This window comes from Xanthomonas fragariae (genome assembly GCF_017603965.1).
Lineage (GTDB): Bacteria > Pseudomonadota > Gammaproteobacteria > Xanthomonadales > Xanthomonadaceae > Xanthomonas > Xanthomonas fragariae_A.
On sequence record NZ_CP071955.1, the window covers coordinates 3,567,501 to 3,623,239 of the forward strand.

Below are 55,739 nucleotides of genomic sequence, written 5' to 3' on the forward strand. Positions count from 1 at the left end.
GGCGACGTATTAACACCTTGGCAGTCCATGTGTGCATGACAAGTCGCCAGAGGTCGGCGACAGAAAGCAGTATCGGCTGGTCAAACCGGGACCATAGCGAGGAAAGTTTGCTGGCCTCTGCAGGTTGCAGGCGTTGACGCCGACTGCCCGACATGGAATTGCAGGGTTGCATGCTGTCCCGTGCCCAGTAATCGTTACGGCGAGGGCGGCCAAACGCCGTTGGGCGTAGCATCAATAAACTGATCGTCTACGTTCGGGGCGCCTTCAAATATCGGTGGCACTCGTGGATTGCGCCGCATTCATAAGCCGCAGTCATAAAATGCACAGATTCATAGTTCAACTTAAACGCTCATTTAAAACAGCTGCAACTTCTGCTATCTGGACAGCATCGGCTGCATCGCGCAGACTTCCGGCCTTTCCGCATCTCTCGAATGTTCATGGCTCACCTGCTGCTGTTGCATGGCCCAAACCTCAACCTGCTCGGTACACGCGAGCCGGAGGTCTATGGGCGCACCACGCTGGCGCAGATCGATGCGGCCCTGGTCGACCGTGCGCAAGCGGCCGGGCATACGCTCAGCAGCCTGCAATCCAACGCCGAGCACGTGCTGGTGGAGCGCATCCATGCCGCGCGCGAGGACGGCACGGTCTACATCCTGATCAACCCGGCCGCCTTCACCCACACCTCTGTGGCGCTGCGCGATGCGCTGCTGGGCGTGGGCCTGCCATTCGTGGAAATCCACCTGTCCAATCCGCATGCACGCGAGCCGTTCCGCCACCACAGCTATTTCAGCGACAAGGCAGACGGGGTGATCAGCGGCTTCGGCGCAGATAGCTACCGGCTGGCGCTGGAAGCGGTGATCGCGCGACTCGAGCGCGAAGCATGACATCTGCAACACCGAAGCCCAAGCCCACGCCGAGGGTCCGACCCCATTCCGCCGACACCCGCCGGCCCCACCACCGATTCACTTCATGAGGCCCGTATGGATCTCCGCAAAATCAAGAAACTGATCGACCTGCTCGAAGAATCCAATCTCGCCGAAATCGAGATCAAGGAAGGCGAAGAAAGCGTGCGTCTGGCGCGCGTGCCCAAGGGCACGACCATGATGAGCGCGCCTGTGCAGCAGTACGCACCCGCACCCGCCGCGCAGGCACCGATCGCGACCAGCATGCCGATGCAGTCGCCCACCGAGGCCTCCACCGGCGGTGCCAAGCAGGTCCCCGCGCTGCCCGAAGGCCATGTGCTGCGCGCGCCGATGGTCGGCACGTTCTACACCTCGCCTTCGCCGGACAAGCCGTCATTCGTCACCGTCGGTCAGCAGGTCAAGGCCGGCGACACCATGGCGATCATCGAGGCGATGAAGATGTTCAACCCGATCGAAGCCGACGTCTCCGGCACCATCGTGGCCATCCTCGGCGAAACCGGCCAGCCGGTGGAATTCGATCAGCCGCTGTTTGTGATTGGCTGAGTTGCGAAGATTGGAGAGTCGTGATTTGGGATTGGCAAGAGCGACCGCACGAGCGCCTGACGCTCTGGCGCGATGCGATGTCGCTGGTCGAAGCGATTTATCGATCCACTCACGACTTTCCCGATTCGGAACGCTGCGGCCTGACGGCTCAGATGCGGCGATCAGCGTTTCTTCCAGCATCGCCGAAGACGCCGCCCAGCGCTCCACTGCCCGATACCTGCGTTATCTCTGGATAGTGCGGGGCGCGCCGGCGGAACTGGATACGCAACTGCAGATTGCAACGCGGTCGCAGTTCGCCTGGCCCCGATGCGGCAACTCTCGAACTCTTGAATCGCACGTTCGCCAAGCTCAATGCAGTGATCCGCACGCTGGACCAATCGCGACATCTGCGCGAGCCCAGCGCCCTCTACGAATCCCCACTTTCGAATCCCGAAGCCCATGCTAGATAAAATCGTCATTGCCAACCGAGGTGAAATCGCGCTGCGCATCCTGCGCGCGTGCCACACGCTCGGCATCCGCACGGTCGCGGTGCATTCCACGGTCGACCGCAACCTCAAGCACGTGGCTATGGCCGACGAGTCGGTGTGTATCGGCCCGGCCGCGTCCAGCGACAGTTACCTCAATATCCCAGCGTTGATCGCCGCGGCCGAGGTGACCGATGCGCAGGCCATCCATCCCGGCTACGGCTTTCTCTCGGAAAACGCCGACTTTGCCGAGCGGGTGGAAGAATCCGGTTTCATCTTCATCGGCCCCAAGGCCGACACCATTCGCCTGATGGGCGACAAGGTCGAGGCGATCCGCGCGATGAAGGCCGCCGGCGTGCCGTGCGTGCCCGGCTCGGGCGGCCCGTTGGGCGATGACATCGTCGCCAACACCAAGGTAGCGCGCGAAATCGGCTACCCAGTGATCATCAAGGCCGCCGGCGGCGGCGGCGGACGCGGTATGCGCGTGGTGCATTCGGAAGCCGCGCTCAAGGCGGCCATCGAGACCACCAAGTCCGAAGCCAAGGCCGCTTTCAGCAATGATCAGGTCTACATGGAGAAGTTCCTGGAAAATCCGCGTCACGTGGAAATCCAGGTGCTCGCCGACGGCCAGGGCAATGCAATCCATCTGGGCGAACGCGATTGCTCGATGCAGCGTCGTCACCAAAAAGTAGTGGAAGAAGCGCCCGCACCGGGCATCACCCAGGAACTACGCAACGAGATCGGCAAGGTGTGCGTGGATGCCTGCATCCGCATCGGCTATCGCGGCGCGGGTACCTTCGAATTCCTGTTCGAAGAGGGGCGTTTCTACTTCATCGAAATGAACACCCGTATCCAGGTGGAGCATCCGGTGACCGAACGCATCACCGGTATCGACTTGGTGTGCGAGCAGCTGCGCATCGCCGCCGGGCAGAAGCTGGCCATCAAGCAGAGCGACATCGTGCTGCGCGGACATGCGATCGAGTGCCGCATCAACGCCGAGGACCCGGAAACCTTCATGCCCAATCCGGGCCTGATCACCGGATTCCATCCGCCCGGTGGTCCAGGTGTGCGTGTGGATACGCATATCTACGCTGGCTACAAGGTGCCGCCGAATTACGACTCTATGATCGGTAAACTGATCGTGCATGGCCCGGATCGCGAAACCGCGATCGCGCGCATGCGCGTGGCACTGAGCGAGATGGTGGTGGAAGGCATCAAGACCAACATTCCGCTACAGCAGCGCATCATGCGCGACAAGGGCTTCCAGGCCGGTAGGCAGAACATCCACTATCTGGAAAAGCGCCTGGCCGAGCGCAAGAACAAGTCGATCGCGTTGGTCTGATCGCCGCAGGCAGAGAACCAAAAAGCCCGGGAAACCGGGCTTTTTTCGCAAAGTCAGGCGTGAGCGCGTAGTGCTTTATGCGATCGAGGGACGTATGGATAAAACCAATGCGCATTATCCACTTTCGGAAAAGCGCACAGCGAGCTCCGACCCAACAGCCTACTAGCACGAATGGTCTACGATGCACGCTTTAAAATTCACCGACCGCCACGATGCCGTTTCTTGAACTGACCCTGCGCTGCTCCGACACCTCCCAGCTCCGTTTCCAGACTGCGTTGGAAGACGTCGGCGCGCTGGCGGTGACCTTGCTCGACGCCGACGCCGATACCAGCAACGAGCGCGCCATCCTCGAGCCCGGCGTGGGCCAAACGCCGCTGTGGAACACAGTGGTGCTGACTGCGCTGTTCGATGGCGACAGCGATGCACTGGTGTTGCTGGCCGCGCTGGAAGCGTTCGACCCGGGGCTGGACTGGAGCCAGGTGGCCTTCCGTATGGTCGAAGACACCGACTGGGAACGCGCCTGGATGGATCAGTTCAAGCCAATGCAGTTCGGCGCCCGCACCTTCATCGTGCCGTGGAATCACGACCTGCCCGAGGCCGCCGACACGCCCGACGCGGCGGTGGTGCGGCTGGATCCGGGCCTGGCGTTCGGCTCGGGCACGCATCCGACCACCGCGCTGTGCCTGCGCTGGCTGGACAGCCTGGCCGGCAGCGGCGAGCTTCAGGGCCGCAGCGTGCTCGATTTCGGCTGCGGCTCCGGCATTCTCGCTCTCGCCGCGCTGAAGTTGGGCGCCGTCAGTTCGGTGGGCGTGGACAACGACCCGCAGGCACTGTTGGCCACCGCCGACAATGCCGCGCGCAATGAAGTCGACGCGCAGCTGGCGGTGTTCCTGCCGCAGGACGAGCCGGTGCAGACCTACCCGGTTGTGGTCGCCAACATCCTGGCCTCGGCGCTGGACGCGTTGGCCAACACCCTGGCCGCACGCGTGGCGCCGGGCGGCCGGATTGCGCTGTCGGGCATCCTGCATGGGCAGGAGGACGAACTGCTGGAACGCTACGCGCCGTGGTTCGAGCACCTGCACTGCGAACGCGACGACGACTGGATGCGCATCGACGGCATACGCCGCGCCTGACCAAGCGCAGGCTACCGCTGCAGCCGACCGGCGCGGATCTGCGCGGTGGTCACGGCATCGGCCACGCTGATCGCATGCAGGCGGCTCACCGCCTGCCAACCGTCGCGCAGTAGCCCCGCATTGCGCCAACGTCCGGCCTGGCGGGCCGCACGCACTCGCAATATCCCCTCGGCCAATAGCAACACCTGCCAGGCGGTGGACGACCACGCCTGCACGCCGGCGAGCGCCACGCCACCGGCCAGGACCGCCACCAACACGCCCAATGCCAGCAGCGGCCATTGCCGGTAGCTCAGCGCCCACCCGCGTGGCGCCAACGCCGCTGACCAATGCACACCGTCGGCGACAGCCGTCCATTGCGCACCCCGCTGCCAGACCTGATAGCACGCCGCGCCGCGGAAGCGGTTCACTGCAGGATCCAACGGGGAATGGGCAGGCCACGGCGCGGCCGGGGGCGCTGCTGGCAGCGGCGTTTCGCGACGTGGGGCGTCGGATTTGGGGGCGGCAGGCTCGACCATGAACGTCCTCCTTGAGTTCGGTGTGATCTTGTCGTCATTGATTGGACGACAGTATCGCAAACATAAGTCCATATGAAAGGCATACGAACTATCTTCGGACGCTTCTAGGGCTATATCTCCCGGCCCTGTCCGCCTTCCAACGGTGCCGTGTGAGCAAGCTGTACCAGCGAGTACGCGAAGCCCGCAGTCTTACCAAGCTGACCCAGGAGGCTCTGGCGGGCGAGTTGGGGGTTACGCGCAGCGCGGTGGCGCAATGGGAGATGGCCGAAGGCACCGCACCGTCGGTGGAAAACCTGAGCGGCTTGGCCAAGCGCAGCGGCATGGCGTTCGAATACCTGGCCACCGGCCGCGGCGACCGGGTGTTTGGCCCACCGGTCTCGGCCATTGCCGAAGAACCCGCCCAGTACCACCGCCTGGACGACCAGCAACGCGTGCTGCTGGCCCGCTTCGATACCTTGGCACCACGGCAACGTAGCGGCTTGCTGGATTTGTTGTTGGCCGAGGGGAAGACGCGGCGAAGGCGTTGAGGCTGGGATTGGAGCGTTGCGATTGGGGATTGGTAGTGCGGCTTTCACGATGTGTCGCTTGCCCAGCAACCACTTCGTCAGAAGCGACTGAACGTTTTACGCAGGGGCTCTAAATGCGGATTGGCTAGTTGTGAATCACGTGCTAGGTGTTCGATCTGTTCTTTCCGACGGCAAACAGAGCCTTGTGGCGGCTTACCGTGAGGCATTGGAGCGGGACGCGCGATGCTTGGGCTTTGGCGACATGCGCGATCTGTTATCGGCTGGAGACCCTTCAATGCGATGTTTCGTCGACTGACATGTGTCGCGATCAATGCGCCGCCGCACCAATGCGCGCTTCACGCTAAGAGCGGCTAACAAAACGTAGCGAGCAGTCGTCAGGTGGGTGCGGACGGCGCGTAGGAACCGCAGTTTACGCTTGGTATATGCCGATTCCGAGCACCGGCCGCGCCCGCCTGGCGGTGAGCGCAGTCGTTTTGTTAGCCTCTCTAAGCGCAGCCGCTGACGCCGACGGGTTCGCCCATCGGCATGCGCGTGCTTGAATAGCGGTCTTGCCGCTGCACGCCTGTCGATGTCTCAGACTCCGCCACCGCACCGCCCCCTGGCCACGTTCCTGCGTGCGACGCCGGCTGCCCCGCCACCGATTCCGACGCCGGTGCTACCGCCCGCCGAACCGCCGAAGCGGGCGCTGCCGGTACCGTCGCCCGAGTTGCCGCCAGCGTCATTGCCGGAGCTGGTCGCCGCGCCGATGGTTCCGCCGCCAGCGACGTCTGTCGATAGGCCGCTGCGTGTTGATGCGCCCACGACACATCACGACGGTCGCCACGCGGCAGCATCGATGGTCCCGACCCAAGCCCCAGCGTTGCCAACGCCACCGCATCCCGATGCACGGGCAACTGTGATAACGCGGCATGGCGATCACGGCTCGGCCGCGGCGGATGCAGCCGCAGTGGATCTAATGCACCCAAACGCGCCGGGCATGTCAGACGTGTGGACAGAGACAACCACCCGCCCCGAAACCGAACTCAATCTCGGCGCAGATCCCACACCAGGACGCACGAATGCAGCAGTGTCCCAGACTCCCTCGCCACGCGGTTTAGCAAGCGACGACGCTGACGCCACCCCCGCAATCAACGCGCCCACCGCTGCGCACTCCCAGCAACTGCCCGCACCCGCTCTCGCCGTACCTACCTTCGCGGGCAGTGGGTTGACCCGGTCGCGATTGCGCGCCAGCGGGCGGCATTGGGCGCTGTTGTTCGGGCTGGTGGGTGTGCTCGGGCTACAGATCGTCATCGCCGACCGCGCGCATCTGGCCGGCAACGCGCACTGGCGGCCGTTGGTCGGTGCAGCCTGCGCGGTGGCGCGCTGCACGCTACCGGCGTGGCGCGAGCCGGCGGCGCTGACCCTGCTCAACCGCGATGTGCGCCCGCTGCCGGGCATGCCCGGCGTGCTGCAGATTCAGGCCAGCTTCCGCAACGACGCGCGTTGGGCGCAGGCCTGGCCGTGGCTTGAGCTGTCGTTGTCCGACGCCGACGGGCGGGTGATCGGCACGCGGATGCTGGCGCCGCAGGAGTATTTGGGCCAGCTGCCAGCCGGGCAGGACACGCTCGGATCAGGCCAAGCAGTGCAGGTGGCGTTTCGTGTGCGCGAACCGGCCGCGAGCACGGTTGCCTTTAGTTTCGACTTCCGGTGAGCGGATGCGACCGATATGCGATGGCCACATGGGCGTGGCGAGCGATGAGGTCACGCGCTAGACTCACTCCCCCTCGCCGGCCACGCCGCCCGGCTTCGTGACACTGGGAATCTCCTTTTGAACGCAGCCCCCTCTCGTCCTGACACCAGTCGCGGCGCACCGAAGTCGCCCCTGCGCGAACACGTGGCCCAGTCCGTCCGCCGTTATCTGCGCGACCTGGACGGCAGCGACGCTGACGACGTCTACGAAATCGTGCTGCGCGAGATGGAGATCCCGTTGTTCGTCGAAGTGCTCAACCACTGCGAAGGCAACCAGAGCCGCGCGGCGGCGATGCTGGGGCTTCACCGGGCGACGTTGCGCAAGAAGCTCAAAGAATACGGGTTGATGTGAATTCTCGGGAATGGGAATCGTAAAAGCGTTGCTGGGGTGTTGAGGGATTGCGTGCTGATGTTGCACGTTTGGTGAGCGGTAAGCCGCTGGTCATCGCTGCTCTGGCGGTTTTTACGTGCCGATCAAGCGTAGGTACGGGCCGTCATGGAAGAACAGTGGCGTGCTGTCACTTGCAATGAATGGCTCCATGCCGTTTTGGGTGGATGACGACCCGGGTGCAGTGACGACACATAGCTGGTGAATTGACTGCGCTGATCGCACCTGGTCATCGTCGCGCCGATGCCCTGCAATGCTGTCGCTTTTCTTCAAGCTCCATGGCATCGCCAGGGCCAACATCGGCGCCGCTGACGCGCGCCTCGGTTCGATGGCTACTGCAGGCCAACTGCCAAACTCTGACAGTTGGCCTGACCATGAAACGCAGCGCAAATGCCGCTGCCGTTCTTGCTCAGTTGGGCGCTTGCTCGACTGGCAAATAATCGGCGGCCAAAGGATGTCCGCCGTCATGCGGCAGAACGATCGTGTCGAAGGGATCGTCGAATTTTTCGACCACGTTTTTGTCGTCGTCCACCTGGTAGGCCGTGTCGGCTTCCACGCCTTCCTCGCCGGTCTTGGCGATGATGTTGGTGTAGCGCTTGCCGTCCCAGCACCTGAAGATCAACACCGAGTCTTCGCCACCGGTCAAGGTAGAACCCAGGCTGCCGATCAGCCGGCTATTGGCTCCTGCCGTCAGGATGCTGTTCTTTCCTGCCGTCAGCTTGCTGCGGTCGCCGGCCATCAGGGTGCAGTCATCGCCGGCAGTGAGTTTGCTGCGGTCACCGGCAGTGAGGAAACTGTTGCTGCCGGCCAGCAACTTGCTGCGATCGCCAGCGGTCTGGGTACTGTCGGCACCGGCGATCAGCTTGCTGCGGTCGCCCGCGGTCTGCACGCTGCCCATGCCCGCGATCAAGGTGCTGCGCTAGCCGGCGGTTTGCGAACTCAGCTTGCCCGCAATCAGCATGCTGCGATGGCCGGCAATCTGCGTGCTTTCATGCCCGGCGATCAACGAACTGCCATAGCTTGCGATCTGATTGCTGCCATAACCTGCGGTCAAATAGCTGCGCACGCCGCTGGTCAAGGTGCTGCCGTAGCCGGCGATCAGCGAACTATCGGTGCCCGCAGTTCCGGTGCTGCCGTAGCCGGCGGTGAGATCGCTGCCGTTCTGCGCGGTCTGCGTGCTGCCGTAACCGGCGGTCAACGAGCTATCGCCGCCGGAGGTCTGCGTGCTGCCGTAGCCGGCCGTCAGTTCGCTGCCGTTGCGGGCCGTCTGTGTGCTGCCATAACCGGCAGTCAGCGTGCTTCCACCTCCTGCTGTTTGAGAGCTGCCATAGCCGGCCACAATGGTGCTGTCTGATCCGGCCACACCGGTGCTGCCGTAACCGGCGATCAACTCACTGCGGTTGCCTGCCGTCTCGGTGCTTCCATAGCCTGCGATCAGCTGACTCTGATCGGCGCCGGTCAGCGTGCTGCCATAGGTCGCGATCTCGCGTGTGCGCACGATCTCGTTTGCATGCTGCGCGGCTTGCGGTCCAACACCGTTGAGCGGCGATGGACTTGGCGCAGCAGAATGAGCACCGCTTTCAACGGCCGGCGCGGTGAACTGCGCGTGCGGCGCCTTGGGCGTGAATTCCGCGGCCATGACGGTGGCGACGGGCAACTCGGGCTTGGGTGGCGCGTGTTGCTCGATGCCGGCGGCGATGCAGCTCATGGCGCCCGCACGGTTGCCGGCGTAGACCACTTCGGCCCTGGGGAACTTGATCATTCCCTCTTCGCCCAACCAGATGATGTCGGCGGTATCGACCATGCAGACGACCCAATGCGCATCGGCAGGCATGTTCAAATGTGCGTTGGTTCCCTGCCCCCACAACAGGCCGGTCAGGCCGTTTTCCTGTTTGACGGTGGGCTGCCAGTGCCTGCATTCGACAGTGCCGGTCTGCGGCCAAATCAATCCGCAGTGGTCGGACATATTGTTGGTGCACGTGCGCAATGCCAAAACTTTTTCACGATTCATAAGATGACCTCATCTGGATTTTCTAAGACAGCCGTGCAAGCCAACGTCCGTGCCATCGCCGACGGAAATGGGGCGTCGTCGCCCATGTGGCGAGACGAATCCTCCCGTTGGCAAGGACTGCGCCGAAACTACAGTGGTGGTGATTCGCAAACGCGCTGAGGCGCACGTTGCGCTGGGGTGTCTTGCTTGAATCGCAGGGTCAGGGACAGCCGTGACTGCAAGACGCAGCGAGGGGTGGGAGCAAGGCTGGCTCCTGCGCGGCAGCCCTTGCAGCAAACATCGGTAGACGCCTCGCCGGAGCGTCGTTTCCTTTGAACGTGAACGTGAGCGGGCGCAACAGATCGGCGAGTCCGGATCGTGGGTCAGCTGTGCCGGGCAGATGTCGCCACAGCATAAATTGCGTTCGCGATACCGAAGCACAAAGCAGGCAATGCGACGGGATTTCGAAATTTTTTGTAAATATGCGGACAGGTCTTGATTATTTTCTTCGGTGAATCGCTCGTCTTTCTAAACGCTCGGCGACTTAGAGCGGCTAACAAAACGTAGCGAGCAGTCGTCAGGTGGGTGCAGACGGCGCGCAGGAACCGGAGTGTACGCGTGGTACCGAGCACCGGCCGCGCCCGCCTGGCGGTGAGCGCAGTCGTTTTGTTAGCCGCTCTTAACCGATAATTTGCAACGCGTGATTTTCCCGATGAACGCCGAATCAGCTGGAGACGTGGAACATCCGAATGCATTTCACTCAGTGGGTGAGGTTCGCTTTTTTAGCGCGCCATGTCCTTCGACGTGTGTGACGCTGACTTTACTTCAATGCAGCAGCGGCTCGCACTTTCTAGTGAATCGATAATGCTCGACGGCTATAAATTCCGGCAATGTCTGAGCGAACTGCGACCAATCACTTCGGCTGCACATCGGCAAGCGACGACACAGCAGGCTGATCGTTCGATTGCCGGCACATGGGCAGCTGGTCTAAAGGCGGCTTCCCGGGAATCGATCGCCCCGACGGCGTGCGCGTGATCGTGATCGTGATCGTGCCAGCTGCCAGACACGCACGCCTGACGCCACATGGTCGCCACCTGCTGTCGCAAATGCCGATGCTCTGCCGCCAGGCAGCCACGGCAGCGCCTGAAAGCGCGCTTTCGACACACAGATCCAGGTCGTGGCGAGGGCATTAAGAGCGGCTAACAAAACGTAGCGAGCAGTCGTCAAGTGGGTGCGGACGGCGCGCAGGAACCGGAGTGTACGCGTGGTACATGCCAATTCCGAGCACCGGCCGCGCCCGCCTGGCGGTGAGCGCAGCCGTTTTGTTAGCCGCTCTAAGCCCATCGAGCGCTGGCACGGCCTACAATATCGGCTGCTCCGCTTCGACATCCTTCACCGATGGCCTCTGATTTCTTGCCCGTGCGCCGGGCCCTGCTCTCCGTTTCCGACAAGACCGGCCTGATCGATCTGGCCCGCGCACTGGTGACGCGCAACGTCGAGCTACTGTCCACCGGCGGCACTGCCAAGGCGATCCGCGAAGCCGGTTTATCGGTCAAAGACGTCTCCGAGCTGACCAGTTTCCCGGAAATGATGGACGGCCGCGTCAAGACCCTTCACCCGCTGGTGCACGGCGGCCTGCTCGGCCGCGCCGACCAGGACGAAGCGGTGATGGCCGAACACGGCATCGTGCCGATCGACCTGTTGGTGCTGAATCTGTATCCATTCGAGTCGGTCACTGCCAAGGCCGATTGCACGCTGGCCGATGCGGTAGAAAACATCGATATCGGCGGCCCGGCGATGCTGCGTTCGGCGGCAAAAAATTTCGCGCGCGTGGCAGTGGCCACCGACCCGTCGCAGTACGCCGAGCTGCTGGCCGAGCTGGAGGCCAACGACGGCCAGCTGTCGGCGGCCAAGCGCTTTGCGTTGTCGGTGGCCGCGTTCAACCGCGTGGCACAGTACGACGCGGCGATCAGCAACTATTTGTCTGCGGTGGCCGACAGTGCGGAGAGAGTGCCCACGCGCAGCCCGTTTCCGGCGCAGATCAATTCCAATTTCATCAAGGTCATGGACCTGCGCTATGGCGAGAACCCGCATCAGTCCGGCGCGTTCTACCGCGACCTGTCTCCGGTGCCGGGCACGCTGGCCACCTTCCAGCAGTTGCAGGGCAAGGAACTGAGCTACAACAACCTTGCCGATGCCGATGCGGCATGGGAGTGCGTGCGCCAGTTCGATGCGCCGGCCTGCGTGATCGTCAAGCATGCCAACCCCTGCGGGGTGGCGGTAGGCGCAGCCTGCGGCGATGCCTATGAGCTGGCCTATGCGACCGACCCGACCAGCGCCTTCGGCGGCATCCTGGCCTTCAACAAGACCCTCGATGCAGCGACTGCAAAAGCCATTCTGGACCGCCAGTTCGTCGAAGTGCTGATCGCCCCGGACTACGAGCCCGGCGCGCTCGAGTACGCCACCAAGAAATCCAACGTGCGCGTGCTCAAGATTCCGCACGGCAACGGCCTCAACAACTACGACACCAAGCGGATCGGTTCGGGCCTGTTGATGCAGTCGGCCGATAACCGGGGCATGTCGCTGGGCGAATTGAGCGTGGTCACCCAGCGTGCACCCAACGAGGCCGAACTGGGCGATCTGCTGTTCGCCTGGCGCGTGGCCAAGTACGTCAAATCCAACGCCATTGTCTATGCCAAGGACAGCCGCACGATCGGTGTCGGCGCCGGGCAGATGAGCCGCGTGGTCAGCGCCAAGATCGCCGCGCTCAAGGCCGAAGAAGCCAAGCTGGAAGTGGCCGGCTCGGTGATGGCATCGGATGCGTTCTTCCCGTTCCGCGACGGCATCGATGCCGCCGCCGCTGCCGGCATCAAGGCGGTGATCCAGCCCGGCGGCTCGATGCGCGATGGCGAAGTGATCGCCGCCGCCGACGAACACGGCATCGCGATGGTGTTCACCGGCGTGCGGCATTTTCGGCACTGAAGTACCGGGAATGGGGAGTGGGGAATCGCAAGAGCGGCATCCCTAGATCCCATTCCACATCGTACGGCCTGCAGAAGCAAAGACTTTTCTATTTCCCATTCCCTATTCCCGGCACTCAAATGAAAATCCTCGTCATCGGCTCCGGCGGCCGTGAACATGCCCTGGCCTGGAAGGTCGCGCAGTCCGAGCGCGTGATCGAGGTGCTGGTCGCACCCGGCAATGCCGGCACCGCCGCCGAAGCCAAGTGCCGCAATATCGCGATCAAGGTCGACGATCTGGATGGTCTGCTCGCATTGGCCCAGCACGAAGATGTCGCGCTCACCGTGGTCGGCCCGGAAGTGCCGCTGGTGCTGGGCGTGGTCGATCGTTTCCATGCCGCCGGCCTGCGTATCTTCGGGCCCACCGCCAAGGCTGCTCAGTTGGAAGGCAGCAAGGCCTTCGCGAAAGATTTTTTGGCCCGTCACGGCATCCCAACTGCGTATTACGCGGTGCATACCGACGTGGACGCGGCACTTGCCTACGTACGCGAGAAAGGCGCGCCGATCGTGGTCAAGGCCGATGGCCTGGCCGCCGGCAAGGGCGTGATCGTGGCGATGACGCTGGCCGAGGCCGAAGACGCAGTGCGCGACATGCTGTCTGGCAATGCCTTCGGCGATGCCGGCGCGCGCGTGGTCATCGAAGAATTTCTCGACGGCGAAGAAGCCAGCTTCATTTCGATGGTCGATGGCAAGCACGCCTTGCCGATGGCCACCAGCCAGGACCACAAGCGCATCGGCGATGGCGACACCGGCCCGAATACCGGCGGCATGGGCGCGTATTCGCCAGCGCCGGTGGTGACGCCCGAGGTGCATGCGCGGGTGATGCGCGAGGTGGTCGAGCCGACCGTGCAAGGCATGATCGCCGACGGCGTGCCGTTCACCGGCTTCTTGTACGCCGGGCTGATGATCGACGCACAAGGTGCACCCAAGGTGATCGAATTCAACGTGCGCTTCGGCGACCCGGAAACACAACCGGTAATGCTGCGCCTGCAGTCGAATCTGGTGGATTTGCTCGAAGCGGCCATCGACGGCAAGCTCGACAGCGCGCAAGCGCAGTGGGACCCACGCCCGTCACTGGGCGTGGTCATCGCGGCCAAGCCATACCCGGAAGCACCGATCACCGGCGAGGTCATCAGCGGCCTGGACGCGGTGCCGGCCAATGCCAAGGTCTTCCACGCCGGCACCGCATTGAATGCCGAAGGTGAAGTGATCAGCGCCGGTGGCCGCGTGCTGTGCGTTGCCGCACTGGGCGACAGCGTGCTGGATGCGCAGCGCAACGCGTACGCAGGCCTGCAGCCGATCCATTGGGCCAGCGCCTTCCAGCGCAGCGACATTGGCTGGCGTGCGATCGCCCGCGAGCGCGAGCGCGACAAAACGACTGAGAGCGGCTGAGAGCGGCTGAGAGCGGCTGACAAAAAACGCACTCAACCCACCCTGATCTTTCCTCACCCGGCACTAGCTGCCAAGAGACTTTAATCGGGTCTTGCTGTGGCGAATACCGCTCAACGCATTTTCTGTTTGAATTTACATTACGCGCGGAGACCGCAGCATGAAAATTGAGTCCATCCGGCTAAGGAACTTCAAAGCGTTTCGTGATGTGCACCTAAGTAAGCTCTGAACAACGCCCCCAGATGCGCGACACTACACACCTACGTTGAGGAGTGATCCATGCAACTGACGTTTGGTGACGCCGAGGGCCTGGGTAAGCGCAAGCAGACCCGCCGGGAAATCTTCCTGGCCGAGATGGAGCAGGTCGTTCCGTGGCAGCGGTTGCTTGCGCTGATCGCACCGCACTATCCGGCGTCGGGACGGCCAGGTCGGCAGCCGTACGCACTGGCCACGATGTTGCGGATTCATCTACTGCAACAGTGGTACGCGCTGAGCGATCCGGCGATGGAAGAAGCGTTGCATGAGATCCCGAGCTTGCGGCGTTTTGCCCAGCTCGGTGGGTTGGACAACGTTCCTGACGAGACCACGATTCTCAATTTTCGTCGTTTGCTGGAGACCCATGGCCTGGCCGCGCGGATGCTGGAAGCGGTCAACGCGCATCTGGCGCGCAAGGGTCAAAGTCTGCGCTCGGGCACGATCGTCGATGCAACCCTGATCGCTGCGCCCAGTTCGACCAAGAACGCTGACCACGCGCGCGATCCTGAGATGCACCAGACCAAGAAAGGCAAGCAATATTACTTCGGGATGAAAGCGCACATTGGAGTAGACGATGTGTCCGGGTTGGTGCACCACGTGGAATGCACGGCGGCCAACGTTGCCGATATCACGCAGGCGCACAAGCTGCTGCATGGCAAGGAAGACACGCTCAGCGGGGATAGCGGTTACACGGGGCTGGACAAGCGCGCGGAGATGGCGCGCAAGCGCAAGTTGCGCTACCTGATTGCAGAGAAGCCGTCCAAGCTCAAGCAGATCAAGAACGCGCGCGAGTTGCAGTGGGCCCAGCGCTGGGAGCACACCAAGGCCAGCCTGCGGGCGAAGGTGGAACATCCATTTCGGGTGATCAAACGCCAGTTTGGTTACGTCAAGGTCCGCTATCGCGGCCTAGCGAAGAATACCGCGCAGGTGCTGACGCTGTTTGCGCTATCCAATCTATGGATGGTGCGCCGGCAGTTATTGCCGGCCAAGGCATAATGCTGTCCGGCGGCAGCTGAAGCCGCCAGATAAGCGCAAAATCTCGTCTTACATACCCAATTTACGCGTTACTGGCGCTCTCTATGCTGATATTTTTAGGTGTTGAGAGTTGTTCAGACCTTCCCTAAAGAACATGCCTTCGTTTCTTGTAGTGGTGGGGGCCAATGGATCAGGCAAGAGCACCTTGTTCGATGTATTCTGCTTTCTCCATGATTGCCTGAAAGGGAATGTTCGACAGGCGCTGGACAAGCGAGGGCGTTTCCGCGAGGTGCTCAGCCGCGGATGTGATCCGGCAACCGATGCGATTTTAATCGAGCTGCAATATAAAATGGAAATTACCGGTATTGAGCGACTGGTAACTTAGAGCGGCTAACAAAACGTAGCGAGCAGTCGTCAGGTGGGTGCGGACGGCGCGCAGGAACCGGAGTGTAAGCGTGGTACATGCCAATTCCCAGCACCGGCCGCGCCCGCCTGGCGGCGCAGTCGTTTTGTTAGCCGCTCTTACTCTATCGAGATCGGCGAAGAAAATGGCGCTCCTATAGTGCAGAGAGAGTTGCTGCGTTACAAACGTGGCCGCTATGGCAGCCCCTATCATTTCCTGGATTTCTCCAAAGGTGAGGGTTATGCGATAACCAATGAGGAGGACTTCAAAAAAGCCGACTCAGAACTGGATAGAGAAAGTCAGAAAGTGTCCCCTGATACACTGGCGATCAAAGGATTAGGGCAATTCGAGCGGTTCAAGGCAGCCAATGCATTTCGGCAATTGATCGAAAACTGGCACGTTTCTGATTTTCATATCAGCGCAGCCAGAGGACGCAAAGAAGCCACTGGCGACTCCGAGCATCTTTCGGAAAGCGGCGACAACTTGCCGCTGGTCGCTCAATACATGAACGAACGTCATTCGGTGGTATTCCGCAGTATCCTTGACATTATGGCAAGACGCGTTCCCGGCGTAACCTCAGTCGAGCCCAAGCTGATGGACGATGGCTATCTCACGCTACGCTTTCAAGATGGTTCGTTTAAGACGCCTTTCCTGGACCGCTATGTGTCTGACGGAACGATCAAGATGTTTGCCTACCTGGTACTCCTCCATGACCCCGATCCTCATCCGTTGCTGTGTGTCGAGGAACCTGAGAACCAATTATATCCGCAGCTCATGAGCGAACTGGCGGAAGAGTTTCGCATGTATGCTGATCGCGGCGGGCAAGTATTGGTTTCCACTCATTCCCCTGACTTTTTGAACGCTACCGAGCTTGAAGAGGCATTCTGGCTGGTGAAGCGAAACGGTTGCACGGAGGTTCACCGCGCACGTGATGACAAGCAAATTGCCAATTATGTAAAAGAAGGCGATCAACTTGGCTATCTGTGGAAACAGGGATTCTTCGATGGGGTAGACCCGAAATGAGAGAGCTGGTATTTCTTCTGGAAGAGCGTTCAGCTAAAGCCATGCTGGAAAATTTACTGCCTCGCCTCTTGTCGAAAGATATTCGGTATCGCCTTGTCGCTTTTGAAGGAAAGCAGGATCTGGAAAAACAACTGGAACGCCGCATCCGTGGCTACCAAAACCCGCGCGCCCGTTTTATTGTACTCAGAGATCTCGACAGCCACCCTGACTGCATAGTTATGAAAAGTAAATTGCTAGAAATCTGCAAACGCTCTGGACGCAGTCAGTATTGCCTGGTGAGAATTGCCTGCACGGAACTGGAAACTTTTTACCTTGCCGACCTCGCAGCAGTCGGTATAGCACTCCAAATGACCACGCTCGCCTCTCAACAGAACCATCGCAAGTTCAGATCGCCAGACGAGCTCGGCAACCCAAGCAAAGAACTCAGAACCATTACAAAGAACAAGTATCAGAAGGTGGATGGTTCGCGCGCCATCGGGAAATATCTCCAATTGGACAATGTTCGCTCCGCCAGTTTTCGCAATCTGATTTCTGGCGTCAGACGCATGGAGGCGGAACTCCTCTCCGCTTCGACTTGAAAAATAGGCGTGTGGATTGGTTCGGCAAAGACCGGCGCCACTTCCCGAAGCAAGCGTTCCCACCGTGAAACATTGGCTGTCGCGTTCTGACAAGGGACTCAGGGCCTGAGCACCCTGCGCGTTTCGTAGTTGCTACTGACAAAGAGCTAGCCGCTCTCTACACCCATGACGCGTGCCTGCGGCGATAATGCCCTGACACGCTTGCCTTGCAGAGACTGTGGCCACTTCTTCCTTCGAAACCCGCCTTAGCCGCTTGTGGGCCCATGAAAAGGCCAGCTATGGCCTGCGTGTGTTCACCGCGCTGGCGGTGGCGATGGGCGTGTGCTGGCACTGGCAGCAACTCACCGCGGTACCGGCGCTGTTCCTTGGCGCGATCGCCAGTGCCATTGCTGAAACCGACGACAACTGGCTGGGCCGCATCAAATCGGTGCTGCTGTCCTTGCTGTGTTTTGCCGCCGCTGCGGCTGCGGTGGTGCTGCTGTTTCCGTATCCGCTGCCGTTCGTGATCGGGATGGCGTTGGCGACCTTCTCACTGACCCTGCTCGGTGCATTGGGCGAGCGCTATGCCTCAATCGCACAGGCCACGGTGGCCTTATCGATCTACGCCATGATCGGCATTGACCAGCATGGCAGCCACGACCCGCACATCGCCTGGCACGGCGCGACGCTGCTGCTGATCGGCGCCAGCTGGTACGGCGTGCTGTCGATCCTGTGGACCATCCTGTTCGCCAATCGCCCGGTGCGCGAGCGGCTGTCGCGGCTGTTCTTCGAGCTGGGCCACTATCTCAAGCTCAAGGCCGATCTGTTTGAACCGGTGCGGCAGAGCGACCTGCATGCGCGCCGGCTGGCGCTGGCCGAGCAAAACGCCAAAGTCGTCGGCGCGCTCAATGCCGCCAAGACCGCGATCATGAGCCGCTTCGGCCGCTCCGGTCGACCGGGCGTGCAATCGGGGCTGTATTTCCGGCTGTATTACATGGCCCAGGAATTTCACGAGCGCGCCAGCTCCTCCCACTATCCCTATGAAGCGCTGACCGAGGCGTTCTTCCACAGCGATGTGCTGTATCGCTGCCAGCGTCTGCTCGCGCTGCAAGGCAAAGCATGCGCCGCATTGGGCGAGGCGATCCGCCTGCGTCATCCGTTCGACTATGGCGAACACAGCCGCCTGGCGACCGAAGATCTGCGCCAATCGCTGGATTATCTACACGCACGTGCCGATCCAGCATTCGCGCGCCTGCTCGGTGCGCTGGAATTGTTGGTGACCAACCTGCAGAGCATCGAACGCAAGCTGTCGGAAGCGGCGCAATCCGATTCCACCAGCGACCAGATCGACACGCGCTTGCGTGACTCTTCGCCGCACACCTTGCGCGAGATGACGGCACGTCTGGTGCAACAACTCACACCTGGCTCGGTGCTGTTCCGGCACGGCCTGCGCATGGCCGTCGCGCTGCTGGTCGGCTACGCCATCATGCACTTCATCCACGCCGATAACGGCTACTGGATCCTGCTCACTACCGCCTTCGTGTGCCGGCCCAATTACGGCGCCACCCGCTTGCGACTGGTCCAGCGCATCGCCGGCACCCTGATCGGCCTGATCGTCACCTGGGCGCTGATGCAGCTGTTCCCCGGCACGGAAGTGCAGCTGCTGCTGGCGCTGGCCGCCGCGCTGGTATTCTTCATCACCCGCACCGATCGCTACATGCTGGCCACCGCCGGCATCACCGTAATGGCGCTGCTCTGCTTCAACCTGCTCGGCGACGGCTTCGTGCTTATCTGGCCGCGCCTGATCGACACGTTGATCGGCTGCGCGATTGCTGCAGCCGCATCGTTCCTGATACTGCCCGATTGGCAAGGCCGCCGCCTCAATCAGGTGATGGCAACGGTGCTGGCCAGCTGCGCGCAGTATCTCACCCAGGTGCTGGAGCAATACGCCAGCGGCATGCGCGACGATCTGCCCTACCGCATCGCACGTCGCGACATGCACAACGCCGATGCCGCATTGTCGGTGGCGTTGTCCAACATGTTGCGGGAACCGGGCCGCTATCGGCGTAATCTGGATGCGGGTTTCCGCTTCCTGGCGCTGTCCAACACCTTGCTCGGGTATCTGTCCGCACTGGGGGCGCATCGCGCCGCGCTCGAGGGCGAACACGACCCCACCATCGCGCAGGCCGGCGAGTATCTGCAGCGCGCACTGAGCGAAGTCGCCACCGCATTGCGCGAACGCCAACCATTGCCGATGCACGACGAAACCGAAGAAGTGGCCATCGCCGAAGCGCTGGAACAACACGCCGTTCAATTGCAGCCCAAGCAGCGCTTGGTGCGCGACCAGTTGGCGTTGACGCTGCGTCTATTGCCCAAGCTGCGTGCCGCTGCGTTGGCAGTCACCACTGCACCGGCGGCAGATAGCGCGGCGCGTTTAGCGATAACCAACGCCTAGCGAATCATGATCGGTAGGCGCGCACGCCGCGCAGCAGCTGAGGCATCCATGTGGCCATGCGACGCTGGGTATCAACTGCGTCTGCCCGGTGGCCCGTATTCGTTGCGCCAGCCGCGCCTATTTCCAGTGGTTCCACGCAGCACTCAGCCCAACCCACCCCAACGCCGCCACAGCCAGCACCGCGCCACCGATCACCACACCGTTCCAGCCGGCCTGCGCATACGCCGCAGTGCTCAAGGTCGAGCCCAACGCACCACCGATGAAGTAGCAGGTGATGTAAGCCGAGGTGATGCGATTGCGTGCGTGCGGATTGCGCTGATAGATCACGCTTTGATTGGCGACATGCACGCCTTGCACCGCGATATCCAGCAGCAGCAGGCCGATGATCAGCAATACGATCGAGTGCGGCGCAAACGCCAGCAATCCCCACGACAGCAGCAACATCAGCAGCCCACCCCAACTGACGCGATCGCCATGGCCGTGGTCGGACCAATGGCCGGAGCGATTGGCCGCCAACGCGCCAGCTGCACCGATCAAGCCGAACAGCCCGATCACCGCCGTACCATAGCCATAACTCGGCCCCGATAACAGAAATGCCAGCGTGGTCCAGAACATGCTGAAACCGGCAAAAATCAGCCCACCCAGCACCGAACGCGAACGCAGCACCGCATCGTCGCGCAGCAGTGTCAACACCGATCCCACCAACTGCGGGTACGCCAGCTGCGCATTGCCCGGATGCCGTGGCAGCCCGCGCCACAACAGCACGGCAGTCACCAACGACAACCCCGCTGCGATCCAGTACACGGTATGCCAACCGCCCACGCCTGCCAGCAGCCCGGCGGCGGTACGCGCCAGCAAAATGCCCAGCAGCAACCCGCTCATCACCGTGCCGATCACCCTTCCACGTTCGTTGGGCGCGGCCAAGGTCGCCGCGAACGGCACCAGAATCTGCGCTCCCACCGAACTGGCCCCGGTCACAATCGTGCCGACCAGCAACATGCCGAAGCTGTGCGAACTGGCGCTCACCAGCAGGCCCAGCGCACCGAGCACAAACAGGCCGACGAGCAGGCCGCGACGCTCCAGTCGGTCGCCCAGCGGCACCAGCAACAGCAGTCCGACCGCATAGGCCAGCCGTGCAGCCGTCACCACCGCCCCGGCACTGCGCACCTGGATCCCGAACGCCTGCGCCAGCGTTTCCAGCAAGGGCTGCGCGTAATAGTTGCTCGCCACCGCCAACCCGGTGGCTGCGGCCATCAGCAGCACCAGGCCGCGCGGCAGGGGTGGGTGGGAAGTCGACTCGATAGTCATGGCATGTGCTTGGTGAAGGGATGGGCGCAATGTGGGCGGCCCAGAAACATCTTTCCAATCTAGCGTTTTCACTGCCTCCATCGCGTTTTGGGATCGCATGTTTGGGCCAATTGGAATCTGCCGTCACCGTGGTCGAAGAAGGCGACTTTACCGCCGCCGCAGGCCGCTGCAACGTTGACTAAGAGCGGCTAACGAAACGTAGCGAGCAGTCGTCAGATGGGTGCGGACGGCGCGGAGCAACCGGAGTGTACGTGTGGTACATGCCGATTCCGAGCACCGGCCGCGCCCGCCTGGCGGTGAGCGTAGTCGTTTTGTTAGCCGCTCTTATATTTACGCGGTGTGGCGGCCCGACCCCATTCCGGGTCGCGCGCGCCTTCGTGGCGCTGCTGCGGATCCAGGCCGCGCAACGTGCGCCGTCGGCACGCGTTGCGCGCTGAGCGAATCGGCCATCCACGAGTGCGCCGTGGAAGCCTGCTAGGCTGCGCGCGTTCGCAAAGGAAACTGCATGTCCGATCACAGTCAGTTCGCCCTGCTCAGGCAGCGCCGCTTCTTGCCGTTCTTCGCTGTACAGGCGTTGGGCGCGTTCAACGACAACGTCTATCGGCAGGCCATCATCGGCTTGTTGTTCTACTTAGGCATCGATGCGGGGCAGCGCATGCTATACACCAACCTGGCGCCGGCACTGTTCATCCTGCCGTACTTCCTGTTTTCCGCACTGGCCGGACAGATCGCCGAAAAACTGGAAAAGCAGAAACTCATCGTGATCACCACCACTATGGAGATCGCCATCATGGCGCTGGCCGCGGTGGGCTTTCTCACCGAGAGCATGGTGGTTCTGCTGATCGCGCTGTTCTGCACCGGCCTTCAGTCCACGCTGTTCGGGCCGGTGAAGTATTCGATCCTGCCTTCGGTGCTCAAACCGGAAGAGCTCACCGGCGGCAATGGCCTGGTCGAGATGGGCACCTCGATCTCGATCCTGTGCGGCATGATTTTCGGCGGGCTGATCTTCCAGATCGCCGGCAACCATGGCCCGGTCGCCGCGGCCACTGCGGTGATCGCTATCGCCGTCACCGGCAACCTGGTGGCGCGGCTGGTGCCCAGGGTCGATGCCGGCGCGCCGGACCTGAAGATCAACTGGAACCCCCTCCCCGAATCGCGCGCGATCATGCGCCTGACCCGGCGCACGCCAGCGGTGCGCAACGCAGTGCTCGGGGTGTCGTGGTTCTGGTTCGTCGGCACCGTACTGACCGCGCAGTTGCCCACCTATGCGCAGCTCAACCTGGGCGGCCGGCAGGATCTGTACGTGTTCGCGCTGGCGCTGTTCTCCATCGGCACCGGCGTCGGCTCGCTGCTGTGCGAACGGCTGTCTGGTCGCACCGTGGAAATCGGTCTGGTGCCGCTGGGCGCGTTCGGCATCAGTGCGTTCCTGCTGGATCTGTATTTCGCAAGGTCTGGTGCCGCGCCCGTTGGCAATCTGTCGATCAGCCAGTTCGTGCATCAGCCAGGCAGCGTGCGCTTGATCGTGGATCTGATCGGCATCGGCCTGTTCACCGGCTTGTTTGTGGTGCCGCTGTTTGCGCTGATCCAAAGCCGCACGCCCAAGGCAGAACTCTCGCGGGTGATCGCCGGGCTCAACATCCAGAACGCGTTGTTCATCGTGTCCGCAGCAATCATCGGCATCGCGTTGCAATTGCCGCAGGCGGTGCTGTTCGGTGTGCGCATTCCGTTGCCGGACCTGAGCATTCCGCAGGTGTTTCTGGCCTTGGCGCTGGCCAATACATTGGTGGCGCTGTGGATCTTCACCCTGGTGCCCGAGTTCCTGATGCGCTTTCTCAGCTGGGTGCTGGTGAGCGCCTTGTATCGGCTGAGCGCGCGCGACATTGATCGCCATGTGCCGGACGAAGGCGCCGCACTCCTGGTCTGCAACCACGTCAGCTATATGGACGCGCTGATTCTGTCGGCGGTGATTCCGCGCCCGGTGCGCTTTGTCATGTACTACAAGATCTTCCGCATCCCGGCAATGCGCTGGATCTTCCGCACCGCTAAAGCCATTCCGATCGCGGGCGCGCGCGAAGACCCGGCGCTGATGCAACAGGCCTTCGATCGTATCGATGCCGCACTGGCCAACGGTGAGCTGGTGTGCATTTTCCCCGAAGGCGCGCTGACCAAGGATGGCGAGATCGCGCCGTTCAAATCGGGCGTGGAAAAGATCCTAGAACGCCGCCAGGTATCGGTGATCCCGATGGCACTGCGCGGCATGTGGTCGAGCATGTGGAGCCACCGCGATACGCGTCTGGGCCGCATGCGCGTGCCGCGTCGGATGCGCGCGCAGATCGAAATCGTTGCAGGTGCAGCGGTTCCCGGCAATCAGGCCACTGCCGCGCTGCTCGAACAGCAGGTGCGTGCACTGCGTCGTTATCAATCATGAGCCGAACGGGCGCAGGCTTTGCCTCCATCGCGCGCTGCGCGTAGCCTGTGTGCCATTGCACGGTTTGCCGCCGCGCTCGCCAAGCGGACGCAGCCGGTCGTAACGGGGAGAAAGTCGTGTGCTCAACATCATCGCGCCTGAGGCGTCACCCAGGATCGGCGACCGTCGCTCATTTGCTGCGCCACACCATCGGTACTCCTCTCACTCACGCATCAGTTCGCTGTCGTACACCACCCAAGGAACTCCACCATGAGTGACATCCCACCGCCGATCCATCCTTCGTCCAGCGCCGCGCCAGGCCCGGTGCCGAACCACCTGATCTGGGCGATCGTCTCCACCGTGCTCGGCTTCTGCCTGTGCTGCCCGACCCTGATCACCGGCATCGTGGCGATCGTGTTCTCCAGCAAGGTCAACGGCCTGCTCAACCAGGGCGACATCGACGGCGCGCGTCGCGCCTCCAACACCGCCAAGACCTGGTGCATCGTGACCAGCGTGCTGGCCGTGATCGGCCTGCTGATCAATATCGGTATCGTCGCCACCGGCGGCATGCACGGCTACATGGATTACATGCAGCAGCTGCAGCACATGCAGTAATGCACCTGCGTCCCCACCATTGGCTTGGACTGGGGGCGGCCACCAGCATGGCCGCCTTTGGCGTGACATTGCTGTATCGCTTCGATCCGAATGCGAGCAACAGCCCGTTCCCGCCGTGCGTATTCCGCGCCGTCACCGGCTGCTACTGCCCCGGTTGCGGCATGACCCGCGCGCTGTATGCGCTGGTGCATTTCGATCTGCCCGGCGCCTTCGCGATGAACCCCGCCGCCGTGCTCGGCCTGTTCACTCTGCCCGGCCTGATCGCCTGGAAAGCCGGATGGCGCGCGTGCTGGTTCGCTCCGGTGGTCGCGGTGATGTCCGAGCCGAAGTTCTGGTCGTGGGCGTTGCCAATGTATTGGGTTGCCAGAAATTTACCGTGGTTTCCGTTCACTCTGCTGGCGCCGGGTTAGCGCGCGAACAGCCGCTTGATGGGTGAGTTCCCAGGCGCAGCGGCACCCAGCGCTACCGCACCCACCCGGCAATCACCAACAGCGCCAGCACCACCATCCACAGCAGCAGCACGCGCCAGACCAGGCTCATCGCATCGCGCACTTCCGGTAGACGGCGCCAGACCGGTACCAGACCCGAATCGGTGTAGTCATGCGCTTGCTCGCGCAGCTCGGCACTGACGCTGGCACGCGCCACCGCACCAAGAAAATGCGGCTCCAACGACCAGCGGTTGCCGTGCGCCTCGCGCCAGGCGCGGAACACCGTATCGAAATTGCCCGCCAGTGCCATCGACACCGTCATCAACTGCGCCACCGGCCATTCCAGCACGGCCAGCAGCCAGCGCGCACCGGCCAGATTGCGCGGCGGCAGCAAGACCGACAGCGGACTCTCCACCGCCAACGCCGTGAGTCTGTACAGCACAGCACCGAACGGCCCCAGCAGCACAAACCACCACAGCACCGCGAACCAGCGCCGAAGGCCGTTGACTACCACCGCTTCCACCAGCGAGGGTGCATCTTCGTGCACGCTGCCGCCGGCCGCCTGCAAGTGCGCAATCGCATCGCGACGCGCGCCCGGCTCGTCGGCATCGATCGCCGCTTCCACATCGCGATCCAGATCGCGCGGGCCCCAGGTCCAGGCCAGCACCGCCACGCCGAACAGCAAGGCTACAAAGCCATGCAAAAGATCGTCCAGCAGCCACTGCAGCGGGGCAACCAACAAGGCCGGCAACAACGCCAGCAACACGCCATAACGGCCCTGCCACGCCCCACGCCCGGCCGCATGACTGTCCAGCCAACGCAGCCATTGGCCGAACCATGCGAAATTCCGCAGTCTGGCCACCTGAGCCGGCGCCAGATGGCCTAGCGAAAGTGCGACGACGACAGCGACCAGGGTCGTGAACATGGTTAGGCCTCCTCAGCCAAGTCTAGCCGAGCGAACGCAAGCACACCCGCCGCGCCGCGCCGGCCTGCCAAGCTCAGCCATGTGAACGATGCCAGTGCTCGATCAACGCGCACGCAATGGAAATGCGCGGCGGCAACCCGATGTCGCCTTCGCCAGCCAATGCGGCGGTCACCTCGGCATGGCTGACCCAGCGCGCGTCTTCCAACTCACCGGTGACCTGTGGCACCTCGGCAGCTGCGGCGCGCGCGCTGAAGCCGAGCATCAGCGCGCCTGGGAACGGCCACGGCTGCGCGCCCTGATAGCGACAGTCCTGCACATGCACGCGGGTTTCTTCGAAGACCTCGCGTGCCACGGCCTGCTCCAGCGACTCACCGGGTTCGACAAAGCCGGCAATCACCGAATAGCGGCCCGGCGACCACCTTGCCTGACGGCCAAGCAGCAGGCGCTCGCCATCGCTGACCGCCACGATGATTGCCGGATCCACGCGCGGGTAATGCTCGGTCTGGCACTGCGTGCACTGTGCGATAAAGCCGGCCCGCCGGAACGCGATCGCCCCGCCGCAGACACCACAAAAGCGCGTGCGCGACTGCCAGTGCAACATCGCACGTGCGTAGGCAAACGCTGTGGCGATGTCGGCCGGGCAATCGGCCGCGACCTGACGCAGATCGATGCGCTGCGGTGCCTGCACACCGACAATATCGGCCGGCAGACAGAACCAACCGACGTCGTTGCGCAGACCGAGAAAGATCGCCGCGTCCGACCCGGCGCCGAGCACGGCGCTGTCCATCAACAAGGGTTGGCCATCGGCATCGGCTAGCGCCGCGCCCTTGGCGTCGAGCAACAGCACCCGGCCCTGCTGCCACAGACGCGCCAATGCATCGGGATCGTCACGCAGCAAATCGCCACGGTCGAGCGGCGCGTGAGTGAAGGCAAAATCGGAGGAAGAAAAAAGAGACTCTGACATCGGCGCAAGCCTGCCGATAATCGGCATCGCCTGCAACCGTCGCCTCCAGTCTGACGGCCTCGCTACCGGCGCATGTTCAGACGTGGGGGCTACCAGCGCAGGCCGGTCGATCACCGCGTGGTCACATTAAGCCGCGGGCTGCCCGGATTGCGAGGCAGCGCGCAGTTGTTGCAGCATTCGAGCAACGACGTCGCCCCGCCGTCATCTTCAGCTCGGACACGGATGCTGTGGCGCCAGCATCGCGTGATCAGACGCTGAAGCTGCTGCCGCACCCGCACGTGGTCTTTGCATTGGGATTGCGGATAACGAACTGCGCACCGGTCAGGCTTTCGGTGTAATCCACCTCGGCGCCCATCAGGTATTGCAGGCTCAGCGGATCGACGAGCAGCGTCACGCCATCGGTGGCCACGGCCAGGTCATCCTCGGCGCGGTTCTCGTCGAACTCGAAGCCGTACTGGAAGCCGGAACAGCCGCCCCCCTGGATATACACACGCAACGCCAGATCGGCATTTCCCTCTTCCTTGATCAGCTCGCGCACCTTGGCTGCGGCGGCCACGGAAAAGTTCAGCGGCCGGTCGATGGACTGGTAGTCCGGTGCCGGAGCGGCGGTTGGAAGCGAAACGAGCGTACTCATGACGTCAGCATGGGGGCCGGGGGGCCACACTTCAAGCCGATTCGAGCAATGCCGGAGCCAGGCTTCAGCCGCACCCGCACGCTCAGGCGTCGGCAATTTTGGCCTGCAAGGCCTTGAACGGCTCTGCGCCACTGGCGTCCGGCGCCGGCAACGCAGCGGTCGCGCCTGCGGTGGCGGCGTGGATCAGGTGTCCGGTGAGCTGCGCACCGGCGCTCATCTCCACCACTTGGTAATGCACATTGCCCTGCACACGCGCGTTGGCGGCCAGTTCGACCCGCTCGGCAGCGTGTACGTCGCCAGTCAGCTGGCCATTGATGATCACCACCGGCGCACGCACCTCACCCTCGATGCTGCCCTGCTCGGCCACCGTCAAGGTGGCGCTGGCGCCGTCTTCGGCAATGACCTTGCCCAGGATGCGGCCTTCCACATACAGACCGCCACTGAACATCAGGTCGCCGCAAATGACCACCTGCGGCCCGATCAAGGTATCGACCATGGTCTGCGCACCACGGTTGGACTTATTTCCGAACATGAGCTACTCCCCCGCGCCATTGCCGGCGATGTTCCAATCGAATGTCTGATTGACCGGCGCCCCATCGCCGCTGAGGGAAATTTTGACACGTTGCGGGGTGAAATCTTTCGGCAGGATCACGCTGCCTTCCAATTGCTGGAAATAGCGAAACGAATACGGCTGCCCAGCGGCGTCCGGTTTCTGATGCAGCTCGTTCCAGCTCACCGTGACCAGCTTGCCGGCGCGTACGCCTTCCACCGCAAAGCGCAGCTGGCCCTGGCTGATCGCGCCACGATTGAGGTTCTGGGTCAGCACCACGCTGTAATTCCAGGTGCCGCCAGCTTCGGCGGTGAACTGGACCGAGTGCGCGTTGAGCCCTTTGCGCTGCGCAGTGGAGCCCACCAGCCGCTCGTAAAAGGCCACATCGGCGCGCAGCGCGGCGATCTGTTCGTCGCGCTCGGCCAGCGAGGCCTGCACCTCGGTATTGGCGGCGCGGCTGATCTTGTCGGACATCGCCAGATTGACCTGCCGCTGCTGCAACTGCTCGATCTGCCGCCGCTGCCGGGCCTGGCGACGCTGCGCCTGCTGCAGCACCGACTCGGCCTCGACCAAACGCGGCGCGGCGGTACGCGTAGCCAGCCACCACGCCCCACCCAGCGATGCCAGCCACACGATGACGATCACCACCACCCACACCCAGCGGCGGCTGGAGCGGCCACCGCCCGAATCACGGTGAACGATCTGAATGCGTGCGGCTGGTCGCATGGGCATCGGGTCCGGACGGGCCGGCGCAGTCATGGGCGGCGTAGTGTGCCAGAGCCTCGACGGCGGCCGCGCTGGCGCTGGACCGGCGGTTATCCGATAGTTCCACAATTGTTTGCAGAGAACGATGCTATGAGCGAAGCCCATCTGTTCGTGATCGGCATCCTGCTGGCCTGGCTGGCCGGCATCCGTGTCTACCTCACCGTGTTCGGCGTCGGCCTGGCCGGCCTGCTCGGCTGGATCGAGCTGCCGCCCGCCCTGCATCCGGCGCAATCGTGGTGGGTACTTGGCGCCTCGGGCGCGCTGGCGGTGGCCGAATTCTTCGCCGACAAGATCCCCGGTGTGGATTCGGGCTGGGACTTGGTGCAGACGCTGGCCCGCGTGCCGGCAGGCGCATTCCTGGCCGCAGCCACGCTGTCGCCCGATGGCAATCTGGGCACCGGCGCGCTGGCCGCAGGCGCAGGCGTGGCACTGACCAGCCACACGCTCAAAGCTAGCACCCGCGCGCTGCTCAATACCTCGCCGGAACCGGCCAGCAACTGGATCGCCTCGCTGGCCGAGGACACCATCGCAACCACCGCATTGGCAATGGCACTGGCGCACCCGTGGCTGGCGCTAAGCTTGGCGGTGGGATCCAGTGTGCTCGCCACGCTGGTGGTGTGGTGGGTCTGGCGGTTGCTGTGGCGGGGCATGCATCGGCTGGTCGCGCCAATGCGTGTTGCCACCACAACTGCTACACGCCGCTCCCCGCTATCGTGATGGTTCATCGCATAATCACCGCGACTTTAGGGAGTATCGATGGCCGCCCGAGATCCGGTTCCTTTCACCACCCGTGACGATACCGCCACGCGTAATCGCCCACTGCGCGCCGAGACCCCGCCGGCCGACCACTGGCGCCGCTGGGCCGACGAGGCTGCAGCGGCCGACAGCGTCGCGCCGGTGAGCGCAGCAATCATTCCTGCGGTTGCGGCTGTGTCCGGACCGGCAGCACAAACCGCGCCGGCGTCAGTGGCGCTAGCAGTCACACGCGACGGCAACGTACCGGCCGATGCGCCGTATCGCGTATTGATCGTCGAGGACGACCGCTCGCAGGCGTTGTTCGCACAGAGCGTGCTGCATGGCGCCGGCATGCATGCGCAGGTCGAAATGACCGCTGCCAGCGTGCCGCAGGCGATTCAGGACTATCGTCCGGATCTGATCCTGATGGACCTGCATATGCCCGAGCTGGATGGCATCCGCCTGACCACCTTGATCCGTCAGCAACCAAGCCAGCAGTTGCTGCCGATCGTGTTCCTGACCGGCGACCCGGACCCGGAGCGCCAGTTCGAAGTGCTCGACAGCGGCGCCGACGATTTCCTGACCAAACCGATCCGCCCACGCCACTTAATCGCCGCGGTGTCCAACCGCATCCGTCGCGCGCGCCGGCAGGCACTGCAGCAGGCCGGCCAACAGATCAGCGTGCGCAGCAATCCGGAAACCGGGCTGCCCACGCGAGGCCACGTGATGGAGTTGCTCGCCGATGCGCTGGAGCGCAAGCAGTCCGGCGGCCTATTTTTTATCGAGATCGCCAGCGCGCTCGGCCTGCGTGAGCGCTACGGCTACGCCGCCTACGAGCGCCTGATGACCCAGGCCGGCCATCGCTTGGCCAGTGCCGCGCATCCGTATCCGTTGGCGCGTTTAAACGACAACAGCTTCCTGTTGCTGGCGGTGGGCATGCCCGAAGCCAGCCTGGAAAAGCACGCGCTGGAGATCAGGCAGCGGCTCTCGGCCAACGCCTTCCCGGTACGCGAAGATGAATCTGTGCACGTGCGCTGCGCGATCGGTGTGGCGCCTTTAGGTTTTGGCTTCGACGACACCGGCAGCGCGCTGGAAGCAGTCGAACGCACCGCCTTGCAGGCACGCTTACGCAGCGATGGCGTACAGGCCTATCTGGCACCCAGCCAGGCCGAACAACAGGAGCAACTGCGCCTGGTCGAAGGCCAGCTCGAATTGGCCTACCAACCGATCGTGGCCGTGACCGGCAGCGACACCGCGCAGTACCAAGTGCTACTGCGGCTGCGCCAGGCCGACGGCACGCTACTGTCGGCCGGCCAAGTCATTCCCGCTGCCGAAGCGGCCGGGCGCATCGCCGATCTGGACCAACAGGTCATGGACCACGCAGTCGGCTTGCTGCATCTGTACCAGCACGCCAGCCCGCCGCTGCGCCTGTTCGTCTCGCAATCGCCGCGCACGCTGGCACGCGAGGCTTTCGCTGATTGGCTGCTCAAGGAACTGGTCGAACGCGGCGTGGCCGGGCAATCGCTGATCGTCGACCTGCGCTTGGACGATGCACTGATCCACACCGTCACCGTGCAGCAGTTCTGCGCCAAGTTGATGCCGGCCGGCGTGCAATTCTGCCTCAGCCAGTTCGAACCCGGCGACGAAGCCAACGCGCTGCTGAGCCAATTGCCGCTCAGCTTCGTACGCATGGCCAACCGCTTCGCCGATTCCCACGGCAATACCGCGGTGCGCGATCAATTGCGCAGCGTGATCGACATCGCCCACCAGCGCGGTCTGCTGATCATCGGCCAACGCATCGAAGATCCGCAGGCAGCTGCCGCGATGTGGATCAGCGGTGTGGATTTCATCCAGGGCAACCTTGTGCAGACGGTCGGCAAGGAACTGGACTTCGACTTCACGAATGCGGTGCTCTGAGTGACAGCGCGTGCAGGAGGCCTTCGCGCCTGGAGCATTTTAGCTACCCTGGCCGCCCTGGTGGCAGCGCTGGGCGCAGGCTTGCAATGGTCCGCACTGCAGGGCCCATGGCTGGCGGTGACCGCAGTTTCGGCGACGCTCGCAGTAGTGTTCGGCCTGTGCGCCGCCATCGCCGCCAATCGTGCCCTGCGCGCACAGCAGGCGCTCTCGCAGCGCCTGGAAGAAGTCGACCTCGCCCGCGAGCGACTGCAGCAGGAATTGCAACGCCACAGTGAACTCGAGCAAGAATTACTGCGCGCCAAGCAGGCCGCCGAAGCCGCCACGCTGGCCAAAGGCGAGTTCCTGGCCACCATGAGTCATGAGATCCGCACACCGCTCAACGGCATCGTTCCGATGCTGGAGCTGATCTCCAGTGGCCAGCTCAGTGTGGACCAGCGCGACATGCTACAGACCGCCACTGGCAGCTCGCTGCAGTTGCTGCGCATCGTCGACGACATCCTCGACTACTCCAAGCTCGAAGCCAACAAGCTGGAACTGGAGATCACCACCTTCAACCTGCGCGAACTGCTCGACGGCGTCGTGCAGCTGCTGCAACGCACCGCCGAAGGTCGCCAGCTGCGCCTGAGCCTGGACATCGAGCAGTCGGTGCGTCTGCTGGTGCGCGGCGATCCGATCCGCCTGCGCCAGGTACTGGGCAACCTGATCGGCAACGCGATCAAGTTCACCGAGCGTGGCAGCGTGGATATCCTACTGCGCCGCCTGGGCGAAACACGCGCCCAGCATCTGCTGCGCTTCCAGGTGCGCGACACCGGCATCGGCATCGCCCCGGATCAGCAGGCCCGCCTGTTCCGCTCCTTTGCGCAAGCCGACGCATCGACCACGCGCCTGTACGGCGGCACCGGGCTGGGGCTGGCGATCTGCAAGCGCATCATCGACCTGATGGGCGGCCGCATCGGCGTGGAATCCGAACCTGGGCGCGGCGCCACCTTCTGGTTCGAAATCCCGCTGCTCAAAGTCATCGGCGACCTGAAGCAGAACACCGGCACCGACGCGGGACGGGTCATGGTGATCAGTTCGGATGCTCGCCTGTCGCAACGCCTCAAGCGCTTACTCGATAGCTGGGGCGTGTCGCATGTGCTGATGGAAACCACCCAGGAAGCGCTCGAACGCGTACGTCGCCACAGCGACACCGAAGGCTTCCGCTGCGTCATCGCCGACCACGACACGCTGCGCTACAGCGCGCGCGCCGTGCATCGCGCGTTAGCCCGCCCGGAAGACCTCAGCGGCTCGCGGCTGATCTGGCTGTACGGCGAAGAGCCGGTCCCTGCCGAACTGCAGGACAACGCCACCTTGGTGCCGCGCCAGAGCCCGGACGAGACGCTGCGCGCGTTGGTGCTGCCGCCCGATCCCAAGCCGGCCCATGCAGCCGCGCTGGATTCGGAAGCGATCCCAGACCCGTTGCCGCCACCGATGGCCAACCCACGCGACGTGCGCATCCTGCTGGCGGAAGACAACCCGGTAAACCTGTTGGTCGCGCAAAAGTTGCTGGCCTTCCTCGGCTTCGAAGCCGACACCGCCACCGACGGCGAAGCCGCGCTGAGCGGCATGGCATCCACCCGCTACGACATGGTGTTCATGGATTGCCAGATGCCGGTGCTGGATGGCTATGCCGCCACCCGATGCTGGCGCGCCATGGAAACCGAAAGCGGCCGCCGCCCGGTACCGATCGTGGCGATGACCGCCAACGCCATGGCTGGCGACCGCGAACGCTGTCTGGCCGCCGGCATGGACGACTATTTGTCCAAGCCGGTGGCACGCGAACAACTCAATGCCTGCCTGCAGCGCTGGCTGCCGCGTCAGCAAGCGCTGCCCGGACTGGCCAGCCGCGGCCCAGTCGCGATGAATCCAGAGAGCGCAAGCGCTGCGGCGCAGGCACGCGCACTGCCGATCCTGGACAACAGCGTCATCGATGAGCTGTACGAAGTAGCGGGCGCAGACACCTTCACCATCCTCCAGCTGTTCCTCGAAGACGCGCCGCTCATCATCGAACGGCTGGAAGCGGCCGCAGCCAATCGCGACAGCATGCAGCTACGCGATCTGGCCCACACCCTCACCTCGTCCAGCGCCAACGTCGGCGCCCAGGCGGTGTCCAACGCGGCACGACGCATTGAACTAGCCGCCCGCACCGGTACCATCGAACGCCCCTCGGTCATGGTCGCACTGGTCGTCTCCGAATACGCCCGCGCTCGCTTGGCACTGCTAGACCAGATTGCCCGCCTGCAGTCCGCAACCCGCGCTGCTAGCTAAGAGCGGCTAACAAAACGTAGCGAGCAGTCGTCAGGCGGGCGCAGCCGCCGCGGAGGAACCGGAGTGTAGCGTGGTACATGCCGATTCCGAGCATCGGCCGCGCCCGCCTGGCGGTGAGCGCAGTCGTTATCTGTGCTGGGCAGCGATACCAGCAAGGACCACACCTGACGCAGCAAAGCAACGCAACAGTGCGTCAGCCGCACTCAATCATCCAACTTCGTCAGCAAATAATTCGGCTCGCCAATCCGCGCCACCAGATCCAGCTGGGTTTCCAGCCAGTCGATGTGCTCTTCTTCCGATTCCAGAATGTCCACCAGCAACTGCCGGCTCACGTAGTCCTTGACCGACTCCGCATACACCACCGCCTCGCGCAGCACCCCCACCGCCTCGCGCTCCAGGGTCAGATCGCAGCGGAACATTTCGGTCGGGTTCTCGCCGATGCGCAGCTTGCCCAGCACCTGAAAATTGGGAAGTCCCTCGAGGAACAGGATGCGGTCGGACAACTTGTCCGCATGCTTCATCTCGTCGATGGATTCCTTGTACTCATGCTCGGCCAATTCCTTCAGGCCCCAGTTCTTGAGCATTTTGGCGTGCAGGAAGTACTGGTTAATCGCGGTAAGTTCGTTGTAGAGCACCTTGTTGAGGTGCTCGATGACTTTGGTATCGCCCTTCATGCGATGTCTCCTAGACAGTGAGCCGAGCGCACTCTAACGCGATGACGCGGCACATGAAGGAACGCGAATCGTGATCAGTTGCGGGACGCATGGCCGACCACAAGACAAGCCGCCATACGGTCGGCAGCAAGGACAAAACGCTTGTAGGTCAGATGAAGCTACAGCTGCAATCCGTTCCTCCACAAACAGCGCCACAGCCAGCCGCAGTAGCTACCCGGCCGGCAGCCAGGCGCAAGCAAGACCAAGAGAGCGATCATCGATCTAGTGGAGCCAACGCTACAATCCGTTGCCGACCAGCAGCGCGACAGGCTGCAACCAAAAGGTTTCAGAACCTCGTGCGTCGCAACGCGTGCTTCATCGACGCGACGAAGTCGGCATCTGCGCACCGACCAACAAATCTGCGCACCGACCAACAAAACGAATCAGCAAAATGCACAAAGCAACCTTCACGCAGCGCTGGCCAAACCCAACAGGGGCAGCGGTAGCGCACGCGTTGCATGTACCTGGCTCAACAAGTCGCCAGCCATTTCAAGGCACGAGCCACAATTGGATCCGCACCCGGTGCGCATGGTCAGCTCGGCCAAACTGGCGCAACCGTTCTCAGCCGCTTCGCGGATCTGGTGGTCGGTGACCCCATTACAGATGCAGACGTACACGGTATCGGTGTGGTGTTGGCGATCCGGAGAGGACCGGGACTAATTGCACCGCAAACGAGAATAGGTGTCAATTCCAAAGGTTAATCATTATTAATCCGGACCGGCCGCACCCCGCTGCGCTTGAATGGGCGCTTGCGCGGGCTGTCGTGTCCCGCAGCGCTGCTGCCCGGCAACCATGCTTCCAGCGCACGCTCAGGCATCGCACCGACCGCCCCAGGTGGTCCGGCCAGATTCTGCGCAAGCGGCGCCAGATGGCGCAACGCTCGTGCATACACACCGCGCTTGAACATCACCACATGTTCAACCGGATACCAGAAATCTACCCAGCGCCAGTGGTCAAACTCAGGCGTGTCGGTATGGTCGAGCTTGAGGTGGGATTCCTCGCCAGTGAACCGTAGTAGGAACCAGACCTGTTTCTGACCAATGCAGACCTGTCGCTCGTTCCGACGGACAGCCCGGCTGGGTAGGCGATAGCGTAGCCAGCCAGGCGTGGCACCGAGCAATTCGACATGCTCGGGCAACAACCCGGTTTCTTCGCGCAGCTCGCGGTACATGGCTTCGACGGGCGTCTCATCGGTATTCATGCCACCTTGCGGGAACTGCCAGCCGTCTCTACGCACACGTCGTGCCCAGAACACCTGACCGTCCTGCCGCATCAGCACGATGCCCACGTTTGGCCGGAAACCGTCCGGATCGATCACGATGCGGACTCCTGAAAATCTACTGTCACCGACTCTGCCACGGCGACGCCCGGCTCACAAGCTGCAAACGACATACTTGACAACGCCGTTACGCATTGTAAGAATTACCGGCTACCTAGGCTATGTAGCTCAGCCGGTTAGAGCACAGCACTCATAATGCTGGGGTCGGTGGTTCGAGTCCACCCATAGCCACCAAGGTATTCATGCCTTCGCAGGCATGCAATAATCTGGGATCGACACATTTTATTGCCCCGTAGCCAAGCGGTAAGGCACCTGACTCTGACTCAGGCATCGGTGGTTCGAATCCATCCGGGGCAGCCAAACACAAAAGGTTCGATCGAAAGATCGGACCTTTTTTGTTGCCCAACCATTCTTGCCCTGAATCCACTCGGCCATCCGGGGGGACGCAAAATATCCCTGCCCCGAGACCACGCGAAAATCGCTAAAGGCACCTGCCTGCCCTATCAGCATAAACGACGCGCCAACGATGCGTCCTGAATGCACGAGGTACTGTGACCCAATAACCCGCCATCGCCCATGACATCACTTGCGCACGCAGCTGTCGCCGCCCGTACGCGATCCGCACAAGACGGCTATCGGCCACCTGTAAGCTAGACCCGGCGAAAGAAAATCGCCCCTCGCGAAGCAACGCGTCGCAGGCTGCGGATTTGCAAACCCCAAAACGACAAAAGCCCAGCATGGCCGGGCTTTTGAAGCAAGCGCGCCGGCGAACCGGGACGCAGCGAGCGCGATAGATCAGCGCTTGGAGAACTGGGTAGCGCGACGGGCCTTATGCAGACCGACCTTCTTACGCTCGACTTCGCGAGCGTCACGGGTCATGAAGCCAGCCTTGCGCAACTCGGACTTCAGGGTTTCGTCGTATTCGACCAACGCACGGGCAATGCCAAGACGGATCGCACCGGCCTGACCGGTAGTGCCGCCGCCCGAAGCGGTGACCAGGATGTCGAAGCTCTCGGTGTTCTTGGTGAGCTCCAGCGGCTGGCGCACAATCATACGCGCAGTCTCACGGCCAAAGAACTCGTCCAGCGGACGGTCGTTGACGGTGATGTTGCCAGTGCCTTTGCGCAGGAACACGCGAGCGGTGGAGGACTTACGGCGACCAGTGCCGTAGTTTTGCGTGATAGCCATGATTTAGATATCCAGAACTTGCGGCTGCTGGGCGGCGTGCGGATGCTCGGCACCCGAATAGACCTTGAGCTTACGGTACATGGTGCGGCCCAGAGGACCCTTCGGCAGCATGCCCTTGACAGCGATTTCGATCACGCGCTCCGGGTGGCGCTGCAGCGCCTGCTCCAGGCTCTCGGTCTTCAAGTTACCGATGTAGCCGGTGAAACGGTGATACTTTTTGTCTTTCAGCTTGTTGCCCGTGACCACGATTTTCTCGGCATTGATCACCACAAGGTAATCGCCAGTATCGACGTGGGTGGTATAGACCGGTTTGTGCTTGCCGCGCAGACGGCGAGCCAGTTCGGTGGATAGACGGCCGAGCGTCTTGCCGGCGGCGTCAACGAGATACCAGTCGCGCTGGACGGTCTCGGACTTTGCGGTGAACGTAGTCATGATAAAACTCTTGAGTGGTCGGGCGGATTGCAGCGGCTAACGACCACTGGAACTTTGCCACGCGTTGTGATGTCGAAACACAAGATCGACAATCATACGGGACACTCGGCCGCTGCGCAAGTTGCGACCGACGCGAGATGGGCGGTTGGCAACGGGTCGGCGGGGGGCCAGAATCGACGCATGGCCCAAACGACTCCTTCCCGACTGCATAGCCGGCTCGACCGGCTGCTGATCGAAGTCCAGCGTGCGCTGGATACCGTCTTCGGCAACCTGCCCGCCGAGCGCCCCAATCCGGCTGCGAACACACCCGATGTGGTGCTGAAACCGGACCAACGCCAGAATGCGGCCGGATTGATGCGCATCAATCATGTTGGCGAGGTGTGCGCGCAAGGCCTGTATTTCGGCCAGGCCGCGGTGGCCCGCGACGCCCACACCCAGCACCATCTGCTGGAAGCTGCGCAGGAAGAAACCGACCACTTGGCCTGGTGCGCCGACCGCCTGCACGAACTGGATAGCCGCCCCAGCCTGTTCAACCCACTCTGGTACGCCGGCAGCTACGCACTTGGCGCATTGGCAGGATTACGTGGCGACGACTGGAGCCTGGGCTTTGTGGTCGAAACCGAGCGCCAAGTGGAGGCCCATCTGGACGAACACCTGGAAACCTTGCCGGAAATCGACCAACGCAGCCGCGCGATTTTGCGCGTGATGAAAATCGACGAAGCACGCCATGCCGACCAAGCCGAACAAGCAGGCGCCCGCATCCTCCCGCCCCCGATCCCCAGCGCCATGGCCCTAGCCTCCAAACTAATGAAGACCATCGCCTACCGCTTGTAGACAATAGGCAAGGCACCACGCAGATCAGTTGAGGGCGGGCGCCGAAAGCGCGGCGAGGATGGGTAGCTGACGCGTTGGAGTCAAACGGTTTGCACAGCAAGCCTTGGGTGGCCAGCACCGCGAAGCTGGAGCTGACTACGACACCAGCTTCAACGCGATCACGTCTGCAACGATCAAACCAACGCATGCCAAGCGCGACCACGAGTCGCTATCGCCGAACAGCGCGATGCCGGCGATGGTCACACCCAACGCGCCGATACCGGACTCATCACAGAAAAACGGATAAAAAAAAGCGACCCAGTGGTCGCGCACTGAGCTGCCCCCGGCTGTGGAACACGAGCTCATCGCGTGGCACCCCGTCTCGCCTTGTGTCTCTACCGCACCTGCAAGCAGGTGCGCAACAGCCAATTACCTGCGCTCATTCGCTCAGATTGCGCCCGTGGAACAACTCTTCGATTTCGCGCTTGAGTAGCGTTTCGATCTTCATGCGCTCCTTGAAAGACAGATTCTTGGCGCGCTCTTCGAACAGGTACTGATCCAGATCGAAATCCTTCAGGTGCATCTTCGTGTGGAAGATATTTTCCTGATAGACGTTGACGTCGAACATCTCGTAGCGCGACTTCACGTTCTTGGCGAGGAAGTGCTGGATCGAGTTGATCTTGTGGTCGATGTAGTGCTTCTTGCCCTTCACATCGCGGGTAAAGCCGCGAACCCGGTAATCCATGATCACGATGTCCGACTCAAGACTCTCGATCAGGTAGTTAAGCGCCTTCAACGGCGAGATCACCCCGCAGGTAGCGACGTCGATGTCGGCACGGAAGGTGGCGATACCTTCCTGTGGATGCGTTTCGGGATATGTGTGTACAGTGATATGACTCTTGTCCATATGAGCAACCACAGCATCGGAGATCAACTCTTTGCCAGCCTGCTTCTTGTCGATAACTGGCTCTTCCGAGATCAGGATCGTGACCGACGCTCCCTGCGGATCGTAGTCCTGACGTGCGATATTGAGGATATTGGCGCCAATGATCTCGGCCACATCGGTCAGGATCTGGGTCAGACGGTCGGCATCGTACTGCTCATCGATATATTCGATGTAGCGCTGACGCTCCTCTTCGGTACGCGCATAACAGACATCGTAGATGTTGAAGCTCAACGCCTTGGTGAGGTTGTTGAACCCCTGTAGCCTCAGGCGAGGCAACGGCTTGACCACGTCAGTCTGTCCTTATGAAAAGCGGAGGATAAAGAAGTCAATTATGAGCCAAAGATCCCAGCAACGAAATGCCGATGTTAAGAATGGTTTACCTTGCACGACTCATGCCGTTAAGCTTCGGAAATTATACGCGGAACTACCATGAGCCCAGGAAACACGACGGTTGTCACTACGACGGTACGTAACGCTACCCCTTCACTGGCGCTAGACGCGGGCACCATCGAGCGTTTTCTGGCGCACAGCCACCGCAGGCGCTATCCGACCCGGACCGATGTGTTCCGGCCAGGAGACCCTGCCGGCACCCTCTACTACGTGATCAGCGGCTCGGTAAGCATCATTGCCGAGGAAGATGACGATCGTGAATTGGTGCTGGGCTACTTCGGCAGCGGCGAGTTTGTCGGAGAGATGGGGTTGTTCATCGAATCCGATACTCGGGAGGTGATCTTGCGCACCCGCACCCAGTGCGAATTGGCCGAGATCAGCTACGAGCGGCTGCAGCAGCTGTTCCAGACCAGCCTGTCGCCGGATGCACCGCGGATCCTGTACGCGATCGGCGTTCAGCTTTCAAAACGGCTGCTCGACACCACAAGAAAGGCCAGCCGCTTGGCGTTCCTGGACGTGACCGACCGCATCGTGCGCACGTTGCACGATCTGTCCAAGGAGCCTGAGGCGATGAGCCATCCGCAGGGCACTCAATTGCGCGTATCGCGCCAGGAACTGGCACGCCTGGTCGGTTGCTCGCGTGAAATGGCCGGGCGGGTGCTCAAGAAGCTGCAAGTCGATGGCTTGCTGCATGCACGCGGGAAGACCGTCGTGCTGTACGGCACGCGCTGAGTGGCACTCGGCGGTCGGTGTGGATTCGCACTGACCGCCGAGTGGTCCGCGTGCGGCGACGGCATGCGGTGGTGGTGTGACGACCTTTTCGCCATCATCTCACCACCGCTTCTCCCGACGAAGCGGGCCGCAATCCTGAAGAGCGGGCGACCTGATCCAGTTCCGTAGCGATTGCAGGGTTGAAGACGGATCGACATTGACCGATCTCAGGCGAATAAGCGCCTGCTGATGGCACTGCGTTGTGGTTGTTGCTTAAGCATGTTTGATTGCGAGCTCTGCCTGCGTATGCTTGAGCTGGCTTGCGTTGCCACGCTTATCGAAAGACCCAAGCGTGATCGAGACCGTTGGTCGGGCCTCACCGCACGCGGTGGTCCGTTCTCTAGCTGACGCTTGCCGCGCCCGCCCTTCGCAAGCCGGAGCGCGATCGCTGCCAGTGTTCGCTTCCAACCCTCGCAAGCTTGAGCGCGTTAAAGCGCCTTGCCGCCGCGGTCGCGACAACCCCAGTTGAGGATCGGCGTGCCTGCGGGCAGCACCTGGCGGAACAGGTCTTCGCGATTGGCTTTGGGATTGACCACTACCGGCGCACGCGCGGCTTTCAACAGCGGCAAATCTGCAGTGCTGTCCGAATAGGCGATGGCGATATCGGCGTAACCGCGCTCGCGCAGCATCCGCATCTTTTCTTCGCTGTGGCAGTGACGCCGCGCAGTGACCGCACCCAAGCGTGGGCCGACCGAACTGCCGATGACCGGTACATCCTGATGCGCGACAAATCCAAGAATCGCGCGGGCCAGCTCCGGCGGTGCGCCGGTAGCGACCACCACGCGGTCGCCAGCAGCACGATGTTCGGTGAACACCTTCAGGGCATGCGGTAACAGGCGCTGACGGATCTGCGCCTCATGCTTGAGCACGTATGCATCGATGAAGCGATTGAACTCGCGCGCACGGTGCAGGCCGAAGGTAGCGATCCACACATATCCGGACACGCCGCGGCGACGGGTCGGCAGTATTGCCACCATCGGGCCGAGGATCGGCGAGGCCAACAACGCGACCAGCAAGCGCAACGGGTTGCGCTTGATCAGCCAGGCGAACAGATGGCTGCCCGAATCGCCGTCATAAAGGGTGTGGTCGAAGTCGAAGACCACCAGCGGTGCGTCTTCGCGCGGCGTGGGATACGACTCAGTCATGCGCAAAGAATAGCTGACGCAGCGACTCGCCTGGCTCGGGCGCGCGCATGAAGGTCTCGCCAACCAGAAACGCGTTCACACCGTGGCCGCGCATCAAATGCACATCGTCCGGCGTGACGATGCCGCTTTCAGTGACCAGAATGCGGTCGCGCGGCACCGCGGCGCGCATATCCAAGGTGGTCTGCAGCGAGACTTCGAAGGTGCGCAGATTGCGGTTGTTGATGCCGATCAGCGGCGCCGGTACCTGCACGGCACGCTCGAGCTCGTCGATGTCGTGCACTTCCACCAGCACGTCCAGACCGAGTTGCATGGCCAGGCCGGAAAGATCGGCCAGCTGCGCGTCTTCCAGCGCAGAGACGATCAGCAAGATGCAGTCGGCCCCAAGCACGCGCGCTTCGTAGACCTGGTAAGGGTCGACGGTGAAATCCTTGCGCAGCACCGGCAGCGTGCAGGCTTCGCGCGCCTGGCGCAGATAGTCATCGGCCCCCTGGAAGAAATCCACATCGGTGAGCACCGACAGGCAGGTCGCACCGCCAAATTCGTAGCTGACTGCGATATCAGCCGGGTGGAAGTTGGGCCGGATCACGCCTTTGGACGGGCTGGCCTTCTTGACTTCGGCGATCACAGCCGGGTCGCCGGCTGCAATGCTCGCCTGAATGGCGGCCGCAAACCCGCGCGTCGGCGGCAGATCAGCGCTACGCGCGATCAGCGAGGCCAACGGCGCGCGCGCGTTGCGCTCGGCGACTTCATCGGCCTTGCGGGCAAGAATGGTGTTGAGGATGTCGCTCATCGTATCGGGTCCTGGCGGGCGGGCATTATCGGTCAAGACGGCCGCAACGGACCGCGGCTACACGCCAGTGCATAGCATGCCAGCGAGGCCGCGGATGCCGACCCGCGATTGCCACTGCGCTGCGGCGCTCGACATGGGTCAGGACTGCATGGCAACCTGGCGGGTCAAAGCGACATAGGCGTCCACTTTGGCGCGTGCCGAGCCATCGGTAAGCACTGCGCGCGCGCGCGCGATGCCGTCGGCAATGCTGTCGGCTACACCGGCCACGTACAAAGCCGCACCGGCGTTGAGTGCCACGATGTCCAGCGCCGGGCCGGGCACGTTGTCCAGCACCTGTAGCAGCATCGTGCGCGATTGCGCGGCATCGGCCACCTTGAGGTTGCGGCTGGCCGACATGGCGATGCCGAAATCTTCTGGATGCACTTCATATTCATGGACCTTGCCATCGCGCAGTTCGCCGACCAGGGTGCCGGCACCGAGTGAGAGTTCGTCCATGCCATCGCGGCCCCACACCACCAGCGCGCGCTCGGCGCCCAGTTGCCGCAGCACGCGCGCCTGGATGCCGACCAGATCCGGATGGAACACGCCCATCAAAATGTTCGGCGAGCCAGCCGGGTTGGTCAGTGGACCGAGGATGTTGAAGATGGTGCGCACGCCCATTTCGCGACGCACCGGCGCTACGACTTTCATGGCCGGGTGATGCACCGGCGCGTACATGAAGCCGATTCCGGTCTGCGCCAGCGAGGCGGCGACTTGCTCAGGCTGCAGTTCGATCACCGCGCCCAACGCTTCCAGCGCGTCGGCGCTGCCGGATTTGGACGAAACGCTGCGGTTGCCGTGCTTGGCGACCTTGGCACCGCCGGCCGCGGCCACGAACATCGCGCAGGTCGAGATGTTGAAGGTGTGCGAGCCATCGCCGCCGGTGCCGACGATGTCGACCATGTGCTGACGGTCAGTGACGTTCACGCGGCGCGAGAACTCGCGCATCACCGTGGCCGCACCGGCAATTTCACCGATGGTTTCCTTCTTGAGCCGCAGCCCGGTGAGGATGGCGGCGACCATCATGTCGGACACCTCGCCGCGCATGATCTGCCGCATCAACTCGACCATTTCGTCATGGAAGATTTCGCGTTGTTCGATGACGCGCTGCAGCGCTTCTTGCGGAGTGATGGGCATGGGGCAAACCGTGGCGATACGTGGGAAAGATATGCCGAGCCGCCTTGCGACCAGCTCGATCAGAGTGGGCGACTGCAGGTACCAGCCGTAGCGCCGAGGCGAAACGGCCGTGCCTGCGGCGATCATCGATCTGGACGCTTCATGCGAAAACGCGCCTGCGGCTGCACTTCGAAATAATCCGCCGGACCACCGGCGCGCAGGATCGTCTGCACCGCTGCCGGATCGTAGATGCCGTCGTGCAGCGCCGCGCGCGAGAGATGTACGCCGACCACTTCGCCCAATACCAGCCAGGTTTCGATGGCCTGCCTGCTTGCAGTCTGCAACGGCAACAGCTGGCTGAGCCGGCACTCGAAACTGACCGGGCTTGCCGCAACGCGCGGGGCGCCGATCAGGCGCGACGGCGCCATCTGCAAGCCTGCCAATACGAACTCGTCCACCTCCGCCGGCACCATCGCCGCACTGGCATTCATCGCCTCGGCCAGGGGGCGCGTGGACAGATTCCAGGTGAACTCGCCGGTGGCTTCGATATTGCGCAGGCTGTCCTTGCGACCGATGCTGGCAAAGCCCACGATCGGCGGCACGTAATTGAAGGCATTGAAGAAGCTGTAAGGCGCCAGATTGGCAATGCCATCGGCGCTGCGCGAGCCGATCCAGCCGATCGGTCGTGGACCAACGATGGCATTGAACGGATCGTGCGGCAGCCCGTGGCCGTGGGCGGGCTCGTAGAAGTGGACGCTGTCGCTGGCGGTGCTCATCGTGATCCGGTTGCAGGCGTAGGAAGAAGCGCAGGGGAAATCATCTGCTCTGCGCCTTGCAGCGCAAGTGATCGCAGGCATCGCACTGCTGCGCAGCCGATGCACCGACGCCGCTGAAAAATGCATCGACACTGATGAAGACTGCATCGACATCGACGGCGTGCGCGCTGCCCATTTCGCTCAGCGCTGCAGAAAGTTCTTCAACAAGGCATGCCCGTGCTGGGTCAGGATCGATTCGGGATGGAACTGCACTCCTTCGACCGGAAACTGGCGATGCCGCAGGCCCATGATCTCTTCGATCGAGCCATCCGGATTCTCGGTCCAGGCGGTGACTTCCAGCACGTCCGGCAAGGTGGTTTTGTCCACCACCAGCGAGTGGTAGCGGGTGGCCTCGTAGCTGTCTGGCAGCCCGGCAAACACGCCCTTGCCTTGGTGGCGGATCGGCGATGTCTTGCCATGCATGATGTTGTCGGCGCGGATCACATCACCGCCATAGACCTGACCGATACTTTGATGCCCGAGACAAACGCCCAGGATCGGCGTGGTCTGGCCCAGTTGTTCGATCAGCTGCAGCGAGATGCCGGCCTCGTTTGGCGTGCACGGGCCGGGAGAGATCACGATACGCTGCGGCTTGAGCACAGCGATCTGATCGACGCTCATCGCATCGTTGCGCACCACCGTGACCTCGGCGCCCAGCGCCTGCAGGTACTGCACGAGGTTATAGGTGAAGCTGTCGTAGTTGTCGAGCATCAAGACATTCATCGCCTTAACCTAATTGATCTTATTTGATAAAAGTGGCTAACAAAACGTAGCGAGCAGTCGCCAGGTGTGTGCGGACGGCGCGGAGGACCCTTAGTGTACAAGTGGTACACGCCGATTCCGAGCACCGGTCGCGCCCGCCTGACGGCTACGCAGTAGTTTTGTTAGCCACTCTAATTTTTTCACTGCACCACCGGGAGATACGTACCGATCTACGCATGTAAAGTCGAAGAAGAGGCCAAGGAGGTAAGCGATCGTGGCCACCACCACCCTCGGTCGGGATCTGGCAGCACTAACGGTTGAGAGTGAGACCAATAGTGTGTCACAGCGCGCTCAAGCGCATAAGATCGCACCCCGCATGGGAGCTAGTGCTCTCAGCTCAGACGTGAAGGAAGCGTCAAGACATTCGCACACCTAGCGGGCATCAAAGCTGAGATATCTACAGGAGGCAAGACAACTTTCTTGATTAGGACGAGCCTCCATTCCGGGAGCTAAGAGCGGCTAACAAAACTCAGGAAGAAGCCGTAAGCAGATGATCGAGCAAGCAAGCGATAGCAACGCCATGTGGGTATCGATGCGGCGTTCGAAGCGAATGCGCAGTTTGCCCATGCCAGCGAACCAGGCATGTGTGCGCTCCACGACCCAGCGATGACGTCCCAACCTGTCGTTACGTTCGGTGCCCTTGCGTGCGATCCGTGCAAGGATGCCGCGCTGCTTGAGAACGGTGCGACGCCGTTGGATGTCGTAGGCCCTGTCGGCATGCAGTGTGTCTGGCCAGCGTCGCGGGCGCCCTGGTCTTCCGGAGATTGGAGCCAGGGCGTCAATCGACTCCTCAAAAACCACCGAGTCGTGCCGATTGGCGCCGGTGACGCATACCGCCAACGGGACGCCGTTGCGATCGACGATCAGATGCCGTTTGCTGCCGAGTTTGCCGCGATCGGTCGGGTTTGGCCCGGTGTAGGCGCCCACCGGGGGGAGGCCCCACTGGCGGCGTCCAGACTTGCCCGGCTCAGATCCAGCCGATCGGTGCGACGTCGCTCGGTCAGCAACACCTGATGCAGACGATGCCACACACCTGCGGCCTGCCAATCACGCAACCGGCGCCAGCAGGTCATGCCGCTGCCATAGCCGAGTTCCATCGGCAGGTCTTCCCATGGAATGCCCGTCCGCAAGACATAGACGATGCCGTTGAGGGCTTGTTTATCACTGATACGTGGCCTTCCACCTTTGGGGGAACACTTCACTTGTGGAATCAGTGGCTCGATACGCTTCCACAGCGCAATGGGGATCTCTTTGCGACGTGTCATGCCCTAATTTTTGCCAACAGCGAGACAACATTCAAGGGGTTTTGTTAGCTGCTCTAACTCCTACAAGAGATTCCAGATCGGTACATTCGCGCCGACCAAGGTCGCTTGGGGGCATGAAAATCGGACGACTGGCTTTCGCGTTTGTGGTCAAGGCTCTGACGCTGTCCGCGTGGAATGCCGTATAGGCGGTGCGGATATGAATCCTTACCTAGCCTTCGCGGGGCTGATTGCGGCAGGTCTGGCAGGCATCGACGAGCAACTGTCGTTGCAAGAACCATTCGCGGGCGACGCTTATCACGGTGAGGGATTACCGGAGATTCCGAAAACGCTGAGAGCTGCCATCGACATCAGTTCGCAATCGAAATGGCTGCACGAGGTGCTAGGCGATGAGGTCGTCGACCACTACATACACGCCGCGCAATGGGAACAAGCCGAATACGATAGGCGCGTTACGGATTGGGAATTGCTTAGAGGATTCGAAAGAGGTTGAGTCGCGGTTTGCTGGGAGATGTGGAAATGCGTACGATCCAGCGACGTTTTCCAGCTGGGGTGCGCAGATGCCTGCTAACTGCGCGCGCCCAGCATAACGCCCTTTTGGCCAACAGCGCGCTACGCTGCCCTGCCCGTCCATCACAGACCTTTAGCCGCCTGGGCAACCGCGCGGAACAGCGCGCGACCCTTGTTCATCGTCTCCTGCCATTCCAGGTCGGGGTCGGAGTCGTAGACCACGCCGCCGCCGGCTTGCACGTAGAGATAGCCGTCCTGGATGACCGCGGTGCGGATGGCAATCGCCGTATCGGCATCGCCGTGCCAACCGATGTAGCCGACCGCGCCCGAATACACGTTGCGCTTGACTGGCTCCAGCTCGCGGATGATCTCCAGCGCGCGGATCTTCGGCGCGCCGCTGACGGTGCCGGCCGGGAAGGTGGCACGCAGCACATCGCTGTAATTCATGCCCGCTTTGAGCGTGCCGGTGACTTCGCTGACGATATGCATGACATGGCTATAGCGTTCGATCACGAACTGCTCGCCGACTGTCACTGTGCCAGGTTCGGCGACGCGGCCGACATCGTTGCGACCCAGATCGATCAGCATCACGTGCTCGGCGCGCTCCTTCGGATCGGCCAGCAGCTCGGCTTCCAGCGCCTTGTCCTGCTCGGCCGTGGCACCACGCGGACGGGTGCCGGCAATCGGCCGCACGGTCACCACGCCATCGCGCAAACGCGCCAGAATTTCCGGCGATGAGCCGACGACCTGCGTGCCACCGACATCGAGAAAATACATGTACGGCGATGGATTGAGCGCCCGCAAGGCGCGATATACGTCCACCGGGCGCGCACGGAAAGGTACGCGTAACCGCTGCGACGGCACCACCTGGAAGATGTCGCCAGCGCGCACGTATTCCTGCGCCTTGCGCACCACCGCGTGATATTCCTCGCGGGTGAATGAGGAGTGGAAATCCGCTTCGTCGATCGCGTCGGAAATCTGCGCCTGCGGATAACCTGCGCCACCCTGACGCAGGCGATGCGCCAGCTCGTCCAGACGCCGATTGGCGCGCAAGTAGGCCTGCGGTTGGCGTGGGTCGGCATGCACAATCAGGTACAAACGCCCCTTGAGATTGTCGAACACCGCCAGCTCTTCGGAGAGCATCAGCAGGATGTCGGGGGTGCCGAGTTCGTCGGGTTTATCGCCGCTGCCCAGCCGCGGTTCGATGTACTGGATGCACTCGAAGCCGAACCAGCCGACCAGGCCGCCGGTGAAGCCGGGCAAGCCGTCGAGCTGCGGCACCGAGTGCTCGGCGCGCAGGGCGTCGACCTCGGCCAGCGGGTCGGCGACCTCGCGGCTTTCCAGCACTTCGCCGTGCTCGCTGATGTCCAGCGTGTGGCCACGGAAGCTGTATACGCGCCGCGCCGGCAGGCCGATGATGGAATAGCGCCCGAAGCGTTCGCCGCCTTCGACCGATTCGAACAGATAGGTGTAGGCGCCGTCGGCGAGCTTCAGATAGACCGATAGCGGCGTGTCCAGATCGGACAGCACTTCGCGGACAACGGGGATACGGGTGTGACCTTCAGCGGCCTGGCGCTGGAACTGCTCTGCAGTGATCAAGACGGCTTTCCTTCCGGGACTCTGTGGCGGGGCGGACGACGGCAACGGGGCACCATCGCCACCAGCGGCGAGCGGAAGAGAAGGAGCGTGGAGTCGTCAGGCGGGACACGGAGCTACTGTAGCGCAACTGCTGGCGCAGGGCAGCAGGCAGCTGGCGGAGCCGTTCGAATTGCGAAGCTGTAAGCGGCAATGGTGCTGCCCGGCATGGCCGGTTGCACCGACCGAAATCGCGCGCGCGCCGCCCTTCCAACTCCCGATTCTCAAACTCCAAGCAACGGGCAATCGACAGGCAAATGCATCCGCAACCGCGCCGGTGCGCATTCGATGCGGAAATGCAGCGAGGTCTCCGGTTCGCCGTCCAGGTTCAAGGTCAGCGGCTGATGAGAGCTGATTTCCAGCCACGGCAAGCGCGCGCGCACGGCCACACGTTCCAGTGCGGCCTGTTTGCCGCCGGTGACCAGCGCGCCAAGCGTGGCGGCGACTTCGCCGTTGAGCGCGGGCACGATGGTGACGTCGAGCAGGCCATCGTCGATCAGCGCTTCCGGGCACAGTGCCTGACCGCCGCCGGCCTGACGCCCGTTGCCCAGGCCCAATGCGATGAACTCGCCTTCCCAGCTGAAATCCGGGCCGCTGAAGCGGGCGCTGATCGGGTCGATTCGGCCCAGCCGCGACATGCCGGTGATCAGGTAAGCCAGGCCGCCGAGCATCTTTTTCAAGCCTTCGTCGGTTTCGACGGTGACCTGGGTGCCGAAGCCGCCGCTGGCGACGTTGGCGCACCAGTGCGGGCCGTGCTCGGCATCGATGCGCAGCAGATCGATCGGTTGGGCGGCACGCTCGGCGATCAGATTCAGCGCATTTAACGGCTCGATCGGCAGAGTGGCGGCAGTGGCGAAGTCGTTGGCGGTGCCCAGCGGCACCAGACCCAGCGACGGCAGCGTGGCAGCGTCGGCATCGTGATGCGCGAGCGCGGCAGCCACTTCGCTCAGAGTGCCGTCGCCACCGGCGGCGACCACCGTGTGCACACCATCGGCAACCGCTTCGCCGACATAGCGCTCGGCGTCGCCGTCTTCCCAGGTGACCCGCACGTCCAGCTGGATGCCGCGCTTGCGCAGCGTTCTCACCGCCTCACGCAGGTCCGGATTGTCGGTGGACTTGCCGTTAAGAATCAGACGCCAGTGGAGCGGGGCCATGCGCGCTGCCGATGCTGTAAGGGTGATGGGCGCAGGCTAGCAGCGCGCCGATGCGTGGATCGTGAATGGGCAGCGCCACCAGGCTGTCATTGGCATGTCATCGATCACACGGAGGATGGAAGGCCATAGCAGGGACGACGGGCGGAGGCAGGATCAGCCTCCAATTTTCTCGAAGGCCGCTCCTGTTGGGGCGGCCTTCTTTTTGCGTGGCGCATTGTTGTGTGGTGCACTTGCGCTCAAGCGCCAGCCGCAAACGCCACCAGCCGCTCGCCGTCGATCCGGTACATGGTCCAGCCATTCATCGGGCGCGCACCGGCGGCCTGATAGAAGTCGATGGCGGGTTGATTCCAGTCCAGCACCGACCATTCGAAGCGGCCGCAGCCACGCTGCACGGCCAACTGCGCCAGATGGTGCAACAACGCCAGGCCGGCGCCCCGCCCGCGCGCCTGCGGACGCACAAACAGGTCTTCCAGATACAACCCGTTGCGGCCGAGCCAGGTCGAGTAGTTGAAGAAATACACCGCAAATCCCAATGCCTGCCCGTCGTGCTCGCAGATCAGCGCGTGCGCGGTGGCGCCGTCGCCGAACAAACTGGCGCGCAGATCCTCCGGGCTGGCCTTGACCGCATCGGGCTGGCGCTCGTACACCGCCAGCGCGGTGATCAACTCGTGCGGCAGCGACGCGTCGTCGGGTGTGGCAGCGCGGATCTGCAGCGCGGTGGGGCTCATCGCACTGCATCCACCGCTGCGCGCATCTGCGCGATCACGTCGGCATAGTCGGGCGCGTTGAAAATCGCCGAGCCGGCGACAAAGGTATCGGCACCGGCTGCAGCAATTGCGCCAATATTGTCGGCCTTGACTCCGCCATCGATCTCCAGCCGGATCGGCTTGCCCAGCGCGTCGATCTTCGTGCGGATGGCACGCAGCTTGTCCAGCGCCGAGGGAATGAAGGCTTGCCCGCCGAAGCCGGGGTTGACCGACATCACCAGCACCAGATCCAGCTCTGGCAGCACCCACTCCAGGATATCCACCGGCGTGGCCGGGTTGAGCACCAACCCGGCCTGACAGCCATGCGACTTGATCAGCTGGATGGTGCGGTGCACGTGGCGGCTGGCTTCGGGATGGAAGCTGATGGTGGTGGCGCCGGCGTCGGCGAAATCCGGCACGATGCGGTCCACCGGCTCAACCATCAGGTGCACGTCGATCGGCGCGGCGATGCCGTGCTTGCGCAACGCCTGGCACACCATCGGACCGATGGTGAGGTTGGGCACGTAGTGGTTGTCCATCACGTCGAAGTGCACCCAGTCGGCGCCGGCCTGCAGAACGTTGTTCACCTCTTCGCCCAGACGGGCAAAATCGGCGGACAGGATGGACGGGGCGATCGCCGTCGGTTGCATATGGGCAGCTCGTCAAAGAACGGAAGCCGCATTGTCGCAGGCGGGCAAAGCCGGTGCATCCGCAACGGTCGAACCGGCGTATGCACTTGACCGGCGCACCGCGCCTTTTGAAAGGACACCGCATGAAGACCACCACGCTCGCCTCTGCCGCGTTCGTCCTGTTGGCCCTCACTCCGGCGGCCTGGGCGCAATCCGGCCCGGCCGACTGGTCCGGTTTCTCGATCGGCGCCAATGTCGGCGGCGCCGATCTCAGCGGCGTCTCCGGCGGCCGCTTAGGCTTCGACACCAATCTGGACGGTCGCGAAGGCGACCAGGTCATTACCGCCACCGGTGCAGATGCGTTCTCGCCCGGGTTCTGCGGCGGCGCCGCCGCCGGACGCACACCGGCCAGCGGCTGCAGCAAGGACAAGGGCGGTGTCGAATACGGTGCACGGCTGGGTTACGACTGGCAAGCCGGCAACTGGGTCTACGGCGTGGTGGCCGAATACACTCGCAACGATCTACGCGATAGCGTCAGCGCCTTCAGCACCACCCCGGCGTTCTACACCTTCACCCGCCAGCTCAACCGCACCGCCGCACTGCGCGGCCGCATCGGCCATGCGTTCGGCGAACAAGGCGATTACCTCGCCTATTTCACCGCCGGCGTGGCACGTGGCGAGTTCGACCACAGCTTCTCCAGCAGCAACGCCGCCAACAGCTTTACCAGCAGTGGTGGCGACAGCGCCGACGGCTATCAGGCCGGTCTGGGCCTGCAGCGCCGCTTGAGCGACAACGTCTCGGTAGGCGTGGAATACCTGTTCACCCGTCTGCAGGATGAAGACACCCGCGTGCGCGTTGGACCGGGCACTGCGCCAGCGACCAACCCGTTCCTGCGCGTCAATCCGGCCGGCACCGATCTGCGTCGAAGCGATACCGACTTTTCGTCGAATGCGGTGCGGCTGACGGCGACGTACCGTTTCTGAGTTTTGGTGTCTGCGTGTCGACCCCTAAACCGGTCAGGCGTTTTAGAGCGGCTAACAAAACGACTGCGCTCACCGTCAGGCGGGCGCGGCCGGTGCTCGGAATCGGCATGTACTGCGCGCCGTCCGCACCCACCTGACGACTCTCGCTACGTTTTGTTAGCCGCTCTAAGTGCATCGATGCCAGCTTCGATCCAGCAGCAGGTTGCCGCACTGCCTGCTGCAGATACCAGATACGCATCCTTCAATTAGCGTTTGCGCAATCGCTGGATGCGGTCGTAGGCGGCGTTGATCTGGCTGGCTTTTTTCTCGGCCTGCCGGCGTGCTTCCGGGTCGGCATTGATCACCTTGTCGGGGTGGTAGCGCGACATCAACCGGCGATAGGCCAAATCGATCTCGGCGGTGGTGGCGTCCGGCTCCAGCCCCAGCGGTTCATACGGGTTTTCCGCACGACGCTTGAACCAGCCGGCGTCCACCGCGTGCCCAATCGCCAGGCCGATCATCAGCCCCACTACCGGTGCCCCGCGGAACAGTAAGGCACCAGCGAGTGCACCGAGCAGTTTTCCGTACCAGGACATAGGCAATCGGGGCGGGGAGGCTGGTTGGCGATCTTACCCGAACGCACGCCCGTCTTGACCGCCAGGGCGTGCACAGCGACTGCCCGGCTGACTCCAGTCAATCCAGCGGAACGCGCCGAAGCGCCGTACACTACGCGGCCCGCTGCCCACCCGCGGGCCCGCCGGGTCCCGGGGACAGCGTCATTGCGACGTCCTTAGGAGTGCCTGTGTCGACCACGCTGTTGCAATCCGATCTGCCCGGCCTGCCGTTGCGTCACCGTGGCAAGGTCCGCGATGTCTTCGACATTCCCCGCGAGCGCCTGCCCGCCAATGCGCCTGCCGGCGACTATCTGTTGATGGTGGCGACCGACCGTCTGTCTGCGTTCGACGTGGTGCTGCCGGACCCGATTCCCGGCAAGGGCGAGATGCTCTGCCAAGTGTCCAACTTCTGGTTCCACAAGACCGAACACCTGATGCCCAACCACTTGGTCGACATCACGGTGGATCAGGTGCTGCCCGAGGGCGTGGACCCGGCGTTGTACGCCAAACGCGCGGTGGTCACCCGCAAGCTCAAGCCGGTGCCGGTGGAGGCGATCGCACGTGGGTATCTGATCGGCAGCGGCTGGAAGGATTATCAGCGCACCGGCAAGATCAGCGGCATCGAATTGCCCGACGGCCTGCGTCAGGCCCAGAAACTTCCCGAGCCGATCTTTACCCCCTCGACCAAGGCCGCCGTCGGCGACCATGATGAGAACATCGACTTCGATGCGATGGTCAAGACCGTCGGAGCCGAACTGGCCGAGCGCGTGCGCGATGCCACGTTGCGTATCTACCGTTTTGCCGCCGATTACGCGGCCGAATGCGGCATTCTGCTGGCCGATACCAAGTTCGAATTCGGCACCGACGCCGATGGCCGCCTCTACATCATGGACGAGATGCTGACCCCGGACTCCTCACGTTACTGGCCAGCCGACCAGTACGAACTGGGCACCAGCCCGCCGAGCTACGACAAGCAGTTCGTCCGCGATTATCTGGAAACCCTGGACTGGGGAAAAACCGCACCTGGCCCGAGCTTGCCGGCCGAGGTGATCGAACGCACGCGGGCGAAATATGCTGAGGCACTGCAACGGCTGGCAAATATTTCGGTTGGTTGATGGTTGGAGCCTGCGCACTGATTGTGCAGGCTGAAGACCATGGTGCGTGTGCAGATGCCACGCACCTAATACACAGACCGCCTGCTGCGCAGCATTATGCATACGGCATCGATAGCAACGAGATGATGCTGCGCCATGGAACGATCACTGCGATGCGCTCCACAACGCAACGTGTCGGGGCGCACTGAACGCATCACCACTGTAATTCTTACTCATGGATTGTAGTGGGCTGTGCGAGGTTGGCTGCTGGCACCGCTGCGGTGTTGGCAAATCGCGCGCCCGCCGATGCCTTCATCGCGCGCGACAGCATTATCGATGCCGATGGTACCGATTTCCGACATCCTGGGCACGATGGTGGCGTACTACGCCAACAACAGCGCGCAGCCTGGTGATTAGCTGATTGGCGAGAAAATCGCGCCCGGCAACGGCAACGGCACACTGGCATTGCGCTACATGTTCAAGCCCAGCCTGGATGGCGATTCGCCGGACTGCTACAGCAGCGCCCTGGACTCGCTCAACGTGCACTACAGCTCGGGCGTGGCCAATCACTTCTATTATCTATTGGCCGAAGGCGCAGTGGTGCCGAGCGGCTTCGGTTCGGGCACGAGTTGGAACGTGACGCAGGCCGATTCGGTCTACAACGGCAATACCGCGTTGACGGCGACCGGACGCGCCGCGGCCAGCCGCATCTGGCACCACGCATTGACGGTCGATATGACTTCCTGGACCAATGACGCGGCAGCACGCCGGGCAACGTTGTGTGCGGCCACCGAATCTGTATGGCAGCGCCTCCAGGCAGTACCGCGCGGTTGCGGCCGCACGGAGCGCGGTGTCGGTGAACTGATGTGCCCGCGCCCCTCGCCACGTGATCGACGCGTGGCGAGGGGCGTGGCTGCCACAGCACCATCGGCGCGCGTATGCTTGGGTCATTCCTGGGAGAGAACATGACCGAACGCAGCACGACCGCGCGACCGATCGACCGCTATTTCGCCAGTTATTCCGACGATCATCAAAACACGACCAATCAGCAGATTCATGTGCTGGCGGTGCCGGCGGTTTTGTGGTCGGTCGTAGCGTTGCTGTGGTGCATTCCGGTCGGCGGCACTTTGTTCACCAGTGGCATCTGGGCGGCGCTGTCGATGTTCGCGGCATGGTCGTATTACAACCGGCTGTCGCGCCGGCTCGGGCTGGGAATGCTGGGGATCTTCTTTTTCTTCGGCTGCCTGTGCCGACTGATCGAAGGCAGGATCGGGCTGACCGGACTGTTCGCTGCGGCGCTGACGGTCTTCGTACTGGCATGGATTGCGCAGTTCGTCGGTCACACGATCGAAGGCCGCAAGCCGAGCTTTTTGACCGATCTAACGTATCTGCTGATCGGGCCGATCTGGTTATTGGCCAAGTTGTATCGTCAGCTGCGCTGGCGATATTAGGATCCACTGACAGGCCGAAGAGTGGCTAACAAAACCTAGCGAGCAGTCGCCAGATGGGTGCGGATGGCGCGGAGCAACCGCAGTGTAAAGTGGTACATGCCGATTCCGAGCGGCGGCCGCGCCGCCTGGCGGCGAGCCCAGTCGTTTTGATAGCCACTCCAAGTGCGAGCGCCAATTGCGCGATCGTGCTGCCTGGCGGCAGGGACTGCTCGACCAGTGCGATCCCTGCCCATCACCTGCATCTACCAATCACTGCTTGCTAGGGTTACCGGCCGCGGATGAACGCATGCGCTCGGCCGGTGCGATCAGTCGAAGTTGGGGCGGCGCACTACGCAGGTCTTCAAAGCAGGTAGACGTCCAAGCAGGCGTCACTCACCAATACCGAGCTCTTCCGGCAATGGCCGAAACGCACGCGGTGCATAGCCGAAATCGCGGCGTGCCGGTCCCAGATCGAACACCAAGTCATCGCGCATGCGCTGCAGCGCGGCGGCATTCATGCCAGGCAGCCACCCCAGGCGTTGCACAACGGTGAGCGCAAATCCAAACAGGCGCGGCTGCACCCGATACAGCCGCGCAGGCCGTGGCAGCGCTTCGAGCACGCGCTGCACCATTTGGGTGTAAGCCAACACCTCACCACCGCCCACCGCATAACTGCGCTGCTGGGTGGCCGGCTGGGTGACCACTGCCAATGCGGCACTGGCCAGATCGTCCACATGCACCGGCTGACGCAGGCCGGTGGCGTTGGCCGGCAGCACGAAGGCGCCGGTGCGCTGCGCCAGCCCGGCGATGCGGGTGAGCGTAAGGTCGCGTCCGGCGCCGTAAACCAGCGTCGGGCGCAGCACGGTTGCGGTCGCGCCGCGCGCCTGGGCCACGGAAAACAGGGCTTGTTCGGCGGTGGCAAGGCGCTGAGCCAGATCGCGCTCGGCCGCGTCGATCGAATGTTGCTTGACCTCCACGCTGGTCGAGCCGAACGCCACGATGCGCGGCGCCAGCACCGGGTTTTCCGCATACCAACGTGCGAAATGATCCAGCGGGCCGCAGCTGAAGATCACCTCGAAGGCTGCACCGGCTGCCGTCGGCACGGCTAGATCGCCCTGTCGCCAGATCAGCCCGGAGCGCGCGGCACGCGGTTGACGCGACCATGCCGTCACTTGCCAACCGCGGCTCAGCAGACGCATCAGCAGACGCTCGCCGATCTGCCCGCTGCCGCCGAAAACCAGGGCGCGTGGCGCAGATGCAGCGGTGGACGCAGGGGGATTGGCGGCGGTCACGTGGCAGCTACGCGGCGATGAATGACT

At 62.7% G+C, this 55,739-nt stretch carries 51 protein-coding genes, 2 tRNA genes, 8 other RNA genes and 5 pseudogenes; 31 read left to right on the plus strand and 35 right to left on the minus strand.

Going from position 1 to position 55,739, the window contains the following annotated elements:
- Positions 1 to 437: 437 nt before the first annotated feature.
- The 5 genes and pseudogenes from aroQ to prmA all read left to right on the plus strand — a co-directional run bounded on the left by aroQ (position 438) and on the right by prmA (position 4,405).
- A complete protein-coding gene (gene aroQ, locus J5I97_RS16940) occupies positions 438 to 884 on the plus strand; it encodes a type II 3-dehydroquinate dehydratase (RefSeq protein ID WP_208587758.1) in 447 nt (148 codons plus the stop codon).
- Positions 885 to 980: 96 nt separating this feature from the next.
- Entirely contained in the window at positions 981 to 1,466 is a 486-nt protein-coding gene (gene accB, locus J5I97_RS16945) for an acetyl-CoA carboxylase biotin carboxyl carrier protein (protein ID WP_208587759.1), read from the plus strand.
- A 77-nt stretch (positions 1,467 to 1,543) separates the two neighbouring features.
- A pseudogene (locus J5I97_RS16950) lies at positions 1,544 to 1,915 on the plus strand (four helix bundle protein).
- On the plus strand, positions 1,905 to 3,272 hold the full coding sequence (gene accC, locus J5I97_RS16955; protein ID WP_208587760.1) for an acetyl-CoA carboxylase biotin carboxylase subunit: 1,368 nt from the start codon (positions 1,905 to 1,907) through the stop codon (positions 3,270 to 3,272). Before J5I97_RS16950 ends, accC begins: the two are co-directional and overlap by 11 nt.
- A 212-nt stretch (positions 3,273 to 3,484) precedes the next feature.
- Positions 3,485 to 4,405, plus strand: coding sequence for a 50S ribosomal protein L11 methyltransferase (prmA, locus tag J5I97_RS16960; protein WP_208587762.1), 921 nt, complete (start codon positions 3,485 to 3,487; stop codon positions 4,403 to 4,405).
- A gap of 11 nt (positions 4,406 to 4,416) precedes the next feature.
- Here prmA and J5I97_RS16965 read toward each other — a convergent pair whose 3' ends face one another.
- Positions 4,417 to 4,920 (minus strand): hypothetical protein, encoded by a 504-nt coding sequence (locus tag J5I97_RS16965; RefSeq protein ID WP_208587764.1) that lies wholly within the window; start codon positions 4,918 to 4,920, stop codon positions 4,417 to 4,419.
- Positions 4,921 to 5,069: 149 nt separating this feature from the next.
- Between J5I97_RS16965 and J5I97_RS16970 the strand changes: the two genes are divergently transcribed.
- The gene (locus tag J5I97_RS16970; RefSeq protein ID WP_208587766.1) at positions 5,070 to 5,447 is read left to right on the plus strand and encodes a helix-turn-helix domain-containing protein; all 378 of its coding nucleotides are present in this window, start codon (positions 5,070 to 5,072) and stop codon (positions 5,445 to 5,447) included.
- Positions 5,448 to 5,795: 348 nt separating this feature from the next.
- Here J5I97_RS16970 and J5I97_RS16975 read toward each other — a convergent pair.
- Positions 5,796 to 5,871, minus strand: a non-coding RNA gene (locus tag J5I97_RS16975) — sX9 sRNA.
- A 144-nt stretch (positions 5,872 to 6,015) separates the two neighbouring features.
- Here J5I97_RS16975 and J5I97_RS16980 point away from each other — a divergent pair.
- Positions 6,016 to 7,137, plus strand: coding sequence for a DUF3426 domain-containing protein (locus tag J5I97_RS16980; RefSeq protein WP_208587767.1), 1,122 nt, complete (start codon positions 6,016 to 6,018; stop codon positions 7,135 to 7,137).
- 117 nt (positions 7,138 to 7,254) lie between these two features.
- Positions 7,255 to 7,527, plus strand: a complete 273-nt coding sequence (fis, locus tag J5I97_RS16985) for a DNA-binding transcriptional regulator Fis (RefSeq protein ID WP_208587768.1) — start codon at positions 7,255 to 7,257, stop codon at positions 7,525 to 7,527.
- A gap of 445 nt (positions 7,528 to 7,972) precedes the next feature.
- Here the strand turns inward: fis and J5I97_RS16990 are convergent.
- The 3 genes and pseudogenes from J5I97_RS16990 to J5I97_RS17000 form a co-directional block, all read right to left on the minus strand.
- Positions 7,973 to 9,574 (minus strand): annotated as a pseudogene (locus J5I97_RS16990) (hypothetical protein).
- Between the two features lie 530 nt (positions 9,575 to 10,104).
- Positions 10,105 to 10,180: non-coding RNA, sX9 sRNA (locus J5I97_RS16995), on the minus strand.
- A 570-nt stretch (positions 10,181 to 10,750) separates the two neighbouring features.
- Positions 10,751 to 10,826: non-coding RNA, sX9 sRNA (locus tag J5I97_RS17000), on the minus strand.
- A gap of 125 nt (positions 10,827 to 10,951) precedes the next feature.
- Here J5I97_RS17000 and purH point away from each other — a divergent pair.
- The 4 genes from purH (at position 10,952) to J5I97_RS17020 (ending at position 15,577) form a co-directional block, all read left to right on the plus strand.
- Positions 10,952 to 12,535: a bifunctional phosphoribosylaminoimidazolecarboxamide formyltransferase/IMP cyclohydrolase gene (gene purH / locus J5I97_RS17005; protein WP_208587769.1), complete on the plus strand. Its 1,584-nt coding sequence runs from the start codon at positions 10,952 to 10,954 to the stop codon at positions 12,533 to 12,535.
- Positions 12,536 to 12,654: 119 nt separating this feature from the next.
- Positions 12,655 to 13,965 carry a phosphoribosylamine--glycine ligase gene (purD, locus tag J5I97_RS17010; RefSeq protein ID WP_208587770.1) on the plus strand — a complete coding sequence of 437 codons (1,311 nt, stop codon included), beginning with the start codon at positions 12,655 to 12,657 and terminating at the stop codon, positions 13,963 to 13,965.
- A 276-nt stretch (positions 13,966 to 14,241) separates the two neighbouring features.
- Positions 14,242 to 15,213, plus strand: coding sequence for an IS5 family transposase (locus tag J5I97_RS17015; protein ID WP_208586672.1), 972 nt, complete (start codon positions 14,242 to 14,244; stop codon positions 15,211 to 15,213).
- Between the two features lie 133 nt (positions 15,214 to 15,346).
- On the plus strand, positions 15,347 to 15,577 hold the full coding sequence (locus J5I97_RS17020; RefSeq protein ID WP_238135569.1) for an AAA family ATPase: 231 nt from the start codon (positions 15,347 to 15,349) through the stop codon (positions 15,575 to 15,577).
- Between the two features lie 3 nt (positions 15,578 to 15,580).
- Here the strand turns inward: J5I97_RS17020 and J5I97_RS17025 are convergent.
- A non-coding RNA gene (locus J5I97_RS17025) (sX9 sRNA) lies at positions 15,581 to 15,656 on the minus strand.
- A 98-nt stretch (positions 15,657 to 15,754) separates the two neighbouring features.
- Between J5I97_RS17025 and J5I97_RS17030 the strand changes: the two genes are divergently transcribed.
- The 3 genes from J5I97_RS17030 to yccS all read left to right on the plus strand — a co-directional run bounded on the left by J5I97_RS17030 (position 15,755) and on the right by yccS (position 19,630).
- The gene (locus J5I97_RS17030) at positions 15,755 to 16,618 is read left to right on the plus strand and encodes an AAA family ATPase (protein WP_244241847.1); all 864 of its coding nucleotides are present in this window, start codon (positions 15,755 to 15,757) and stop codon (positions 16,616 to 16,618) included.
- Complete coding sequence (locus tag J5I97_RS17035; protein ID WP_208587771.1) at positions 16,615 to 17,196, plus strand: DUF4276 family protein; 582 nt, start codon at positions 16,615 to 16,617, stop codon at positions 17,194 to 17,196. The genes J5I97_RS17030 and J5I97_RS17035 overlap by 4 nt, the downstream gene beginning before the upstream one ends.
- A 217-nt stretch (positions 17,197 to 17,413) precedes the next feature.
- A complete protein-coding gene (gene yccS, locus J5I97_RS17040; protein WP_208587772.1) occupies positions 17,414 to 19,630 on the plus strand; it encodes a YccS family putative transporter in 2,217 nt (738 codons plus the stop codon).
- A gap of 117 nt (positions 19,631 to 19,747) precedes the next feature.
- On the opposite strand, the gene J5I97_RS17045 is transcribed toward yccS, so the two are convergent.
- The gene (locus tag J5I97_RS17045; RefSeq protein ID WP_208587773.1) at positions 19,748 to 20,938 is read right to left on the minus strand and encodes an MFS transporter; all 1,191 of its coding nucleotides are present in this window, start codon (positions 20,936 to 20,938) and stop codon (positions 19,748 to 19,750) included.
- Between the two features lie 186 nt (positions 20,939 to 21,124).
- A non-coding RNA gene (locus J5I97_RS17050) (sX9 sRNA) lies at positions 21,125 to 21,200 on the minus strand.
- A 243-nt stretch (positions 21,201 to 21,443) separates the two neighbouring features.
- Between J5I97_RS17050 and J5I97_RS17055 the strand changes: the two genes are divergently transcribed.
- The 3 genes from J5I97_RS17055 (at position 21,444) to J5I97_RS17065 (ending at position 24,370) form a co-directional block, all read left to right on the plus strand.
- Positions 21,444 to 23,366 (plus strand): MFS transporter, encoded by a 1,923-nt coding sequence (locus J5I97_RS17055; protein WP_208587774.1) that lies wholly within the window; start codon positions 21,444 to 21,446, stop codon positions 23,364 to 23,366.
- 249 nt (positions 23,367 to 23,615) lie between these two features.
- Positions 23,616 to 23,960 (plus strand): CD225/dispanin family protein, encoded by a 345-nt coding sequence (locus J5I97_RS17060; RefSeq protein WP_208587776.1) that lies wholly within the window; start codon positions 23,616 to 23,618, stop codon positions 23,958 to 23,960.
- Positions 23,960 to 24,370: a DUF2752 domain-containing protein gene (locus J5I97_RS17065; protein ID WP_208587777.1), complete on the plus strand. Its 411-nt coding sequence runs from the start codon at positions 23,960 to 23,962 to the stop codon at positions 24,368 to 24,370. The genes J5I97_RS17060 and J5I97_RS17065 overlap by 1 nt, the downstream gene beginning before the upstream one ends.
- 52 nt (positions 24,371 to 24,422) lie before the next feature.
- Here J5I97_RS17065 and ampE read toward each other — a convergent pair whose 3' ends face one another.
- From ampE to J5I97_RS17090, 5 genes are all read right to left on the minus strand, one after another.
- A complete protein-coding gene (ampE, locus tag J5I97_RS17070) occupies positions 24,423 to 25,313 on the minus strand; it encodes a regulatory signaling modulator protein AmpE (protein WP_208587778.1) in 891 nt (296 codons plus the stop codon).
- Positions 25,314 to 25,386: 73 nt separating this feature from the next.
- A complete protein-coding gene (nudC, locus tag J5I97_RS17075) occupies positions 25,387 to 26,277 on the minus strand; it encodes an NAD(+) diphosphatase (RefSeq protein WP_208587779.1) in 891 nt (296 codons plus the stop codon).
- 247 nt (positions 26,278 to 26,524) lie between these two features.
- Positions 26,525 to 26,911: an iron-sulfur cluster insertion protein ErpA gene (erpA, locus tag J5I97_RS17080; RefSeq protein ID WP_208587780.1), complete on the minus strand. Its 387-nt coding sequence runs from the start codon at positions 26,909 to 26,911 to the stop codon at positions 26,525 to 26,527.
- An 82-nt stretch (positions 26,912 to 26,993) separates the two neighbouring features.
- Positions 26,994 to 27,443 carry a bactofilin family protein gene (locus J5I97_RS17085; protein WP_208587781.1) on the minus strand — a complete coding sequence of 150 codons (450 nt, stop codon included), beginning with the start codon at positions 27,441 to 27,443 and terminating at the stop codon, positions 26,994 to 26,996.
- A 3-nt stretch (positions 27,444 to 27,446) separates the two neighbouring features.
- A complete protein-coding gene (locus J5I97_RS17090; protein ID WP_345776703.1) occupies positions 27,447 to 28,187 on the minus strand; it encodes a DUF6776 family protein in 741 nt (246 codons plus the stop codon).
- A 129-nt stretch (positions 28,188 to 28,316) separates the two neighbouring features.
- On the opposite strand from J5I97_RS17090, the gene J5I97_RS17095 reads away from it, so the two are divergent.
- From J5I97_RS17095 to J5I97_RS17105, 3 genes are read left to right on the plus strand one after another with little or no spacing between them, the layout of a single operon-like run.
- Positions 28,317 to 28,943, plus strand: a complete 627-nt coding sequence (locus J5I97_RS17095; RefSeq protein WP_208587784.1) for a DUF4126 domain-containing protein — start codon at positions 28,317 to 28,319, stop codon at positions 28,941 to 28,943.
- Positions 28,944 to 28,982: 39 nt separating this feature from the next.
- Entirely contained in the window at positions 28,983 to 30,878 is a 1,896-nt protein-coding gene (locus J5I97_RS17100) for an EAL domain-containing protein (protein ID WP_208587786.1), read from the plus strand.
- Entirely contained in the window at positions 30,879 to 33,185 is a 2,307-nt protein-coding gene (locus J5I97_RS17105) for an ATP-binding protein (protein ID WP_208587788.1), read from the plus strand.
- A 4-nt stretch (positions 33,186 to 33,189) separates the two neighbouring features.
- Here the strand turns inward: J5I97_RS17105 and J5I97_RS17110 are convergent.
- The 4 genes from J5I97_RS17110 to J5I97_RS17125 all read right to left on the minus strand — a co-directional run bounded on the left by J5I97_RS17110 (position 33,190) and on the right by J5I97_RS17125 (position 35,216).
- Positions 33,190 to 33,264: non-coding RNA, sX9 sRNA (locus J5I97_RS17110), on the minus strand.
- Positions 33,265 to 33,388: 124 nt separating this feature from the next.
- Positions 33,389 to 33,859 (minus strand): bacterioferritin, encoded by a 471-nt coding sequence (bfr, locus tag J5I97_RS17115; protein WP_208587790.1) that lies wholly within the window; start codon positions 33,857 to 33,859, stop codon positions 33,389 to 33,391.
- 446 nt (positions 33,860 to 34,305) lie between these two features.
- Positions 34,306 to 34,515, minus strand: coding sequence for a (2Fe-2S)-binding protein (locus J5I97_RS17120; RefSeq protein ID WP_208587792.1), 210 nt, complete (start codon positions 34,513 to 34,515; stop codon positions 34,306 to 34,308).
- A gap of 80 nt (positions 34,516 to 34,595) precedes the next feature.
- A complete protein-coding gene (locus J5I97_RS17125) occupies positions 34,596 to 35,216 on the minus strand; it encodes an RNA pyrophosphohydrolase (protein ID WP_208587794.1) in 621 nt (206 codons plus the stop codon).
- Between the two features lie 118 nt (positions 35,217 to 35,334).
- Between J5I97_RS17125 and J5I97_RS17130 the strand changes: the two genes are divergently transcribed.
- Positions 35,335 to 35,411 (plus strand) — tRNA-Met (locus J5I97_RS17130).
- A 52-nt stretch (positions 35,412 to 35,463) separates the two neighbouring features.
- A tRNA-Gln gene (locus J5I97_RS17135) sits at positions 35,464 to 35,537 on the plus strand.
- A 435-nt stretch (positions 35,538 to 35,972) separates the two neighbouring features.
- Here the strand turns inward: J5I97_RS17135 and rpsI are convergent.
- On the minus strand, positions 35,973 to 36,365 hold the full coding sequence (rpsI, locus tag J5I97_RS17140; protein WP_016902423.1) for a 30S ribosomal protein S9: 393 nt from the start codon (positions 36,363 to 36,365) through the stop codon (positions 35,973 to 35,975).
- A 3-nt stretch (positions 36,366 to 36,368) separates the two neighbouring features.
- Positions 36,369 to 36,797 carry a 50S ribosomal protein L13 gene (gene rplM / locus J5I97_RS17145; RefSeq protein WP_002808239.1) on the minus strand — a complete coding sequence of 143 codons (429 nt, stop codon included), beginning with the start codon at positions 36,795 to 36,797 and terminating at the stop codon, positions 36,369 to 36,371.
- Positions 36,798 to 36,977: 180 nt separating this feature from the next.
- On the opposite strand from rplM, the gene coq7 reads away from it, so the two are divergent.
- Positions 36,978 to 37,631 (plus strand): 2-polyprenyl-3-methyl-6-methoxy-1,4-benzoquinone monooxygenase, encoded by a 654-nt coding sequence (gene coq7 / locus J5I97_RS17150; RefSeq protein ID WP_208587796.1) that lies wholly within the window; start codon positions 36,978 to 36,980, stop codon positions 37,629 to 37,631.
- Between the two features lie 135 nt (positions 37,632 to 37,766).
- Here the strand turns inward: coq7 and J5I97_RS20165 are convergent.
- Positions 37,767 to 37,895 (minus strand): annotated as a pseudogene (locus J5I97_RS20165) (QacE family quaternary ammonium compound efflux SMR transporter); the annotation flags it as partial.
- Positions 37,896 to 38,049: 154 nt separating this feature from the next.
- Complete coding sequence (gene speD, locus J5I97_RS17160) at positions 38,050 to 38,844, minus strand: adenosylmethionine decarboxylase (protein ID WP_005990692.1); 795 nt, start codon at positions 38,842 to 38,844, stop codon at positions 38,050 to 38,052.
- 141 nt (positions 38,845 to 38,985) lie between these two features.
- On the opposite strand from speD, the gene crp reads away from it, so the two are divergent.
- On the plus strand, positions 38,986 to 39,678 hold the full coding sequence (gene crp, locus J5I97_RS17165; RefSeq protein WP_002808249.1) for a cAMP-activated global transcriptional regulator CRP: 693 nt from the start codon (positions 38,986 to 38,988) through the stop codon (positions 39,676 to 39,678).
- A 467-nt stretch (positions 39,679 to 40,145) separates the two neighbouring features.
- On the opposite strand, the gene J5I97_RS17170 is transcribed toward crp, so the two are convergent.
- The 7 genes from J5I97_RS17170 to J5I97_RS17200 form a co-directional block, all read right to left on the minus strand.
- Positions 40,146 to 40,862 (minus strand): haloacid dehalogenase-like hydrolase, encoded by a 717-nt coding sequence (locus tag J5I97_RS17170; RefSeq protein ID WP_208587800.1) that lies wholly within the window; start codon positions 40,860 to 40,862, stop codon positions 40,146 to 40,148.
- The gene (gene trpC / locus J5I97_RS17175; protein WP_208587802.1) at positions 40,855 to 41,652 is read right to left on the minus strand and encodes an indole-3-glycerol phosphate synthase TrpC; all 798 of its coding nucleotides are present in this window, start codon (positions 41,650 to 41,652) and stop codon (positions 40,855 to 40,857) included. The genes J5I97_RS17170 and trpC overlap by 8 nt, the downstream gene beginning before the upstream one ends.
- A 138-nt stretch (positions 41,653 to 41,790) precedes the next feature.
- Positions 41,791 to 42,828 carry an anthranilate phosphoribosyltransferase gene (gene trpD, locus J5I97_RS17180; RefSeq protein WP_208587803.1) on the minus strand — a complete coding sequence of 346 codons (1,038 nt, stop codon included), beginning with the start codon at positions 42,826 to 42,828 and terminating at the stop codon, positions 41,791 to 41,793.
- 122 nt (positions 42,829 to 42,950) lie between these two features.
- Entirely contained in the window at positions 42,951 to 43,583 is a 633-nt protein-coding gene (locus J5I97_RS17185; RefSeq protein WP_208587813.1) for a flavin reductase family protein, read from the minus strand.
- Positions 43,584 to 43,763: 180 nt separating this feature from the next.
- A complete protein-coding gene (locus J5I97_RS17190; protein WP_208587814.1) occupies positions 43,764 to 44,345 on the minus strand; it encodes an anthranilate synthase component II in 582 nt (193 codons plus the stop codon).
- Between the two features lie 34 nt (positions 44,346 to 44,379).
- Positions 44,380 to 44,455: non-coding RNA, sX9 sRNA (locus tag J5I97_RS17195), on the minus strand.
- A gap of 388 nt (positions 44,456 to 44,843) precedes the next feature.
- Positions 44,844 to 45,649, minus strand: a protein-coding gene (locus tag J5I97_RS17200; RefSeq protein ID WP_208587816.1) for an IS5 family transposase whose coding sequence is annotated in 2 segments (ribosomal slippage) — positions 44,844 to 45,319 and positions 45,319 to 45,649 — 807 coding nt in all. Because the reading frame shifts where the segments join, the coding sequence is not laid out codon by codon here.
- 55 nt (positions 45,650 to 45,704) lie between these two features.
- On the opposite strand from J5I97_RS17200, the pseudogene J5I97_RS17205 reads away from it, so the two are divergent.
- Positions 45,705 to 46,139 (plus strand): annotated as a pseudogene (locus tag J5I97_RS17205) (glutamine synthetase); the annotation flags it as partial.
- A gap of 140 nt (positions 46,140 to 46,279) precedes the next feature.
- Here J5I97_RS17205 and trpE read toward each other — a convergent pair.
- The 4 genes from trpE to rpe form a co-directional block, all read right to left on the minus strand.
- Entirely contained in the window at positions 46,280 to 47,755 is a 1,476-nt protein-coding gene (gene trpE, locus J5I97_RS17210) for an anthranilate synthase component I (protein WP_208587818.1), read from the minus strand.
- Positions 47,756 to 48,015: 260 nt separating this feature from the next.
- A complete protein-coding gene (yegS, locus tag J5I97_RS17215) occupies positions 48,016 to 48,945 on the minus strand; it encodes a lipid kinase YegS (RefSeq protein ID WP_208587820.1) in 930 nt (309 codons plus the stop codon).
- A gap of 236 nt (positions 48,946 to 49,181) precedes the next feature.
- Entirely contained in the window at positions 49,182 to 49,673 is a 492-nt protein-coding gene (locus J5I97_RS17220; RefSeq protein ID WP_208587822.1) for a GNAT family N-acetyltransferase, read from the minus strand.
- Positions 49,670 to 50,341, minus strand: coding sequence for a ribulose-phosphate 3-epimerase (rpe, locus tag J5I97_RS17225; RefSeq protein WP_208587824.1), 672 nt, complete (start codon positions 50,339 to 50,341; stop codon positions 49,670 to 49,672). Before rpe ends, J5I97_RS17220 begins: the two co-directional genes overlap by 4 nt.
- Before the next feature lie 122 nt (positions 50,342 to 50,463).
- Here rpe and J5I97_RS17230 point away from each other — a divergent pair, with 122 nt between their 5' ends.
- Positions 50,464 to 51,303 carry an outer membrane protein gene (locus tag J5I97_RS17230; protein WP_208587825.1) on the plus strand — a complete coding sequence of 280 codons (840 nt, stop codon included), beginning with the start codon at positions 50,464 to 50,466 and terminating at the stop codon, positions 51,301 to 51,303.
- 245 nt (positions 51,304 to 51,548) lie between these two features.
- Here the strand turns inward: J5I97_RS17230 and J5I97_RS17235 are convergent, their stop codons facing one another.
- On the minus strand, positions 51,549 to 51,878 hold the full coding sequence (locus J5I97_RS17235) for a J domain-containing protein (RefSeq protein ID WP_208587826.1): 330 nt from the start codon (positions 51,876 to 51,878) through the stop codon (positions 51,549 to 51,551).
- A 206-nt stretch (positions 51,879 to 52,084) separates the two neighbouring features.
- On the opposite strand from J5I97_RS17235, the gene J5I97_RS17240 reads away from it, so the two are divergent.
- The 4 genes and pseudogenes from J5I97_RS17240 to J5I97_RS17255 all read left to right on the plus strand — a co-directional run bounded on the left by J5I97_RS17240 (position 52,085) and on the right by J5I97_RS17255 (position 54,441).
- On the plus strand, positions 52,085 to 53,011 hold the full coding sequence (locus J5I97_RS17240; protein ID WP_208587827.1) for a phosphoribosylaminoimidazolesuccinocarboxamide synthase: 927 nt from the start codon (positions 52,085 to 52,087) through the stop codon (positions 53,009 to 53,011).
- A 239-nt stretch (positions 53,012 to 53,250) separates the two neighbouring features.
- Complete coding sequence (locus tag J5I97_RS17245; protein ID WP_208591844.1) at positions 53,251 to 53,403, plus strand: hypothetical protein; 153 nt, start codon at positions 53,251 to 53,253, stop codon at positions 53,401 to 53,403.
- Positions 53,345 to 53,855, plus strand: a pseudogene (locus J5I97_RS17250) (M4 family metallopeptidase); the annotation flags it as partial. The gene J5I97_RS17245 and the pseudogene J5I97_RS17250, both read left to right, overlap by 59 nt.
- Before the next feature lie 100 nt (positions 53,856 to 53,955).
- Positions 53,956 to 54,441, plus strand: coding sequence for a DUF962 domain-containing protein (locus J5I97_RS17255; protein WP_208587828.1), 486 nt, complete (start codon positions 53,956 to 53,958; stop codon positions 54,439 to 54,441).
- A gap of 23 nt (positions 54,442 to 54,464) precedes the next feature.
- Here J5I97_RS17255 and J5I97_RS17260 read toward each other — a convergent pair.
- Both J5I97_RS17260 and J5I97_RS17265 read right to left on the minus strand, forming a co-directional pair.
- Positions 54,465 to 54,539: non-coding RNA, sX9 sRNA (locus J5I97_RS17260), on the minus strand.
- Positions 54,540 to 54,809: 270 nt separating this feature from the next.
- Positions 54,810 to 55,712 (minus strand): NAD-dependent epimerase/dehydratase family protein, encoded by a 903-nt coding sequence (locus J5I97_RS17265; RefSeq protein WP_208587829.1) that lies wholly within the window; start codon positions 55,710 to 55,712, stop codon positions 54,810 to 54,812.
- Positions 55,713 to 55,739: the final 27 nt, after the last annotated feature.

What these genes read in the sequence shown, in the direction of transcription:
- rpe (WP_208587824.1), bottom strand. Translation starts at nt 50,341, where the DNA reads ATGCAACCGACGGCGATCGCCCCGTCCATCCTGTCCGCCGATTTTGCC.
- yegS (WP_208587820.1), bottom strand. Translation starts at nt 48,945, where the DNA reads ATGGCCCCGCTCCACTGGCGTCTGATTCTTAACGGCAAGTCCACCGAC.
- rplM (WP_002808239.1), bottom strand. Translation starts at nt 36,797, where the DNA reads ATGACTACGTTCACCGCAAAGTCCGAGACCGTCCAGCGCGACTGGTAT.
- bfr (WP_208587790.1), bottom strand. Translation starts at nt 33,859, where the DNA reads ATGAAGGGCGATACCAAAGTCATCGAGCACCTCAACAAGGTGCTCTAC.
- trpD (WP_208587803.1), bottom strand. Translation starts at nt 42,828, where the DNA reads ATGCCCATCACTCCGCAAGAAGCGCTGCAGCGCGTCATCGAACAACGC.
- erpA (WP_208587780.1), bottom strand. Translation starts at nt 26,911, where the DNA reads ATGAGTACGCTCGTTTCGCTTCCAACCGCCGCTCCGGCACCGGACTAC.
- J5I97_RS17255 (WP_208587828.1), top strand. Translation starts at nt 53,956, where the DNA reads ATGACCGAACGCAGCACGACCGCGCGACCGATCGACCGCTATTTCGCC.
- J5I97_RS16965 (WP_208587764.1), bottom strand. Translation starts at nt 4,920, where the DNA reads ATGGTCGAGCCTGCCGCCCCCAAATCCGACGCCCCACGTCGCGAAACG.
- aroQ (WP_208587758.1), top strand. Translation starts at nt 438, where the DNA reads ATGGCTCACCTGCTGCTGTTGCATGGCCCAAACCTCAACCTGCTCGGT.
- J5I97_RS17085 (WP_208587781.1), bottom strand. Translation starts at nt 27,443, where the DNA reads ATGTTCGGAAATAAGTCCAACCGTGGTGCGCAGACCATGGTCGATACC.
- J5I97_RS17100 (WP_208587786.1), top strand. Translation starts at nt 28,983, where the DNA reads ATGGCCGCCCGAGATCCGGTTCCTTTCACCACCCGTGACGATACCGCC.
- J5I97_RS17060 (WP_208587776.1), top strand. Translation starts at nt 23,616, where the DNA reads ATGAGTGACATCCCACCGCCGATCCATCCTTCGTCCAGCGCCGCGCCA.
- purH (WP_208587769.1), top strand. Translation starts at nt 10,952, where the DNA reads ATGGCCTCTGATTTCTTGCCCGTGCGCCGGGCCCTGCTCTCCGTTTCC.
- rpsI (WP_016902423.1), bottom strand. Translation starts at nt 36,365, where the DNA reads ATGGCTATCACGCAAAACTACGGCACTGGTCGCCGTAAGTCCTCCACC.
- J5I97_RS17065 (WP_208587777.1), top strand. Translation starts at nt 23,960, where the DNA reads ATGCACCTGCGTCCCCACCATTGGCTTGGACTGGGGGCGGCCACCAGC.
- coq7 (WP_208587796.1), top strand. Translation starts at nt 36,978, where the DNA reads ATGGCCCAAACGACTCCTTCCCGACTGCATAGCCGGCTCGACCGGCTG.
- J5I97_RS17230 (WP_208587825.1), top strand. Translation starts at nt 50,464, where the DNA reads ATGAAGACCACCACGCTCGCCTCTGCCGCGTTCGTCCTGTTGGCCCTC.
- J5I97_RS17170 (WP_208587800.1), bottom strand. Translation starts at nt 40,862, where the DNA reads ATGACTGAGTCGTATCCCACGCCGCGCGAAGACGCACCGCTGGTGGTC.
- J5I97_RS17035 (WP_208587771.1), top strand. Translation starts at nt 16,615, where the DNA reads ATGAGAGAGCTGGTATTTCTTCTGGAAGAGCGTTCAGCTAAAGCCATG.
- prmA (WP_208587762.1), top strand. Translation starts at nt 3,485, where the DNA reads ATGCCGTTTCTTGAACTGACCCTGCGCTGCTCCGACACCTCCCAGCTC.
- J5I97_RS17090 (WP_345776703.1), bottom strand. Translation starts at nt 28,187, where the DNA reads ATGCGACCAGCCGCACGCATTCAGATCGTTCACCGTGATTCGGGCGGT.
- nudC (WP_208587779.1), bottom strand. Translation starts at nt 26,277, where the DNA reads ATGTCAGAGTCTCTTTTTTCTTCCTCCGATTTTGCCTTCACTCACGCG.
- crp (WP_002808249.1), top strand. Translation starts at nt 38,986, where the DNA reads ATGAGCCCAGGAAACACGACGGTTGTCACTACGACGGTACGTAACGCT.
- purD (WP_208587770.1), top strand. Translation starts at nt 12,655, where the DNA reads ATGAAAATCCTCGTCATCGGCTCCGGCGGCCGTGAACATGCCCTGGCC.
- J5I97_RS17220 (WP_208587822.1), bottom strand. Translation starts at nt 49,673, where the DNA reads ATGAGCCCCACCGCGCTGCAGATCCGCGCTGCCACACCCGACGACGCG.
- accB (WP_208587759.1), top strand. Translation starts at nt 981, where the DNA reads ATGGATCTCCGCAAAATCAAGAAACTGATCGACCTGCTCGAAGAATCC.
- J5I97_RS17020 (WP_238135569.1), top strand. Translation starts at nt 15,347, where the DNA reads ATGCCTTCGTTTCTTGTAGTGGTGGGGGCCAATGGATCAGGCAAGAGC.
- J5I97_RS17185 (WP_208587813.1), bottom strand. Translation starts at nt 43,583, where the DNA reads ATGAGCACCGCCAGCGACAGCGTCCACTTCTACGAGCCCGCCCACGGC.
- trpC (WP_208587802.1), bottom strand. Translation starts at nt 41,652, where the DNA reads ATGAGCGACATCCTCAACACCATTCTTGCCCGCAAGGCCGATGAAGTC.
- J5I97_RS17015 (WP_208586672.1), top strand. Translation starts at nt 14,242, where the DNA reads ATGCAACTGACGTTTGGTGACGCCGAGGGCCTGGGTAAGCGCAAGCAG.
- J5I97_RS17235 (WP_208587826.1), bottom strand. Translation starts at nt 51,878, where the DNA reads ATGTCCTGGTACGGAAAACTGCTCGGTGCACTCGCTGGTGCCTTACTG.
- J5I97_RS17095 (WP_208587784.1), top strand. Translation starts at nt 28,317, where the DNA reads ATGAGCGAAGCCCATCTGTTCGTGATCGGCATCCTGCTGGCCTGGCTG.
- J5I97_RS16980 (WP_208587767.1), top strand. Translation starts at nt 6,016, where the DNA reads ATGTCTCAGACTCCGCCACCGCACCGCCCCCTGGCCACGTTCCTGCGT.
- accC (WP_208587760.1), top strand. Translation starts at nt 1,905, where the DNA reads ATGCTAGATAAAATCGTCATTGCCAACCGAGGTGAAATCGCGCTGCGC.
- J5I97_RS17045 (WP_208587773.1), bottom strand. Translation starts at nt 20,938, where the DNA reads ATGACTATCGAGTCGACTTCCCACCCACCCCTGCCGCGCGGCCTGGTG.
- J5I97_RS17190 (WP_208587814.1), bottom strand. Translation starts at nt 44,345, where the DNA reads ATGAATGTCTTGATGCTCGACAACTACGACAGCTTCACCTATAACCTC.
- J5I97_RS17055 (WP_208587774.1), top strand. Translation starts at nt 21,444, where the DNA reads ATGTCCGATCACAGTCAGTTCGCCCTGCTCAGGCAGCGCCGCTTCTTG.
- ampE (WP_208587778.1), bottom strand. Translation starts at nt 25,313, where the DNA reads ATGTTCACGACCCTGGTCGCTGTCGTCGTCGCACTTTCGCTAGGCCAT.